This window comes from Halorubrum sp. SD690R (assembly GCF_005435035.1).
Lineage (GTDB): Archaea > Halobacteriota > Halobacteria > Halobacteriales > Haloferacaceae > Halorubrum > Halorubrum ezzemoulense.
The window spans coordinates 1-53,878 of the sequence record NZ_SGTV01000022.1 but is presented as its reverse complement, the minus strand read 5'-3'; the positions used below and the strand labels follow the sequence as shown (position 1 = coordinate 53,878).

Genomic DNA, 53,878 nt, shown 5'->3' with positions numbered 1-53,878 from the left:
TCGACACGATCGAGCGGTTCTCCGAGACCGACGTGCGGACCGGCGGCGCGGCCTCGACCGAGCGCGGGACGCCGGGGAACGAGACGGCGCGGCTCAGCGGAGGTGTTGGCGCGTGACCCGCGTCGCCCCCCTCGCGGCCGCGTTCGTCGTGACCCTCGCGGCGGTCACCGGCGGCGCCGCGGTCGCCGGCTACGTGACCGCCGACGGCGCCGCGCCCGCACCGGCGATCCAGAACGACCACTACCAGAACCCAGACCTGATCGCGAACGACACGCCCGGGCAGGCGACGGTCGAGATGGACGCCTCGGCCGGCTCCCAGACCGTCCTCGTCGACCCTGGCGTCGAACCGGCCACCGCCCGTCCGGTGCTCCCCTTCAGCCTCATCGGGCTCGGCGGCGGCGGCGTCGCCGACCGGGACATCCGGCCGCTCGCGAACGCGCTCATCGAGAACGGCCACGAGGTGGGCGTGTACGTCCCCGATCCGGACCAGCAGCGACGGCCCGCGCGGCCCGGCGCCGAGGAGACGACTCAGCTCGGCGAGCGGCTCGCCGAGGCCGACGCGTTCGTGACGTTCCGGACCGACTACGAGCCGGACGAGCTCGACGCGATCGAGTCGTTCGTCGAGTCCGGCGGTCACGTCGTGCTCGCCACCGAGCCCGACGCGGCGTACTCGCAGCCGGGCGCGGCGTCTCTCGACGCGACGCTCGACGTCACGACCGAGGGTGGGTACGTGTACAACATGGAAGAGAACGACCTGAACTACCAGCGCGTGTACGCCGAGGCGACCGGCGACGCGTCGCTGACCGAGGGCGTCGACCGCGCGGTGTTCCCGTCGGCGACGCCCGTCGGGACGCCGGCCGGCGGCGCCGACGTGCTGCGCCCGATCGAGGGCAGCGAGCTCTCGACGACGCGCGCGCCCACGGACGCGCCGCTGTTAGTCCGCAACGACGAGGTCGTCATGATCGGCGACAGCGACTTCCTGTCGCCGGACAACGCCAGGCGCGCCGACAACGACGCGCTGATCGGTAACCTCGCGGACTTCCTCGTGACGAACGACCGGACGCCGCCCGGCGACGGCGGATCCACGGGCCCGACGCAGCCGGGGCCCGGCCAGCCGCCGACGAACGGCACCGCTGGCTGATCGGTCGGTCGGTCCGCGCCCGAGCGACTTCCGTCACCCTCTCATTTTTGCCGCCCGCGCCGGAAGCGAACTGTATGCGAGCAGCCGTCTTCAACGGTCCCGGCGACATCGGCGTGGAAGAGCGACCCCGGCCCGAGATCGAGGCGCCGACGGACGCGATCGTCCGCGTGACCCACACCGCGGTCTGCGGCTCCGACCTCTGGTTCTACCGCGGCGACAGCGAGCGCGACCCCGGCTCCCCGGTCGGCCACGAGCCGATGGGGATCGTCGAGGCGGTCGGAGAGGCCGTCACCTCGGTCGAGCCCGGCGACCGGGTGCTCGCGCCGTTCGCGATCTCCTGCGGCGAGTGCGAGTTCTGCCGGAAGGGGCTCCACACCTCCTGCGAGAACGGCGACTCCTGGGGCGGCGACAACGGCGGCGGGCAGGGCGAGTACGTCCGGTCGACCCACGCCGACGGGACGCTCGTGCGCGTGCCCGACCGCTACGCCGACGACGAGGACACGCTCCGCTCGCTGCTCCCGCTCACCGACGTGATGGGCACCGGCCACCACGCTGCGGTCAGCGCGGGCGTCGAGGCGGGGTCGACCGTGGCCGTCATCGGCGACGGCGCGGTCGGGCTCTGCGGCGTCCTCGCGGCGCGTCGGCTCGGCGCGGAGCGCATCGTCGCCGTCGGCCACCACGAGGACCGGCTCGAACTCGCCGAGGAGTTCGGCGCTACCGAGACCGTCTCCGAGCGCGGTGAGGCCGCGGTCGAGCGGATCCGAGAGCTCACCTACGGCGGGCCGAACCACGTGATGGAGTGCGTCGGCGCCGCGAGCGCGATGAACACCGCGATCGACGCCGTCCGTCCCGGCGGCACGATCGGGTACGTCGGCGTCCCCTACGGCGTCGAGGAGGAGGGGCTCGACGTGTTCGGGATGTTCGGACAGAACGTCACGCTCGCGGGCGGAGTCGCCCCGGTCCGCGCATACGCCGAGGAGCTGATGGCCGACGTGCTACAGGGAACGCTCGACCCCGCGCCGATCTTCACCGAGACGGTCGACCTCGACGGCGTCGCCGAGGGGTACCGGCTGATGGACGAGCGCGAGGCGATCAAGGTGCTGGTCAAGCCGTAGCGACCGCGGCTCGGTAGCCGTTAACTCGTTTTCGACCCGGCGAAAATACCCCGCGTAAGGTAGCTTTATTTTCATGGACGAGCGTGATAGATTCGACACAGATGACGGACGTTACCCTTCGCCGGACGCAGCTCGCGACCCCGGCGAGCGACGAGAAGATGATGCACTCAGCCGCCGACAGCGACGCCGACGAGGTGTTCCTCGACCTCGAGGACTCCGTGGCCCCCAACGCCAAGCCGGACGCCCGCGAGCCCCTCATCGAGGCGGCCCGCGAGGAGGACTGGAGCGACAAGGTCCTCAGCTTCCGGATGAACGGGATCGACACGGAGTGGTGGTACGACGACGTGATCACCGTCGTCGGCGCCGCGGGCGAGTCCATCGACGACATCATCATCCCCAAGGTGAAGTCCGCAAGCGACATTCACACCGTCGAGAACCTGCTCCGGCAGGTCGAGGTGAACAACGGGCTGGAGGTCGGCGCCATCGGCCTCGAGCCCCAGATCGAGGACGGCGAGGGGATCCACAACGTCCACGATATCGCGCACGCCTCCGACCGGCTCTCCTCGATCATCTTTGGGCCGGGAGACTACTCCGCGGCGATGGGCACGCCCGGGCTCGACATCGGCCAGTTCCCAGAGTACCCCGGCCACTACTGGCACCACGCGCTCTCCGAGTGTAACTCGGCGGCGAAGTCGGCCGGCCTGCCGTGTCTCGACGGCCCGTACGCCGACATCGAGGATGCCGACGGGTTCCGGCAGTCCGCCGAGCGCGCCAACATGATCGGCTGCGACGGCAAGTGGGCGATCCACCCATCGCAGATCGAGATCGGCAACGACGTGTTCGCGCCCGACCCGGAGACCGCAGAGCGCGCCAAGCGCATCGTCGACGCCTACGCCGAGGCGATGGAGGAGGGCAAAGGCGCCGTGAGCGTCGACGGCCAGATGGTCGACGAGGCGACCAACAAGATGGCCCAAGACATCGTCGAGACGGCCGAGGCCGCCGGGATCCTGTAAGGAGTCGCGTGCCGTACTCCCTGTTCTGGCGTCCGCTTTTTTGTGATTCGGAGCCACGCTGATGGTATGGGTGACGGCAGGTGGGGAGCGCTCGTTCACCACGTCGTCGCGGTGCCGACGTTCGTCGCGGCGTTCTGGCTCTTTCGGCTCTCCTCGCTCCCGGGACTCCCCGTGACGGTCGCCGGGCTCGAGTACGTGGCGCTCCGCGCCACGGGACGGAGGCGAACGGGCGATGGGGCTGGCTGCTGGTGTGGGTGGGCTACGCGGTGCCGTTCGGGCACGCCCTCGGAACGGAGGACGCGGGGCGGTTCGGCCGCCTCTTCGTTCTCGCGCTGATCACGGTGCTGGTCTGGGCGGTCGTCGAGGACCGTCCGCGTTCTTCGACGACGTCGACGTGGACGAGTGGCCCGGCGATGACGACGACGGGTGGTGACCGCCGAAGTACGCGCGTCGTCCGGTCCGGACGCACCGCCGCCTTCGGTGCCCGACCGCTCACAGGGGCTCGATCAGCTCGACGACGTGGCCGTCCGGGTCCTTCACGAAGGCGGTCCGGGCCCCCGCTTCCGGCTGGTCGCCCGGCTCCTTCACGACGCCGTGGTGGTCGATCGTCTCGAACGCGGCGTCCACGTCGTCGACGCCGACGGCGACGTGGTCGTAGCGGTCGCCGTCCGCGCTCGGCGCCGCGCCGTCCGTGTCAGACAGCTGGAACTCGACGCCGCCGTCGCCGGCGACGTACACGTTGCGCGTGTCGCCGTCGGCGGTCGTGAACTCCCAAGCGCGTTCGAACCCGAGCTGCTCGACGTACCAGTCCGCGGCGCGGTCGGCGTCCGCCACGTTGAGACACGTGTGGAGGATCTCCATGCGTCGTGCTGTCGCGGCGACGGCATAAATCCCGACGGCAAGCCGGAGGACGCCTCGGACGGACGCAGCAGAAGGACGCCTCGGACGGACGCAGCAGAAGGACGCCTCGGACGGACGCAGCGAGGCAACACGCGACGAGAGCGACCGCGCCCCGCCGAAACTATCATGAACAAAGGTTTTATTCTCTGTTCTCCCCCGGTCGTTATCATGGCAAGCGAGCCCACGAGGGGCGGTGACACACCTGCCCCGGACACGTCGGCGGCCGCGCTCGGCCACGATCGGCCGGACGTGCCCGCGTATCGGGCGCTCGCGGCGGACCTCCGCGAGCGCGTGACGGGCGAGGTCCAGTTCGACGAGTACGCGCAGGTGCTGTACGCCACGGACGGGAGCGTCTATCAGGCCCGGCCCGCCGGCGTCGTCGTCCCCCGCTCGATCGACGACGTGCGGGCGGCGATGGCGGTCGCGGCCGACCACGGCGTCCCCGTCATCCCGCGGGGGGCCGGCTCCTCGCTGGCCGGGCAGAGCGTCGGTCCGGGCTGTGTCGTCCTCGACTTCTCGACGCACATGGACGGGATCGTCGAGGTGCGCCCGGACGACCGGAGGGCGGTGGTCCAGCCCGGGGTCGTTCAGGACCGACTCGACGACCGGCTGGCGGAGGACGGGCTGAAGTTCGCGCCGGATCCGGCCTCCTCGGCGCGGGCGACGGTCGTCGGCGGCATCGGCAACAACTCCACCGGCGCGCACTCGGTCCGGTACGGGATCACCGACGCGTACACGGAGGAGCTGAAAGTCGTGCTCGCCGACGGGTCGCTGATCGAGACCCGCGAGGTCGTCCTCGACTCGCCGGAGTACGAGGCGATCGTCGAAGGGGACGACCGGGAGGCGGCGCTGTACGAGACGACCCGCGCGCTCGTCGAGGCGAACGAGGCCGCGATCGACGAGAAGTACCCGAACCTCAAGCGCTCCGTCTCCGGGTACAACCTCCACAAGGTGATCTACGAGAACGACGACGGCGAGCGGGTGATCAACCTCTCGAAGCTGTTCGTCGGCGCGGAGGGGACGCTCGGGACGATCGTCGAGGCGGAGGTGTCGCTCGTCACGCGACCCGAGGAGACGGCGCTCGCGCTGTACGCCTTCGACTCGCTGGTCGACGCGATGAAGGCGGTCCCGGAGGCGCTGGAGTTCCCCGTGAGCGCGGTCGAGCTGATGGACGACGAGGTGTTCTCGCTGGCGGCCGGGTCACAGGAGTTCGCGCAGTACGCGGAGCCGATCCCGGAGCGCGCGGCCGCGGCGCTCATGCTGGAGTGGGACTCGGAGCTGGTCGACGACTTCGCGGACGCGATCGCCGACACGACGGCGCACTTCGTCGCCGAGGGCGACGCGTTCGACGTACTGGAGGCGTACGCCCCCGAGGCCCAAGAAGACCTCTGGAAGCTCCGGAAGGCCGCCATCCCGCTCCTGATGAGCATGCGGGGCGACCCGAAGCCGTACCCGTTCATCGAGGACGCCACGGTCCCGCCCGAAGAGCTCGCGGAGTACGTCGGGCAGTTCGAGTCGGTCCTCGCGGATCATGACACCTCGGCGGCGTACTTCGCCCACGCCGGGAGCGGGACGCTCCACATCCGGCCCATCCTCTCGCTGAAAGAGGAGGAAGGCGTCGAGAAGATGCACTCCATCTCCGAGGACGTCACCGACCTCGTCTTGGAACACCACGGCGCCTTCTCGGGCGAACACGGCGACGGGCTCGCGCGCACGGAGTTCAACCCGAAGATGTACGGCGAAGCGCTGTGGGCGGCGTTCCAGGAACTCAAGTCGACGTTCGACCCCGAGTGGCGGATGAATCCCGGGAAGGTCGTCTACGTCGACGGCGACACCGCGGCCGAGCGGGACTATCCCGACACCGCCGCCGAGACGGACATGCGCGAGAACCTCCGGTACGGCCCCGCCTACGAGTCGATCGAGCCGCAGACCGAGCTGGACTTCTCCGACGAGGGCGGGTTCTCGCACCTCGTCGAGCTGTGTAACGGCTGCGGCACCTGCCGAGAGACCGACTCCGGCGTGATGTGTCCGACCTACCGCGCCTCCGAGGAGGAGGTCCAGTCGACCCGCGGCCGGGCGAACATGCTGCGGGCCGCGATCAGCGGGGAGCTCGACGACGACGAGATCCACTCCGACCGGTTCCAAGAGGAGGTGCTCGGGCTCTGCGTCGGCTGTAAGGGGTGTAAGAGCGACTGCCCCACGGGGGTCGACCTCGCGAAGCTCAAGGCCGAGGTGAAACACGACCACCACGAGCGGGAGGAGGCGGGCCTCCGCGAGCGCATCTTCCGCGACATCGACCGCCTCTCCGCGCTCGGCAGCGCGCTCGCCCCGCTCTCGAACGCGGCCACGAAGCTCCCGGGCGCCCGCAAGGTGATGGACGCGGTCGCGGGGATCGCCCCGGACCGCGAGCTCCCGACGTTCCGCGCCGAGAGCTTCGAGGAGTGGCTCGACGCGCGCGGGGGCTCGACGGTCGACCCCGCCGACGCGACCGACACGGTCGCGCTGTTCCCCGACACCTACACCAACTACAGCTACCCGGCCGCCGGCAAGGCCGCCGTTTCGGTGCTGGAGGCGGCCGGCGTCCGCGTCGAGGTGCCGGACAACCTCGCGCCCTCGGGCCGCGCGGCGTTCTCGACGGGATTCCTCGACGCGGCCCGCGAGCGCGCCGAGGCCAACGTCGCGGCGCTCGCGCCCCGCGTCCGCGACGGGCAGTCGGTCGTCTTCGTCGAGCCCTCGGACGCGGTGATGTTCCAGGACGAGTACCTCGACCTGCTCGACGGCGACGAGGTCAGAGCGGTGTCGGCCGCCGCGTGCGGCGTCCTGGAGTACCTCGACGCCGGCCGCGTGGACGAGCGGCTGGCGTTCGACGCGCCCGCGGAGTCGCTAACCTACCACGGCCACTGTAACCAGAAGGCGACGAACAAGGACCACCACGCGGTCGGCGTGCTGCGGCGCGCCGGCTACGACGTGTACCCGCTCGACTCCTCCTGTTGCGGGATGGCGGGGTCGTTCGGTTACGAGTCCGAACACTACGACCTCTCGGCGGCGATCGGTCGGATCCTCCTCGATCAGGTCGACGAGAGCGACGGCGAGACGGTGACCGCCCCGGGGGCCTCCTGCCGGTCACAGCTCGGCGACCGCGACGCCGCGGCCGCGGCCCCGCCGCACCCCATCGAGAAGGTCGCCGAGGCGGTCGCCGGGCCCGCGCCCGACGCGGGCGCCGACGCGACGACTCCGTCCTCGGCCGACGACTGAGCCGGCGTTACGGTCGACGCCCCCGCCGATCGGCCCGGCGTCCGCGACCGTCAGTTCGGCGCCCGGGCCGATCTGTCCGTCCCGTCGACACCGCGCTTTGCGGGCTCTCACCCCGCTTAACCGACGTAACGCTTATGAGCGAACAGACCTTGTCAATAGTTGCCATGTGCCACCATTACGACGAGGCGATGACCTGGGAGGAGGTCCGGGCACGCCATCGATCCGAGGAGCCGGACGAGGAACCCGACGCGATCCCCGACGCCGACGCGGTCGACGAGCCGGCGGGCGAGACGGAGGAGCCCGAGCCCCCGGCGGAGCCGCGCGCCCCGGCCGACGACTGACGCGGTCGGGCACGACCCCGCCTCGAACCCCGACAATCTTTTCGCGCGCCCGGAACGCCGAGCGGCGGTGCCGGCGTGCCTCGACCGCCGGCGCCAGCGTGCCTCGACCGCCGACGAAATCAAGCCGCTCGCGCCCGTCACGTCGGTATGGACCGCAACGCGGTGCGCCGCGCGTGGGACGAGGTCGCCGAGACGTACGCCGCCCGCCGCGACCCCGACGGTTCGGACGCGGCGCTGATCGACGACCTGCTCGACGCGCTGGCAAGTGACCCCGCGGTCGGCGACGGCGACCCGCTCGTCCTCGACGTCGGCTGCGGCGACGGCGCGCGCACGCTCGCGAACCTCCCGCCGGGCAGCGTCGGGATCGACATCTCTCGCCGGGGGCTCGACCTCGCCCGAGAGACCGTCCCCGAGGCCCGGCTCGTCCACGGCGAGATGTCGGCGCTCCCGTTCGCGGCCGACCGCTTCGACGCGGTCACGGCGTACCACGCGGTGTTTCACGTCGAGCGGGAGCGCCACCCCGAGGTGTACGCGGAGTTCGCCCGCGTCCTCCGTCCCGGCGGGCGACTCCTCACGACGCTGCCGGGCGGCCGCTTCGAGACGGTCCGGCGCGGCTGGATGGGCGGCGAGATGTTCTTCTCCGCACCTGGCCGCGAGCGCACGCTCGACCAGCTCCGCGCCGCGGGGTTCACCGAGGTCGAGACGCCGACCGCGACCGACCCGCTCGGCAGCAGCACCGAGTTCGCGCTCGCGACGCTCGGCGAGACACCCGACAGGGAAGCAAACTCGTGACCGACGCCGACGAGGTCCCTCACGACGTGCGAGCGAGCCTCGAACAGCTGCTCGTCGCGGCGTCGACCGCGGCGACCGAGGGCGACGAGCCGACTGCGCGGGCCGCCCTCGACACGGCCGAGACGGTAGCGACGAACAAGCTCCCGGCCGGCGAGCGCCGCGACCGCGTCCGGTGGGGCTGCGGGGCCGCGCTCGACGCCCTGCCGAACGGCGATCTCGCGGCCGCGTACGCGACGGCGACCGCTGAGGCCGTCACGGAGTAGGCGTCGCGTCGGCCACGAAACCACCGACCATTTTCACCAGCTCCGTTCCACGGCCGGGCACGGACCGGCGCGACGCGCGGTTCGTCCTCCTGAGTACCCTGCTCGCCGTCACGCTGCTAAACACGCTCGACGCCCCGACGGCGCGGTGGTTCCAGGCGGCGTCAGCCGCCCTGGCGGTCGCGACGCTGCTGTACGCCGGCTACGTCGTCTCGCGGCCCCTCCTCGCGTGGCTCCCCGCCCAGTAGCGCGGGCCGGCCCCCTCGCTTTTGCCCGTCGAGCGCGTTCTTTCGGGCATGCGCGTCGCCTCACTGCTGCCTTCCGCCACGGAGACGCTGTTCGCGCTCGGCGTCGAGCCGGTCGGCGTCTCTCACAGCTGCGACCACCCGCCCGCCGCCCGCGAGTTACCGACGCTGACGAGCACGGTCGTCGACCACGCGGACCGCTCGGCCGCCGACATCGACGAACAGATGCGCGCGGTCGACGGCGCGGTCTACGACCTCGACGAGGAGCGGCTCGCGGCCCTCGACCCCGACCTGCTGGTCACGCAGGCGACCTGCGACGTCTGCGCGGTCGACGCGAGCGAGGTCCGCGCGGCCGCCGAACGGCTCGACCCCGCGCCAGACGTGCTCGCGTGCGACCCGCACTCCTTCGCCGACGCGCTCGACGACGTGGTGCGGATCGGCGAGGCGGTCGACGCGACCGACGCCGCGAGCGCGCTCCGGGGCGACCTCCGCGATCGCGTCGACGCGGTCCGCGAGCGCGCCGAGCGCGCGGTCGCCGACGAGGGCCGCCCCCGAGTCGCCGTCCTCGACTGGACCGACCCGCCGATCCGCGCGGGCCACTGGGTTCGCGACATGGTCGAACTCGCGGGCGGCGACCCGTCGTTCCAGCCGGACGGCCCCTCGGAGCCGGTGGCGTGGGACGACGTGCGCGAGGTCGACCCCGAGGCCCTCGTCGTCGCGCCCTGCGGCTTCGACCGCGACCGGGCCGTCGACGCGGTCGGCGACCTCGCGGCGCGGCCCGGCTTCGACGACCTCGTAGCGGTCCGCCGCGACCGTGCTTACGCTGTCGACGGCAACGGGCTGTTCAACCGCCCGAGCCACCGGCTCGTCGACTCGCTGGAGGCGCTGTTCGCGTGTCTCCACCCCGAGCACGCCGCGACGCCGCCCGCCGCGCACGACCGGATCGCGCGCGTCGACGCGGCCGCGACGCCTTCGGTGCGCGCCGACGGCGGATAACGGCGACTGCGGTCCGGCGTTCTCGCCCCGCCACCGCTCTCAGAGACAGACGGGGACCGCTCGTTGAGCACGGAGCGGTGTCGTCAGCGGAGCGGAACGGCGAGCGCGTGCCGCCCCTCCGAACGGCGGTTTCGTCGAGACCATCGACTGCTTAGGACCTCTTTCTCCGGCTCGTTCCGACTGACCAACACATTTAATACTAAGTTGTAAAGTACGCTTTACTGTAAAGCGCGCTTTACGACGCCGCCGATTTACCGGAAACCACCAATGAACGACGATCTCCGCTCTCGAACGCATCGACAGGGAACCACCGCCGTTGACGGGAGTGAGCGCTGATGGCCACCGCACTCCTCGCGAGTATCGCCGTGTTCGTGGCTGCGCTCGCGGCCGGATTCGCCATCGAACGGCGGCTCGGCGACCACGCGACGCTGGAGGCGCTGCCCTGGTACCTCCAGCTGCTCGTGGGCGGCGTCGCCATCACCCCTCTCGTCCACTTCGAAGACCGGCTCGCCGTCGGGCCGATCGACGGCCTCGTGGTCGCGTTCGCCGTCTCGGCCGCGTGCTGGATCGCGCTGCCGGCCCTCCTCTCACAGCTGGTCGATCACGACGGGACCGCGGCGTCACAGGGGTGCTGACCGTGGACGTCGGCGCACACTACCGCCCCACTGACGGCGATCACGACCCCGGCGTCTATCGCGTCGTCGGGGCCACCGACGGCGCGACGCTCCTCCGGGTCGGCGACGCCGACGGTCGTCGGGTCCACACGGGAGCGGTGTGCCGCGTCACGGCGTCCGCTCTCCGGACCGAGTTCGAGCCCGCCGCGGACCCCGACGCGGGGCTGTCGCCGACCGGGGCCCTCCGAGACGCCGCACAGGGCCTGTACTGGAGCGTCCGGAGGTTCCTGCCGTGAGCGGCTCGTCCAGACAGGCCCGGATCCGCCGGTACCGCCGGCTGATGGGCGGTAGCGTCCTCGCCGGGACCCTCGGGTTTATTTCCGCCGAGTCTGTCGGGTACCCCGTCGTGGGAGTCGCGCTGTACTGGGCGGGGTTCGCCGGCTTTCTGGCGGTCTGGCAGGGGACCTCAGTCCCCCTGTTCGACGAGCGCGACCGCGCGCTCGAACGCCGGGCGATAGCCCTCGCTGCGACCGTCTTCACCTTGGGGATGATCCTGCTCTGGCCGACGATGGTGGTCCTCTCGGAGATCGACGTGTACACGCCGCCGCCGGCGTTCGACGGGGCGCTACTGGCGATCGCGGTCCAGTCGGGACTGTTCGCGCTCACCTACGGCTGGTTACGATACAGATGAAAAACAGCGTCAGGGAGCGCCGAGAGGAACGCGGTCTCAGCCAGGCCGACCTCGCGGACGCCGTCGACGTGTCCCGCCAGACGATCAACGCGATCGAGCGCGAGCGGTACGACCCCTCGCTCGAACTGGCGTTCAAACTCGCCGCACACTTCGACTGCCGGGTCGAGACGCTCTTCGACCCGACCCTCAATACGAACTGAGGCGACGCACGGTCGAGGGGCGCGCTCGAAACCGAACCGCCGCCGAGGCCGGCGGCTACGCGGCCTCGGTGGAGACGTTTACCGCCTCGCCCTCAGCCGAAATACGGAGGCTCTCGACGGTCGTTGACTCACCGACGACGAGCCCCAGCGTCTCCTCGTCCACCCGCACGACCCGGTATGCGATGTCCGACGGTCGGCCGATCGGATCGGTGGCGGCCGCGAGCCCGTCGACGTGGGACTCCAGCGCCGTTTCGAGATCGGAGGCGTTCGCGGCGTCGTCCATCCGCACGATCCAGACGTAGTCGTCACCGCGCCGCAGGAGCGTGTCGTTGCCCCACCCCGCCGCGGCCTCGGCAGCGCGCGATTCTGCCACCCCCTCCGTCAGCGCGACCTGGAGGCGGAGCTCGCCGACGGTCCCGCGGGATTGCCACTTCTCTCCGGCTCGGACTGACAGGGGAACCGGCGGCGCTTCGTCGGGTCGCAGCCCGTGAACGAGCTGCTCCGTCGTCTCCGGGGGCGTCTCGTACACGGCCGGCAGCTGTCGCGGCGACTCGGCGCGGGCCGCGACGTGGCGATAGCCGTAATAGTAGCCGGCCCTGGACAGCTTCCAGGCGTTCGGTCTGGCCCGCTCGTAGGCCGCCCGGCGCTCGGCCCTGAGATCGATCCCCTCCAGGTAGCGCTCGGCGTAGACATCGGCGACGTACTCTGCGGCCCCCTCGCGGACGGCGGCGAACATCCCCGGTGAGACGTTCGCCTGAACCTGTGTCAGTTCCTCGTCGGTCAAACAGAAATCGGTCTCGATCTGGACGACGTGTACGTACTCGTGGGCGAGCGTGGCCTCGACGTCAGCGACGGGGTCGTCCCCGCCGATCCCCACGTTCACTCTCGAGTAATTACCGTCGGTGAAATCCGGGGGAGCGACGTAGCCGTCGGGGCTGGTCAGCGTCACGTCTCGACTCTGGTTCTCGTTTAAGCCGATTAGGTTGCCGAAGCGGTCCATGTTCCCGTCCAGATCGGTCTGCGAGAAGGTCTGCTCGCTGGCCGGAGCGACCCTGACAACAGGGGCGGGAACCTCCGCGGGCGACAGTCCGTGGAGGTCGAGCACGCGCAGCCAGACCACGGTTGCGTTCACCGGGAGCCTGTCTCCGTCACCTCGGACCTCGACCCGGGAGGCGTCGGGAGGCGCAGTGCTGGCTACCGACTCGGGAGTCTCGGCCCCCGTGGCCCCGCGGCAGACGTCGTCTGCCGGCGCCGACCCGAGTCCGAGCGACCCGCCGCATCCCGCGAGTACCACGCAGAGGGCGAGGAGGGCACCGTACCGCATCGTGAACGCCCTGAGTCTCGTCGATAATAAAATTCGGTCTGCTCAGGTGCCGTCTCGCGGGTCCGCCCGGCCGTCGCGGCGTATCTCAGTAGAGCCGGTGATCACGACCGGCCGGTCAGGTCTCCGCCCGCTCGCGCAGCGCCGACAGCGTCCCGGCCTCGCGGAGGTCGTCGACCGCGCAGTACCACGCGCCGCGCACGCCGTTCAGGTCGTTCTCGACCGGGCGCTCCAGCGGCACGAGGTCGTCGAACTCGAAGACGACGACCACGCGCTCCTCCGAAAACGGGTCGATGAGCGCCTTCCAGTCGGCCTCGTCCATCGGGCCGGGCTCACCGCGGGTCTGCTCGGTGCGGGCCGTGACGCGGGCGTAGTGCGTGACCGCCGACACCGGTTCGGTCCGGTAGAAGGCCATGTACGCGAAGTCGGCGCGGGTGCGGTCATACGAGCGCGGCGCGGGGTAGAAGCCGGCGCGACAGCGCTCGAAGGTGTCCGGCTGGGTCGCGACGACGCAGACGCGGGCGTCGCTGGGCGCGTCGTCGTCGGGGGCGTCCGCCGCGAACTGGTCGAGGTCCATGTCCGCGTTGGGGCGCGAGCGCGGATATATGCCCGCTCGGCTCGTACCCCGGATCAATGGCACGGAGCGCGGCGAGCGCGAGCGATGGTCCCCGCAAGCGCGACGAGACCCGGAGCGCGGACGACGACGCGTCGACGGACGGGCTGACCGGCCCGCCCGCCCTCTCGGTCGAGCGGCTCACGAAGCGGTTCGGCGACGGCGACGACGCGGTGACGGCGGTCGACGACGTGAGTCTCGCGGTCGAGCGCGGCTCCGTCGTCGGGCTGCTCGGACCGAACGGCGCGGGTAAGACGACGCTGATCAAGTGCGCGCTGGGCATCGTCGTCCCCGACGCGGGGTCGGTCCGGATGTTCGGCAACGACGTGGGCGACGGCCGCCGCGCAGCTTACGCCGACGTGGACGCGATGTTGGAGGGCGCGCGCAACGACTACTGGCGGCTCACGGTCCGGGAGAACCTCCGGTACTTCGCGACGATCAGCGGAGTCGACCCCGACTCCGTGGCGGCGCGTCACGACCGCCTGCTCGACCGGCTCGACCTGGCCGACAAGGCGGACACGCCCGTTCGGGACCTCTCGCGCGGCATGAAACAGAAGGTGTCGCTGGCGAGCGTGCTGGCGGGCGGCGCGGAGCTGGTCTTCCTCGACGAGCCGACGCTCGGGCTCGACGTAGAGAGCGCGCGGACGCTCCGGGCCGAGTTACGCCGGCTGGCGGTCGAGGAGGGGCTCACCATCGTCGTCAGCAGCCACGACATGACGACGATCGAGGCGGTGTGCGACCGCGTCGTCATGCTGTCGAACGGGCGGATCGTCGCGGACGACAGCGTGGAGGCGCTGCTCGGCGCGGCCGCGAGCGACGCGGTGCGCGTGGCCAGCCCGGACCTCGACGCCGAGGCGGTCGCGGGCCTCCGCGAGGCGTTCGAGGTCCTCGACGTCGACCGCGAGGCGCGCCCGCCCGCGGTGACGGTTGCGGCCGGCGGCGACCGGCTGTACGACCTGACCGACGCGCTGCGGGCGGCCGGCGTCACCGTCTCGGACATCCGCACGGTCCAGCCCGACCTCGAAGAGGTGTTCCTCGAACGCACGGGGAGCGACCTCGGCGCCCCGTCCGGGGGTGACCGGCGATGAGCGCGGACACGAGCCCGCCGGAGGATCCGGGCGGCGCGGCCGCGGCCGAACCCGGCGACGGAGTGCGGCCGGACGACGAGCCCCGGCCGGCCACCTACTACCACTTGGCGCGGGCGGTCCTCTATCGGGAGTTCCTGATCTTCGTGCGGTACCCGGCCAACGCGATCGGCGGGATCGTGGTGTCGCTGTTCTTCTTCGCCGCGCTGTTCCTCGGCGGGCAGCTGCTCGCCGGACAGGCGCTGGCGGACTCGATCGAGGGGATCGTCGTCGGCTACTTCCTGTGGACGCTGTCGGTGGGCGCGTACTCCTCGGTGTCGAACGACATCGGCAGCGAAGTGCAGTGGGGGACCCTCGAACGCCACATCACCACGCCGTTCGGCTTCGCGCCCGTCGCCCTGCTGAAGGGGGTCGCGAAGGTGGTGCGCACTTTCCTCACGAGCGCGGTGATCCTCGCCGTGATGCTCCTCGCGACCGGGACGCGGCTCAGCCTCGCGCCGGTGACGGTGGTCGCCGTCGCCGGGCTGTCGATCGTCTCGGTCCTCGGGCTCGGCTTCGCCGCGGGCGGCGTGACGGTGCTGTACAAGCGGATCGGCAACTGGCTCAACCTCCTCCAGTTCGGGTTCGTCGGGCTGATCTCGGCGCCCGTCTTCGATCTCCCGTGGACGCGCGTCCTCCCCTTGGCGCACGGCAGCGCGATGCTCCAGCGCGCGATGGTCGACGGGACCCGACTGTGGGAGTTCCCGCCCGCCGACCTGGCGCTGCTCGTCGCGGTCGCCGGGGGCTACCTCGCCGGAGGATACCTCGTCTTCCAGCTGGCGACGCGCCGAGCGCGGCGGCTCGGCGTGCTCGGCGACTACTGAGCGTCGTCGTCGGCCGCCGTCATCACGGCGTACGTCAGCGCCACGGGGATCGCCGCGCCGAGCGCGCCGGTCGGGACCAGCGAGGTCGGCGCCCCGACCAACAGCAACAGTCCGACCGCGACGCCCGCCGCCGCGACGCCGGCGAGGAACACCCGTCCGGACTTACGCATACCCGAACGACGTTCGCGGCGGCATATGTGCGTGTCGGGTCGGGACCTCCCCTCGTCGAGTCGGAGCCACCCGGTTCACTCCCGCGCGGCCGACACGGCCTCGACCACCGCCCGCGCGTTCGCGGCGATCCGGTCGTACGCCCCCGCCTCGATCGCGTCGTGATCGACGATGGCGCCGCCGACCCCGACCGCCGCCGCGCCAGCCTCGACGTACGCGCCGGCGTCGTCCGCCGTCACGCCGCCGGTCGGGACGAGCGGGACCTGCGAGAGGGGCCCGCCGAGCGCCGCGACGTGGGCGGGACCGCCGGTCTTCGCCGGGAACACCTTCACGAAGTCCGCGCCGGCCTCGAACGCCTCGATCGCCTCTGTCGGCGTGTACGCGCCGGCCGCGATCGGCGTCCCGTACCGGTTCGCGGTCCGGATCACCTCCCGGTTCACCGTCGGCGTCACGACGAACTCGGCGCCGGCGAGCTGCGCCGCGCGGGCGGTCTCCGCGTCGAGGACGGTGCCGACCCCGACCGCGGCGTCGTCGACGCGCTCGGCGACCGCCTCGATCGCGGCCGTCACGTCCGGCGTGTCCGCCGTCACCTCTAGGGCCGTCACGCCGCCGTCGGTGACGGCGTCGGCGACCGCCGGGGCCTCTTCGACGCCGACGCCGCGGAGGATGGCGATCACGCCGGCGTCCGTGATCCGGTCGAGTCGGTCGGTTCGCATGGCGAGTATCTTTCGGGGAGGGGTATTAAATTGAACCGTGTTGAGCGCGGTCGCGCCGCGTCACAACAGTTCGAGTTCAATAGTCTTCGCGGCGCTGGAGACGAGTCCGGCTGTGTCTTCTTCCAACCGCTTCCCCTGCATCTCGTCTGACGGGCCGGAGACGCTGACCGCGCCCACAGGGTCGCCGTCGACGACGACAGGGGAGGCGGCGCACTGCCAGTCCGGGTCGAGTTCGCCGCGGTCGAACGCGATGTTCCGGTCCCTGATAGACCGAAGTTCGGAGCGGAGCGTCGCCCGGTCGGTCACTGTCCGGTCGGTTTTCGGGTCGAGGCCGTGACGGCCGACGTACTCGTCGACCGCGTCCGCCGACCGGAACGCGAGGATCGCCTTGCCGGCCGCGGCGGCATGGAGCTTGACGCTCCCACCGACCGAGATCGGGTGGTCTCGGGCGCCGATTCGATGTAGATAGACGGCGTCCGCGTTCTCCGGAACCACGAGGTTCGCGACCGCGTTTGTGTTCCGCGCCAGTTTTCGTATCTCGCTTTGCGCCGCCTGATAGACGGGATTGCGTTCTCTCGTCCCGAACCCGATCCGCAGGAATCGATGGGTGAGCTCGTAGGTCCCGTTGGTGTTCTTCACGTAACCGAGCGTACGGAGCGTCGAGAGGTGGTTGTGAACCGCGCTTTTCGAGACGTCCATCGCGTCGGCTAACTCGGTGACTCCGGCGCCGTCACGGTCGTATAGTTCCTCGACGATCTGCATGGACGTCTCCGTCGCCTGAACAGTGATGGTGTCCGTATCTCCCATCGTTTCTGAGAGTGGTATGAGAGACAGCGGTATAACACTTGTTTAGTATAGGAGAACACAGTCACGGATAAGAGTATTATATTATGGTTGTAGTCTATAAATTAATTACATTATGCTCACACTATTGGGTTCGGACGGAACAAATTCGAAAAAACGCATATATACCGCCTCTGTTCATCTCGTGAAAACACAAATGAAGCGGTTCTGAGCCGTTTTTAGGACAAATGCCCAGTAATTTTATATAGCTGTAACGCAAGAGACTGATAGTCAGGTTCGATCATGACTAACAAACCAAACTACGCCCAATACGGGCGACGTAGACTCATGAAAGGCGCGGGACTCGCGGGGCTCGCGGGACTCGCAGGGTGTATCGGAACCGGCGACCCAGGAAGTGGGGGAGACGGCGGCGACGGGAGCGACGGCAGTGACGGGAGCGACGGCAGCGACGAGAGCGACGGCGGCAACGGCATGGCGTCGGAGATCAACGTGTGGGGGTGGGATGTTGCCGCGCGAGCGCTGATGATAACCTCCGAGGAGTACGAGTCCGAGAACGACGCGACGGTTGCCGTCGAGGAGTTCGGTCGGTCCGCGATGAAGGACCGACTCCAGACGAACCTGCTCTCGGGCTCCGGCGCGCCGGCGGTCTCCATGTTGGAGTCCGTCGACGGCCCGTCGTTCATCGACACGGGCTCCGTCGCGCCGCTCACCGACGAGATCGAGGAAGCGGGCGTTCAGGACGACTTCGTCTCCGGGAAGTGGGAGGCCCTCACCGTTGACGGCGACATCTACGCGCTCCCGTGGGACACCGGTCCCACGGCGGTGTACTACCGCCGGTCGGTGTACGACGAACACGATATCGACCCGGACAGCATCGAGACGTGGGAGGAGTTCATCGAGGAGGGCCAGAAGCTCCCGGATGACCAGTACATGCTCAACCTCCCTGAGGGGGACCTCTCCGGCGTCTGGCGGTATCAGTTCCGCCAGCTGTCCGGCGAGCCCTTCCTCGAGAGCGGCGAGGTGAACATCCACAACGAGAAGTCGCTCCGTGTGGCCCGCAATATAAAGGAGATCTATGACGCCGATATCGCGGCCAACATTGAAGGATGGACGTCCGCCTGGTTCAGCGCCTACGGCGACGCGACGATCGCCTCGCTCCCCTCGGCGGCGTGGATGGAAGGGACTCTGCGGGCCGAGCTTCCCGACACCGCGGGCGACTGGGGAGTGTTCAAGATCCCCGCGCTGGAGTCGGGCGGGCCGCGCGCGTCGAACTGGGGCGGCTCCAACCTTATGATCGCCGACCAGGTGTCCGACGAGGCCCATGCGCGTGGGTGGGACTACATGGAGTTCTCGCTGGCGACCAAGGAGATGCAGCTGGCGATGTATGACGAGTACGGTCTCTTCCCGGCGCTGGAGACCACCTACGACGACCCGGTTTTCGACGAGGAACTGGACTTCTACGACGGTCAGCCCGCACGAGCGCTCTTCGCTGAGGTCGCACAGGACGCGCCCGGATACCGGTTTACCGCGGACACGCCAGAGGTGTCACAGGCCATCGAGACCGAGTTACAGCGGATGATCAACGGCGAGCAGTCGCCCGAAGAAGCCGTCCAGGCGGCCGCGGAGACTGTCGCCGAGAACACCGATCGGGACCTCGCGTAACTCGGAGGGACCGATCGAATGGCCACTTCTGACGAGACAAACGACCGCGTCGAGCAGACGTACCGCCGACGCGCCCGGGCGAGGATACAGAGCGTCGGGAGACGGCTCAGACGAGCGGCGCGACCGGGATGGGACAGAGTGCGGTTCGCCAGGCAGGATCTGACGGCGGCGATGCCGGCGCTGCCGCGCGTCGCGTACCTGTTCATCGCACCGTTCTTCGTACTGTTCGGGCTGTTTCTCGCCTTCCCGGTGTTTTACACGCTGTATCTGTCGTTCTTCGAGTATCAGGGCGTCGGCGAAGGATCGCTGTTCTGGATCGACCTCGGCCCGCTGTACGTCGAGATTCCGCAGATCGCGCAGCTGAATTTCGTCGGGCTCGGGAACTACGCCCGCCTGCTCGGCAACGATCTGTTCTGGCAGTCGATGTTCAACACCTCGTACATCCTCGCGGTTCAGGTCCCGCTTATGATTGGGCTTGCACTTGCGCTCGCACTCGCGCTGAACGCCTCGTTCATGCGTCTCAAGGGAGTGTTCCGCACCGCGATCGCGCTGCCGGTCTCGGCGAACCTCGTCGCGTACTCGACGGTGTTCCTGCTGCTTTTCAACGAGCAGCTGGGATTCCTGAACTACGTCCTCTCCGGTGTCGGGCTCGGTCCGATACCGTGGTTGACCAGTGAGTTTTGGGCTCGGAACACGATCATCGCCGCGGTGACGTGGCGGTGGACGGGGTACAATATGATTATCCTCCTCGCTGGTCTCCAGACGATCCCACAGCAGCTGTACGAGGCGGCTGAGATCGACGGAGCGAACCGGTGGGAGAAGTTCCGCTACGTCACGCTCCCGCAGCTTAAACCGGTGCTGCTATTCGTCGTCGTGTTGTCGACGATTGGGACGTTCAAGCTGTTCGCCGAGCCGTACGTCATCACTGGCGGCGGCCCGACGAACGCGACAATCACGATCGTCCAGTACATCTACCGGCAGGCGTTCGTCAACTTCAACCTCGGCTATGCGAGTGCGCTTACGGTCGTGTTCGTGGTGGTCGTTAGCATCTTCTCAATCATCCAGATCAAGCTCGGGGGTGAGGACTGATGCGCGATCAACGCCGGAAGGACGCGGTCTGGCGGTTCCTCACCTACGCCTTCGTCATCACGATGGTTGTGGTGATGATGGTACCGCTGTACTGGATGCTGGTGGCGGCGACGCTCCCACAGGAGCAGTTCCTCCAGTTCCCGCCGCGGTTGATTCCTGGCACCGCATTCCTCGACAACTTCGCGGCACTACAGGAGCGGCTCGACTTCGTCCGTACGATCCGGAACAGCGTCTTCATCGCCGTCGTCTACACGCTGCTCTCGCTCGTGTTGTGTTCGATGGGTGGCTTCGCGTTCGCCAAGTACGAGTTCAAGTACAAGGAACCGATCTTCTATACGATCTTGGCGACGCTCGTGTTACCGATCCAGCTGCTCGTCATCCCGCTGTTCCTGCTGATGGCACAGCTGGACTGGACAAACACCTTCCGGGCGATCATCCTCCCGTGGGCGGCCAACCCCATCGGAATCTTCCTCATGCGGCAGAACATGAAATCGATCCCGGACGCGCTGCTCGAATCCGCCCGGATGGACGGCGCGACGGAGTTCCAGATATTCTATCGGATCGCCTTACCGACAATGCGGTCGTCGCTGGCCGCGCTGGCGATCATCCTGTTCCTGTTCCAGTGGGACCTGTTCTTGTACCCGCTCGTGATCCTCGAGTCGGCAGACATGTACACCATCCCCATCGGACTGGCGCAGCTGACCGGGTTCCAGCGGATTTACTACGACCAGATCATGGTGGCGGCGACGCTTGCCATCGTTCCGATGGTCGTGTTGTTCTTAGTGCTACAGAAACAGTTCGTCAGTGGCATCCTCGCGGGGTCGCTCAAAGAGTAACCAATGTCAGGAATCAACATCACGGAATTAGACAAGGTGTACGACTCCGGAACCGAGAACGTGGTCGCCGTGGAGAGCCTCTCCGTCGATATCGACCACGGCGAGTTCCTCGTATTGGTCGGGCCGTCCGGCTGCGGGAAGTCGACGACGCTCCGCTGTCTCGCCGGTCTTGAGGACGCGACGGCGGGGACGATACGGTTCGACGGCGAGGATGTCACGGAGTACCGGGCCAGCGAACGGGACGTGGCCATGGTGTTCCAGAACTACGCGCTGTACCCGCACATGACCGTCCGGGGTAACATCGGCTTCGGGCTGAAGCTCTCGACGAAGCTGACCGGCGACGAGATCGAAGCGAAAGTTGAGGACGTCGCCGAAATGCTCGGGATACGCGAGTTGCTCGACGAGAAACCGAAGGCACTCTCCGGGGGGCAACAGCAGCGCGTGGCCCTTGGACGGGCGATCGTTCGAGAGCCGTCTGTGTTCCTGATGGACGAGCCGCTCAGCAACCTCGACGCCAAGCTCCGCTCAGAGATGCGGACCGAGCTACAGGAGCTACAGGCCGACCTTGACGTGACGACGGTGTACGTCACCCACGACCAGACGGAGGCGATGGCGATGGGCGATCGGATTGCCGTGATGGACGGCGGTGTACTCCAGCAGGTCGGGTCGCCGGAGGAGGTGTACCGCTCGCCTGTGAACCGGTTTGTCGCCGACTTCATCGGATCGCCGAGCATCAACCTCCTTACGGCCGACGTGGAAGACGGTACCCTTGCGGGTCCCGGGGGGTTCGCGTACGAGCTCGACGACTCGGAGCCGGTCGACGGACACGAACGGGTCAGTGTCGGTGTCAGGCCGGAGGACATCGAGGTCGTCGAATCGGGTCGGAACGCGGCCGACGTGACGGTCGTGGAGCCGATGGGGAACGAGAACTTCCTCTACATGGAGATTGGCGGCCACGAGCTCACCGCCCGCGTCAGCCCAACGGTCCGGCCGGCGGAGGGGTCACAGGTCGCGTTCGACTTCGACGAGGCGGCGCTGTACCTGTTCGACGTCGAGACCGGCGACGCGCTGAAAACCAAAACGGACTCCGTCGACAGCGCTGTCGTCGGAACGACACAGAACTAAGCGATCATGTACATCACCGACTACGAGCTGTTCGAAGTACCGCCTCGCTGGCTATTCTTGAAGCTCACAACGAGCGACGGTACCGTCGGCTGGGGGGAGCCGATCGTGGAAGGGCGCTCGCACACGGTCGTCGCGGCCGTTGAGGAGCTGCTCGACAACTACCTGCTCGGCGAGGACCCGACGCGGATCGAGGACCACTGGCAGGCGATGTATCGCGGGGGGTTCTACCGCGGGGGCCCCGTGCTGATGAGCGCCATCGCCGGCGTCGACCAGGCGCTGTGGGACCTCAAGGGGAAGCAGTTCGGCGCGCCAGTCCACGAGCTGCTCGGCGGCCGTGCGCGCAACCGTATCCGCGTCTACCAGTGGATCGGCGGGGACCGGCCGGCAGACGTCGGCGAGGCCGCCAGCGAGAAGGTCGACGCGGGGTTCTCGGCGCTGAAGATGAACGCGACCGCGGAGCTGCGGCCGATCGACACCCCGGCCACCGTGAACGACGCGGTCGACCGGATCGCGGCCGTCCGGGAGTCCGTCGGCGACGATGTCGACATTGGGGTCGACTTCCACGGGCGCGTGTCGAAGCCGATGGTTCGGCGGCTCGCGGCCGCGTTGGAGCCCTACGACCCGATGTTCATCGAGGAGCCGGTGTTGCCCGAGCACAACGACTCGCTCTCGGGGATCCGGCAGTCGACGACGATCCCGATCGCGACCGGCGAGCGGATGTACTCGCGGTGGGACTTCAAGGAGGTGCTCGAGGCGGACGCCGTGGACCTGATCCAACCCGACGTCTCGCACGCGGGGGGGATCACCGAGATGAAGAAGATCGCGTCCATGGCCGAGGCGTACGACGTGTCGATTGCGCCGCACTGCCCCCTCGGGCCCATCGCGCTCGCGTCCTGCATTCAGGTCGACGCCTGCACGCCGAATGCGCTGATCCAGGAGCAGTCGCTCGACATCCACTACAACGAGACGAGCGACGTGCTGGACTACCTCGCCGACCCGGCGGTGTTCGAGTACCGCGACGGCTTCGTCGACATCCCCGGCGGCGACGGGCTCGGGATCGAGATCGACGAGGAGCACGTCCGGGAACAGCACGGCAACGTCGACTGGCACAACCCCGTCTGGCGGCACGACGACGGCTCCGTGGCGGAGTGGTGATCCGGATGCTGACACAAACGCGGCGACGCGGGAGAGAGCGATGACCCGCCGACACGAATCACCGACCGACCACGCGGTGCCCCGACGCTTCGCCGGGAAGACCGCTATCGTCACGGGGTCGACGCGCGGAATCGGTGCCGGAATCGCGGAGCGGCTGGCCGCCGAGGGCGCGAACGTCGTCGTCAGCGGCCGCACCGTCGAGGCCGGTGAGGCCGTCGTCGACCGGATCGCGGACCTGTCCCCGGATGAGTCGGCCGACTGCGCGTCCGCCGGCGACGTGACGTTCGTCCGCGCCGACATGCGCGACCCGGACGACGTGGCGGCGCTCGCCGAGGCGGCCGTCCAAGAGTACGGCTCGCTCGACGTGCTCGTGAACAACGCCGGCGTCCAGACCGAGACCGCGGCCGACGAGGCGACGCTCGACGACTGGGCGTTCGTCGTCGAGACGGACTTCCGGGCGTACTGGCTCGCGGCGCGGGAGGCGCTCGACCACATGGACCGGGGGGCGATCGTGAACGTCTCGTCAAACCACGCGTACGCGACGATGCCCGCGCACTTCCCATACAACGCGGTGAAGGCGGGGATCAACGGCATGACGCGGTCGCTCGCCGTCGACTTCGGCCCCCGGGTCCGGGTGAACACGGTCGTTCCGGGCTGGGTCGAGATCGAGCGGACGCGCGACGAGCTCCCCGAGGGGCGGTTCGAGGAGGTCGAGTCGATCCACCCGACCGGCCGGATCGGCACGCCGGCCGACGTCGCCGGGGCCGTTTCCTTCCTCGCGAGCGAGGACGCCGCCTTCGTCACGGGCGCCGCCCTCCTCGTCGACGGCGGCCGCAGCGCGGTGATGCAGGACGACACCCTCCCGGACTACCGGGCGCGAGAGCGCTCGGAGTAGCCGGTCGAGGAAGATTCCGAATTGGTGGCTGTTGAACTGCTCCGACGATCACACACTGTGAATCGCCGTAATCAATACGGGGACGGCAACGGGTGAGGGCGGGAGTGCGTATCGCAGGTCGCGAGTGCGGTCGTTTATAAGCGATCAAGTGGTGTTGCTGGTAGCTGTTTATAGGCGCTCGACGACGCGGCGAACACCTCCAAAGCCCCAGTCGCGAGGACTCGATGCGCTCGCTGCGGTCCTCAGTCGGTCGTTGCCACTCCCTCCCTGCGGTGCTTGCGTCGCCTGTGGCGGTTTCGCGGCTGCCCCTTCGATTCCCGCCCCGGAACAGCACCGCAGCCTCAAACCTCCCCATCCTCGTCGCTGGCGGCCGTCGCTTCGCTCCGCCCGCCACCGACTCCCTCGCGCGGCGCCGCTCGCGGGCCTCCGGCCCGCTCCCGGGCGCGCGCCGACCGCTTCGTCCATTTATAAACGATCGACGCCGTGGCGCACGCCTATTTAAATATCTTATTCGCACCACCGATCTGCAACACTCACTCCCGCTATCGATCAGGTAGCACTCTTCAACGACCGGCTGTTTCAGGCGAAAAGGTTTAAGAATGGGATTCAGCGGAGCCGTATGTTTCGACTGACGTGTCCGACTACGGCTGAGCGACCCGCAGACCGTCCACGCGGTCGCCCTCGATGACGACGACTCCGTACGACCCCACAACGGCGGTGTCAGCGCGCGAGTCCTCGCCGCCGTCACCCGCCGCGTCGACGGCGTCCCGGTCGGCGTCGTCGACCGCGAGCGAGTCGGGGTCGATCCCGGGCAGTCGGAGCCGGTCGCCCGTGAAGTTGGTCACCCACGTGTGGCCGCCGCGGTAGCCGACGCGGACGCCGTCCGGAAGCCGATCGGCGTAACGAATACCCGCGCGGTCGAGCAGGGCCGACGCGAGCGCGTCCGCCAGGTCCGGGTCGGGCCAGACCCCGCAGTAGGTGACGCGTCCGTCGCCGACCGCGTTGGCGACGACCGCCGGTCGACCGTCCGCCGGCCCGTCGACCTCGTACGTGTACCGGACCTCAGCGGCGTCCGGGTCGAGCCACTCGGCCCAAGTCCGGAACGAGGCGGACGGCGCCGCGCCGTCGTCGGCATCGCTCCCGTCGTCCGTGGGACCGTCCGCCCGCCGGACCGCCGTTTCGAGGCGCCGCGGCAGCGACTCGTGCTGGTCGACGGCCGCGCCGACGAGGTCGGTCAGCGGGCCGGGCTGCGACGTCGGTCGGAGCTTGTTCTCCGCGTCCTTCACGCCGGTTCGGGGTCCGAAGAGGACCTCCCCGCCACCGGCGACGTAGTCGGTCAGCCGGTCGGCGAGGTCCTCGGTGACGAGGTGGAGCGCGGGCGCGACGACGGCGGCGTATCCGGAGAGGTCGGCGCTCGGCGGGACCACGTCCACCTGGACGCCGCGACCGCGGACGGCGCCGTAGAACGCCTCTTGGAGCGCCCAGTAGTCGAACTCCGGGGCGTGGGGCTGCGCGTCGAGTGCCCACAGGGAGTCGTAGTCGAAGACGACCGCCACCGGCGCGTCCACGTGGTCGGCGCTGTCGAGCGCCGCGAACTCTTCGCTAGCGCGCGCGGCGTCAGCGTACCCGCGGTCGGGCGAGCCGTCCGCCTTCCGGAGGCCGGCGTGGTACTGCTCTTGCCCCTCGAGACAGCGCCGCCACCTGAAGTAGAGCACCGCGTCGGCCCCGTGAGCGGCGGCGTGGTGGGCCCACAGCCGCATCGCGCCCTCGCCCGGCTGGGGGCAGTGCGGCGGCCAGTTGACGTCGCCCGGCTGCTGTTCCATCACCCAGAACGGCCTGTCGAGCGCGCTCCGGTAGAGGTCGTGGTCCATCCCCACCTGGTCGGGGTCGCCGGCCCGCAGCTGGTCCGGCGACGCCTCCCCGTCGTAGCGGTCCTGAACGAATCCCGTCGGGTAGGAGTCCCAGGCGACGCGGTCGAGGTCCGCGCTCACGTCGTAGGCGTTCAGCGTTGGGAACCGTCCCATGAAGTTGTGAGTAACGAACCAGTTTGGGTCGGCCTCGCGTATCAGGTCGGCCTGGAGGCGGTTGTACTCGACGACCGAGTCGCTGGCGAAGCGCGCGTACGCCAGCAGCCGTGAGGGGTGGTGCTCCGCGGGGGTCGGCCCCGGCGGGTCGACCTCCTCGAACGAGCCGTACTGCTGGCTCCAGAACGCGTTCCCCCACGCCTCGTTGAGCCGGTCGATGTCGCCGTAGCGGTCCGCGAGCCACGTCCGGAACGCCTCGGCGCAGTCGTCGCAGTAACAGCGGACGGTCCGATGACAGCCGAACTCGTTGTCCGTCTGCCAGCCGGCGACGTGCGGCGAGTCGGCGTACCGTTCGGTGACCCGCTCGACGATCCGTGCCGTCTCCTCGCGGTAGGCGGTGGAGTTGAAACAGTAGTGGCGGCGGCTGCCGTGTTGACGGACGGTGCCGTCGGGCTCTTCCTGCCGGATCGACGGCCGCTCGTCGACTAGCCACTTCGGCGGCGTCGCCGTCGGCGTACATAACACCGCCTCCATCCCGTGGTCGCCAACGAGCTCGATCGCCTCGTCGAGCCACCCGAAGTCGAACTCCCCGCGCTCGGGCTCAAGAACTCCCCACGAGAACTCCGCCATCCGCACGTATTCGAGGCCGGCGTCGGCCATCGCGGCGATGTCGCGTTCCCACTCTTCGCTCGGCCAGTGTTCCGGGAAGTAACAGACTCCGGTTCGCATGGCTCACCGTGTCGACCGTGTCACCTAAGCGTTCGGATAGGCGGAGTCGACGGCGGTCGGCCTCCGCCCGACGGGGCGCTCGCGTGGCAGGGTATTTGTGGGGGCACGGAGAGGGTGTGATATGAACGAGGGCAGGGCGCACACCACCGCAGTCACGTACGACCCGACCGACCGCGAGGTCACGGTCGCGGACGACGCCGGCGACCTCCTTGTCGGGAGCCTCCACGCGGCGGCGACCGACGGGGAAGACGGGCGGGTGCGGGTCGCAGCGGTGTCGCTGTCGACGGAGGGCGGCGGCGTGACCGCGACCGTGACCGTCGAGAACGCCGGCAAGGAACCGGTCCGAGTCGGCGACGTGACGTGCGCGTTCGACACCGCGTTCGGCGCTGACGCGCGTGTGTACCGGCACGGGTACCAGTCGTGGACGCCGACGGGGACGCTCTCCGTCGGAGAGCGGTTCCCGATCGAGGACCCCGACAACGCCCCGATGATGAACGACCTCGCGGCGTCGACAGACGACCGGGTCAGCAGCTACCTGACCGGGCTCGTCGAGGGGGATCGCGGCGTCACGGCGGGGTTCCTCGAACACGACCGGTTCTGCACGCGGTTCGAGGTGGCCGACGACGCCGACGGGGTCGCGACGCTGCGCGCGGTGTGTCCGCTGGAGGGGACGCGCTTGGCGCCCGGCGAGCGGACCGAGCTACCGCCGTTGTGGGTTGACGCCGACCGCGACCTGCGGGAGGGACTGGCCGCGCTGGCCGACCGCGTCGGCGAGCGGATGGACGCCCGCGTACCCGAGCGCGCGCCGACCGGGTGGTGTTCGTGGTACCACTACTTCACCGATGTCACCGAGGCGGACGTGCGGGAGAACCTCGCGGAACTCAGAGGGTGGGAGATCCCGGTCGACGTGGTCCAAGTCGACGACGGCTACATGGAGGCGTTCGGTGACTGGCGGTCGATCGCCGACGGGTTCGAGGATATGAGCACCGTTGCGGGTGACATCGCGACCGCGGGGTACCGCCCGGGATTGTGGCTCGCGCCGTTCTACGTGGAGGCCGGCGCTGACCTGTATGCCGACCACCCGGACTGGTTCGTCACGGAGCCGACGGACGGCGCTGGCGACGGTCCGGGAACGCCGGTCGACGGCGGCTTCCGCGCCGGGTCCGAGCTGTACGGGCTCGACACGACGCACCCAGAGGTCCTCGACTGGCTCCGTGAGACCGTCTCGACGGTTGTCGACGAGTGGGGATTCACCTACCTGAAGCTCGACTTCCTCTTCGCGGCGGCACTCCCCGGCGAGCGGCACGACCCCGAGGCCACCCGGATCGAGGCGTATCGGCGGGGCGTGGAAGCGATCGCCGAGGCGGCCGGCGACGACGCGTTCCTCCTCGGCTGCGGCGCGCCGATGGCCCCGAGCGTCGGGCTCTTCGACGCCATGCGGGTCGGCCCGGACACTGACCCGACATGGGAGACGCCGGGGGAGTCGGGGAGTCAGCCGGGGCTGAAAAACGCCGTCCGCAACACACTCACCCGAAACTTTCTCCACCGGCGGTGGTGGCTCAACGACCCCGACTGCCAGCTCGTCCGAGACACGAGCGACCTCACCGCGGCCGAGCGTGAGTCGTTCGCGGCGCTCGTCGCCGCGACCGGCGGCGTGAACGTGTTCTCTGACCGGCTCGCGGAGATCGGTGCGGCCGGCCGCCGGCTTCTCGAACGGACGATCCCGCCCGCGACCGGCGGCGAGGTCGGGCGACTCGACGAGGAGCGGTTCCCGTCGCGAGTCGTCTGCGACCGGCCGGGCGACGGGGCCACGACCGTCGCCCTGTTTAATTGGGCGGACGAGCCGTCGACCGTCAGGTTCGACGCGCGCGAGCACGGGTGGAGGGGGGGACCAGAATCGGACCGGGTCGTCTGGGACGGGCTCTCCGGCTCGGTTGTTGCCGGTCCGGTTGTCGAGCGCGAGCTGCCGCCGCACGGCGCGGCCGTGTTCGCCGTCGTCTCGGCCGAGGACGGCGACCTGCTCGGCGACGCTGCGACGCTCACGGGGGGGTCGGACCGCGCGTCGGGGGCGACCGTTCGAGACGGGGCCCTCACGGCGGCGGTCGACGGGGAGCGCGTGACGTTCGCGCTCGACCGCGAGTGACGACCGCCGCCGATCACCCGTTCTTATAATTGGTCGAGCGTAGCACCGGGTATGAACACGTTCGAGACCTGCTGTGTGGGGTGGCGCCGATGACTGACCTCGTGACCTTCGGCGAGACGATGCTCCGGCTGTCGCCGCCGCGCGGCGACCGGCTCGAGACGACGCGCGAGCTGGCCGTCCAGGCCGGCGGCGCGGAGAGCAACGTCGCGGTCGGCGCGGCGCGGCTCGGCGTCGACGCCGCGTGGCTGTCGAAGCTCCCGGACTCGCCGCTCGGCCGGCGGGTGACGAGCGAGCTCCGAAGTCACGGGGTCAGCCCGGAAGTCGCGTGGGCGGACCCGGACGGGAGTCGGGTCGGGACGTACTACCTCGAACACGGCGGCGCCCCGCGCGGGACGAACGTGATCTACGACCGCGCCGACGCCGCGATCACGACCGTCGAGCCCGACGAGCTCCCCGCGGCGCCGCTCGACGGCGCGGAGTGGTTCCACACGACGGGGATCACGCCGGCGCTGTCGCCGGCCGCCGCGGAGACGACGACCGCGCTCCTGCGCCGCGCGGGCGAGGCGGGCGCCACCCGCTCGTTCGACCTGAACTACCGGTCGAAGCTGTGGGGGCCCGACGAGGCGCGCGACGCGTACGAGACGCTGTTCGAGCACGTCGACACCCTGTTCGTCCCGCACCGGGACGCGCGGGCGGTGCTGGACCGCGACGGCGACGCCGTCGAGGTCGCCCACGGCCTCGCGACCGACCACGCCCTCGACACCGTGGTGGTCACCCGCGGCGACGAGGGGGCGACGGCGCTCACGGGTGGCGACGTGTACGAGCAGGCGGTGTTCGAGGCGGAGACGTTCGACGCGATCGGCACCGGCGACGCGTTCGTCGCCGGGTTCGTCGCCGAGCGACTGCGGGGCGGCGACGTCTCCGCGGCCCTGGAGTGGGGGTCGGCGACGGCGGCCGTGAAGCGGACGACCGACGGCGACCTCGCGGTCACGACCCGCGCGGAGGTCGCGTCCGTCATCGACGGCGCCGACCGGATCAGCCGCTGACGCGTCGAGCGTCGCGCGCGCGGCGGTCGGCCCGCACGTTCGGTGGTCCTCGTCCGGATCGGTCGTCTCGGCCGCTCAGCGGTCCTCGTCTGGCTCCGCGGCGAGCGCCTCGTCGCGGAGTTCGCGGCAGCGCTCGCCCGCGACCTCCAGGTCCGGGACGGGCGTCGGCTCCCCGTCGGCGTCGACGGCGACGAACACGAAGTACGACTCCGTGGTGAGCTCGCGCTCCCCGGTCCGCGGCGACTCGCGGTACGCGCGGATCCGCGTCCGGAGGCTCGTCCGCCCGACCGCGTACACGTACGACTCGATGACGCAGGTGTCCCCCTGCGGCACCGGCCGCTTGAAGTCGAGCTCGTTGATCTTGGCCGTGACGCAGGTCTCGCCCGCGGCGCGCATCGCCGACATCGCGCCGATCTCGTCCATCCACTTGACGACGTTCCCCCCGTGGGCCGACGCGTAGTTGTTCGTGTGGGTGGGCTGGACGCGCTGGCGGTTCTCGATGTAGGTCTCGCTGACGCTGGGCATGCTCGCCCGTGGCGCGGCCGCGGGAAAAACACCGGTCCTCGGTCGTGCGGGCCTCGCGACGCCCGCTCCGGGGAGTCCGGCTCGCCCGCCTCGTGGCCCCCGCAGACCCGTCAAATTATCGAGCCGTATAATTTGACCTTCACTCCTAAATAGGGCTGTTGGCTCCGCTCAAACAACGTATGTTGAACGTGATCACCGCGCGGTACGGGCGACGCGTCGGAGCGGCCGTCCTCCTGACGCTCGGCGTGACGCTCGGCTTCGTCGCCCTCTTCGCGGGGCACGTGGCGACGGTCGGCACGCCGGCGGCCGCGACGGCGGCGCTGACTTCGGTCGGCATCGTCGTCACCCTGAACCTCGGACTCCTCGGCATCGTGCTGGTCGGGAACGTCGCGGTCGAGCTGCGGCGGCTGACGGAGACGGCGGAGGCGGTCGGGCGCGGCGAGTTCGACGCGCGCGCGACGTCTGACCGCGGCGACGAGATCGGGCGGCTGTTCGACGCCTTCGACGAGACGCGGCGGTCGCTCCGCGACGCGGTCGCGGAGTCCGAGCGCGCGCAGACCGAGGCGGAGGCGGCCCGCGAGGAGGCCGAGGAGCTTTCCGACACGCTGCTCGAACGCGCCGACGAGATCGGCGGCGCGATGGAGCGGGCGGCCGACGGCGACCTCTCCCGGCAGCTCTCCGAGGAGAGCGAGGTCGACGCGATCGAGCGCATCACGGCCGCGTACAACGAGATGACCGGCGGGCTCTCGACGACGATCGAGGACATCCAGACGTTCGCGGGCGACGTGGAGGCGACGAGCGAGGAGATGGCCGCCGAGGCCGACGACGTGGCCGCGATGAACGAGGAGGTGGCCGACGAGATGCGAACGCTCGCCGACGAGTTGGACGAGCAGACCGACCGGCTGCGCGAGACGGCCGCCGACACCGACGACTTCTCGGCGACCGTCGAGGAGATCGCCTCCACCACCGACGAGGTGGCGGGCGACGCGAGCGCCGCGGCCGAGCTCGGCGCGGAGGGCGAGCAGCGCGCGACTGAGGCGGTCGAGGCGATCGTCGAGATCGGCGACCTGCTGGCAGAGCTCGACGACCTCGTTGCCGGGCTCGACGACCGGATGGACGGCGTCGCGGAGACGACCGACGTGATCGCCGACATCGCCGAGCAGACCAACATCCTCGCGCTGAACGCCTCGATCGAGGCGTCGCGGGCGGGCGGCGACGGTGACGGCTTCGCGGTCGTCGCCGACGAGGTGAAGGGGCTCGCCGAGGAGACCCGCGAGTCGACGACGGCAATCGAGTCGACGATCGGCGAGGTGACCGAGGACGTGTCGGCGGTCGCCGGAGAGATGGACCGGACGATGACGGAACTGGACGACACGACCGCCGCGGTCCGGGCGGCGGGCGAGGCGATCGAGGAACTCACCGGCACCGTCGAGGACGTCGACGTCGCGATGGGGGACATTGCCCGCGCGACCGACGAGGGCGCCGAGGGGATCGAGTCGGTCGCGGCCCGCGTCGAGGAGGTCCACAACTCGGCGACCGACGCGGCCGACCGCGCGCGGACGCTGGCCGAGACCGCCGACGACACCGCCGAGACGGTCGGCGACCTCGCGGAGACGGCGACGGCGCTCGCCGAGCGGACCGCGTCGCTCACCGAGCAGCTCGCGCAGTTCGACACGCGCGCGGACGCGGGCGGCGCCGGCGGAGGGGTCGCGGCCGCCGCGAGCCCGGCCGCCGCCGACGCGGAGGTGAGCGCCGATGATTGAGCCGTCGACGGTGCGGTTCGCCTCGGCGGGGATCTACGCGGTCTCCGCGGTCGTGTTGCTCGCCTTGGCGCGGCGCAAGCCGGCAGAGCTGCGGCGGTACTGCTACCCGTTCGTCGCGGTCGTGGCGCTCGCGGGCGTCGGGATCGGGACGTGGGGCGCCGGGATCGGGGCGTTCTCGGTCGGGAGCGGCACGCTGGAGGCGGGGCAGCTGCTCTCCGACTACGTCGCGTACCCCTTCCTGTTCGGGTTCGCGGCGTTCGTCTCGGGGGCGGGCCGGCGGTACGTCTGGGGGATCGTCGCGCTCACCGTCGCGATACGGCTCGGCTACGACTTCGCCGAAGTGTTCGCGGGACCGCTCGCGACCGCGGGCACCCTCGCGATCCTCGTCGGCTACCTCGTCCTGCTCGGGCTGTTCTTCGGCCCGGTAGCGAGCGTGGCCGCCCGGCAGCCGCCCGCCCGGGAGCTGTTTTACAAGAAGACGCGGAACCTCGCGCTGTTCGCGTTCGGCGTCCTGATCGCGTGGGCGATGTTACAGATCGCCGGGCTGTTCGATCAGTTCTCCGCGGCGGTGACCTTAGAGTACCTCGACCTCCTGCTTCGGGTCGGGTTCGCCGGCTTCGTGTTCGCGAACGTGGGGACGCTGGCGGCCGAGGCGGAGTCCGAGGGCGGCGCCGATACCGAGACGGGCCAGCCCGCGTCTCACACGGCGGCGGGAGCGAGCGCCGACTGAGGCGACGGATCGAAGCTCATCGAATCTGCTGTTCGCCGCCTCTGTAGCGCAAATAGTTCGACGACACCGGAATTATATAATCGTTTCCGCTACTGATGAGCATCCCCGCCGACGAACCGGGCGAGGAGTTCGCACTCGCCGAAGGGTTCGGCGCGGATCTCGACGCCGACCCCGCCGACGAGCGGGCGTACCGGATCGCGCTCCAGCTGTACGAGCCGGGGGGGGTATCGGCGATCGCGGAGCGCGCTTCGTGTGCCCCGGACACCGCGCGGCGACATCTTAAGCGGCTGGCCGACATCGGCGTCGTCGAACGCGTCTCGGAGTCGCCGCTCACGTACGTCCGCAACGAGTCGTACTTCGAGTGGCGGCTCCGGAACCGACTCGGGGACCTGTCACGCGACGAACTCCACGACAGACTCGCCGAACTCACGGAGCGCGAGTCGGCGTTTCGCGAGCGGTTCGACGCCGAATCACCGACCGACGTGGACGCCCTCGACCACGCGGAGTACGACGACGTCGAGTCGGTCTGGCTCGCGTTGAGCGAGTGGCGCACCGTCAGAGCGCGGAGCGGCCGGTTAGCCGCGGAGGATGTCAATGCTCGGCCGAACTGTCGTACATGGTTCCGAACGCTCGTTCGCCGCGGATCAGTTCGTCGACGCCGCTCGTGAGCGTCACCTCTCCGAAGACTGTCGCCCGGTAGTACGTATACAGACCGTCCTGTCCGCGGTCGGTACGCTGCCGTTTTTCCACGAGCCCGACGTCCACGAGCTCGTTGAGGTGATAATGTACGGTACTGTCGTCGACGCCGGTTGCTTCTTCGAGTTCCGTCGGACTCATGTCCCCGCCGTGGACGAGTCGGTAGAGTATCTCGTATCGGGTGCGGTGTCCGACGGCAGCGTGCATCGCCAGGTACTCGTCGAGCGTGAGAACGCTCTCGTCCGGGAGGAGGTCCTCCGGATCCTCCGGGGAGTCACCCTCGACCGTATGATTCGTCGCCATCTCATCGCAGCCTACGGCTGAGAGACGTTTAGTAGTTCTCAAGCCAGTATTCTTCAAAAACACTGTTTTTTATATGCCTGCGGCTGGACGGCGGCGTATGACCGTCGAGATCACACGGGATCTCATCGCCGACCGATTGGGAGACGTGGCGTACGACCGGTTCCTCTTCTACCTCATGGGTCCGTACAAATCGTTCAACCTCAACTACGTGCTGGGCGAGGGAGAACAGCGGGAAATAGACGTCGCGGATCTCCCGGGACCGCTCCGGCGGCTGTTCCGGAACAAAGACGAAATCGACGCTGCACAGGCGCTTTTGCGACGCGTTCAGGGAGCCCTTCGCGTGCGTCCCGGAGTGAACGCGTTTCTCGCGCTCGACGTCGACGTGAGTACGGAGGACGTGGACGCCGCGACACAGAGCATCGAGTACGCTCGCTGTAGCAACGCGACCGCGTTCGTTCTCCCGTTTCTCGGGCACAATTTCGGGGTCGGGGAGGAGGCCGGAAGCATTCTCGAAGCGCTTTCGGAAACGCACGGTGACCGATTCTGCTTCGTTCACGAGGACGACGTGACGAGTGCGATGATACGCTCCGCGAGAGTCCGATGGGACCTGCGCGTGGAGACGTACGGGTCCGAGTCGGAACTCGTGTCGAAACTCCGCGTGTTCGCTGCCGGTATCATGCATCGGGAGCGTCGCGGTGATCTCGACCGCCTAGCGTGATTCGACGCCCCGGGCGCGTCGCCGCGTCGGTGACTTGAGACGTATCGCCAAGCCGATCGAGACGGTGAACGCGCCTGAGAGATCACACGAGCAGCGCGATCCCGCCCCCGCCGACGATCGCGAGCGCGCCGAGGGCGAAACACACCGTCGCGAACGGGACGCGCTCGACGACGCGCATGAGCGCGTCGATCGTCAGGTAGCCGACGACGCCGCTCACGCCGAGCGCGACCGCCGCTGGCACCGGCGCGATCCCCGGCAGGCCGCCCGCGCTCGTGACGGTGAGCGCGGCCGCGCCGACGCTCGCGGGAATCGACAGCAGGAAGGAGAGCCGAAACGCGGTCGGCGGGTCGTAGCTCCGGAACAGCAGCGCGCTCGCGGTCACGCCCGACCGGGAGATCCCGGGGAGGATGGCGAAACCCTGTGCGGCCCCGACGAGGATCGAATCGACGAGCGACGGCGTCTCGCGGCCGCCCATACTGACGCTGTCCGAGGCCCGCTGGAGGAGCCCGGTGATCACGAGGAGGACGCCGATCGCGGCGACGAAGACGCCGCCCGTGAGCTCGCTGACGAGGTCGACGGCGAGGATATAGAGCGGAATCCCCACGACCCCGGTGAACAGCGACGCCACGACGACGTACGTCGCGATCGCGTGGTCCGCGTCGTACGCCCTCGCGGGGCGCCATCCGGGGATCGCCCTGAGGATGGTCTCGATCTCCGCGCGGTAGTACGTCGCGGCCGACAGCGTCGTCCCCAGCTGGAGGAATAAGGCGAGCTGGACGGCGACCGCGGGGTCGGTGCCGACGAGCGTGAGCACGAGCGAGAGGTTCCCCTGACTCGAGACGGGGAGCCATTCGACGACGCCCTGAACGATCCCGGCGAGTATCGCAACGAGCAGCTCCGTAGTGGTCACTACCCGAATCGGGCGCGGGCAGTCACTTAAGCGCCCCCGTTTGGCCTAGCGGTCGGAGCGGGTCCGCCCGTCGACCGACGGCTCCGGCTCGGACGGTTCCGTCCCGTCGGGACCACCCGCGTCGGGACCGCCCGCGTTCGCGTCCCCGTCCGTCGAGCGGTGCTCCCGTCCGGGCTCAGTCGCGTTCGCGTCGGCGGCCGTTCCCTCTGGCGGCTCCGGGGGTTCGAGCGCGGCGACGAGGAGCTCGACCGGACGCGTCTCGCGCAGCGCCGCCCAGCTTCGGCGCTCGCGGGTGGCGAGCACGCCGGCGGCGACGAGGCCGCCCGCAACGACGAGGCGAGTCGTCCCGAGCGTTCCGGCCGCGACGCTCGCCAGTCCGAGGGCGAGGCCCGCCGCGAGGAGCGCCAGCCCGACGGCGACCGCCGGCGCCGCCAACGTCTGCCGCACGCCGGCCCGGACCGCGGCCGCCAGGCGAGAGTCGTCGAGCGCGGGGAGGAGCCGGTCGAGGACCGCATCGAGGAGGCGAATGAACGGGCCGACCGTCCACGTCTCCCGGAGATCGATCACGATCACATCCGGGTCCGGCTCCGCGGTGAGCCAGCGGTACAGGTACGAGTCGCGCACGGCGTCGGCGGTGCGCCGCGATAGGCGACCGAGACGCGACTCGCGGGCCGCCCGCCGTACGCCTCCGGCCAGCGTACCCGCCTCCGTCTCGTCACTCATCTGAATCGATCTTCGGGTGGGTGCTCATGTGTGTTGCGACTGTGGCGGACCTGGACGTGGTTACCGCCCCACGGTGACGACCGTCGCCTCCACAGTAACCGTGCCGAGATCGAGCGCCACGGTCGACCCCTGCCGGATCTGGTCGCCCTTGAACGCGAGGCCGCTCGGCATCTCTCGGAGCTGGAGGTCCGCGGTGATCGTTACCTCGCGGTTCACCGGGTGGTCCACGACGTTGACGCTGCCGTTCTCGCCGGTGGTGATGATGAGCGACGGCTCCGTCTCCACGCCGGTGACGCGAGCGACGGTGGTGTCGCCGGTCCGCTCGACCATCCCCGGTTCGATGGCATCCGCGAAGTCCTCGCGAACCTCCTCCATCCGGAGCGTCACGGTCCGGGTCGTTGTCGCGTCCATGTCGATATCGTGGCTGACCTGTTCGATTCGCGCGTCGAGTGTGTACTCATTTGTGGGAAGTGTTACGCTCTGTCCCCGCCTGACTGGACTGCCGCCGAACCGGAGCCGGTCCTGCTGGCGGTGCCCGGCGAGCGTCGCTTCAACGAACAGCTGTCGTTGGGTCGATCGGTTGGTCGTGTAGGTGGTGACGTTGTTGATGCGGGCCACGGTGCGGTCGCTGAGGCGAATCTCGTCACCGGGGGTCACCGCCTGCGCGGTGCCCGCATCGACTTGACTCGAGAGCAACACGCGCTGTTGTTCGGTAGCCAATGCGTCGCTGTCGCCGACATCACGAATCTGGCCGTTGACCTGATAGCGGTCGGTCGTGATATCGAGCGTCCGTCCGAGTCGTGGTGGGGCCCCTGCGTACGTGAGACTTCCTTGCTCGTTGCGTTCGCCTTCAAGCGCTACGCGGAGGATGACGCGAGCCTGACCGTCCTGTGGCGTGAGATGAACGTCTGTTATCCGGAGTGTTGACGTGCTATCGGAGTCGTAGGCATCACCCTCCTCGATAGCGTCGACAACGTACGGCGAGACGGTGCCAACGTCGAGCGTCGCGTACGTGGTGTCCGTCTCCGGTGGCGGCGCTGGGTCGTCGGTGAGCACGAACGCGGCGCCTGCGACGACGACGGCGGCGATCAGCAGCACGACGAGCGCGTCGATGACGTTGACGCGGCCGAACAGCCGCCCCTCGTCGTCGATCAGCTCTGTGGAGGTACCCTCCGAATCCGGCATTACCAACGACGACCGGCGCGCGCGTAAAAAGCGTATTCGTTCGGCGTGCGCTCAACTGCGCGGATCCGTACCCTTTTGTCGGCGCCCACAGAGGAGCGTGGTACGATGCGTCGGCTCCGACTCCCGCTCGTGCCGCGGTGGCTCCGCCTCGCCGGCGTCGTCGCGGTCGCGTCGACGATCCTCTACTACTCGGTGTTCACGCCGCCGGGAAGCGGCGTGATACGGACCGGCCCCCTCGGCGTGTTCCCGTACGGCACGTGGCTCCACGGGCTGGCGTACGCGGGGCTCGCGGTGACGCTCGCGTACGCGTTTCAGGACTCGCCGTGGCGCGACCGAACCGTGTTGGGCGTCGTGTTCCTGCTCGCCGTCGGCTACGGCGGGAGTATCGAGCTGCTCCAGTCGACGCTCGACGCGCGCACGGCCGACTTCGGCGACCTGCTCACCAACGCGGTCGGGGCCGCCGTCGCGGCCGTGTGCTGGCGCGTACTGACGCGCAGGGTTCGGTTCTATCGGATGCGGCGGGTTGGCGAGATCGAGGCGCCGGTCCAGTGAGCATGGTCCAGTTTAACCGAACGCGAGTCTCCCTCCGCGTCGCGCTCGGCTGTTGCTGCCTACTCGCGTGTCTTGGCGGCGCGTACCTCGGGCTACCCGCCTACGAGATGTCGATCGATGCGCAGGCACCCACCGAGGAGGCGATGGCGGCGTCGCTCGACGCGTACTCGCCGAGCGAGATCGAGCCGATCGAGTTCAAGGCCCTGTCTCCGGAAGAACAGGCCGCAGTCAGGGGGGCGGTCAGCTCGGCGGACCGCATCTACTCGGACCGCGGGCCGTCGGATGAAGGTACTCGGTTCGTGTACCGCAACGACGTGACGAACCACTACTTCGTCGGGTACGAGGGGTCGATCTACCTCGTTCGCGTCGTCGTCGATATCGGCTATCTCCTCTTGGCCGGGTCGCTCGCCGGCAGCGGCGTCGGGGCGCTCCTCGTCGTGAGCGGCCTATGGCGTCGCCGGTCCGGGTGATCGCTACCAGGTGAGCCCCTCGTAGGTGAGGCCGTCCCGTCGCTCGATGATCCGCCGGCCGTCGACGACGATCGGGGCGTCCATCGCGTCGAACTCCGTTTCGAGCGCGGCGAACTCGTCCCAGTCCGTACAGACGACGCACGCGCTCGCGCCGTCGAGCGCGGCCGCCGCCGAGTCGGCGTACTCGACGTCCGGGAAGTGCTCGCGCATGCTCTCCGTCGCCACCGGGTCGTACGCGACCACGGTCGCGCCGCGTTCCCGGAGCCCGTCGATGACGGGGATCGCTCGGGAGTTCCGGACGTCGTCGGTGCCCGGCTTAAACGAGAGCCCGAGGACGGCGACGCGCTCGCCGCGCACGTCGGCGTGATCGTCGAGCCGTCCGAGCAGTCGCTCCGGCTGGCCGTCGTTCACGCGCACGGCGGCCTCGAGCAACTCGGGGTCGTAGCCGGTCTCCTTCGCGGCAGCGATTATCGCATTCGTGTCCTTCGGGAAGCAGTTGTGAACGACTAGTCCGTCGGTCGTCACGAACGTGTGGTCCTCGGCGACTTCCAGCGAGTAAACGTCCGTCGTCGTCTCCTCGACGGTGACATCGCGAACCGGAACTGAGGTAAATCCGCCGTCCGCCGTGTGCCCCGTCGGTGCGATGTCCCGATCGTATGAGGCGAGCCGATCGTCGATCCGGTCTTGCTCTTCGGGCAGGAACAGCTCCTTCAGCGCCGCGATCTGGCGTTTCGAGCTCACGCGCAGGAAGTGGGCCGGCAGCGTCGACTTCGCCGACTGCGAAGTCTTGTAGCTCGGGACGATGCCGAGACTGTGGAGTAGCAGCGTCATCCCGTCGATCAACTCCTCGCTAACGGAGCCGTAGTCGTAGACAACGGCGTTCGAGTGATTGGTGTACTCGATATGCCCGTCATCGCGGAACAGTCCCGAAAGCAACGCCACGCGTTCGTCGGCCGTCGCTTGGAACGCGCCGTCGGGGATCGCCGCGGAGTAGGAGCCGGTACCACAGCCGAGCCACTCGAGGAACGCGGCGAAAACCCGGCTGGAGATAGTGACAGCCATCGTGGTTTCCTGTTGCCTCGTTTGATACCGAATACCCAGGTCCTCGTAGTACGACTCGACATCGCGGACGTACTCCGGTTCCTCGCTTGGATGGAAACTCAACTGAATCCGTCTTCTGGTGGTCGAGCCGTGTCCGGAGGTGTCGTCGTTGATGTGACCCTCGCTGAGATAGTACCCGATGAACCGCCAGAACCGCTCGTCTACGCGGAGTATGGCTGGCACGTACGTCTGCCCACCGCCCCGCGTCGTGTAGAGAGACAGGTCTTCCCTGTCGACCGGTAACTCCTCCTCGTAGGTGAGGAACGCGTCGAGCGGCAGGTAGTTATCCCCGACGAGATCGGAGAGCTTGTCATAGTCGAACTGACGGTTGTACGCGCGAAGCACCTCGTACACCTCGTCTTTGTTCGCCTCCAACGGCGTCGACGGTTTCAGATACACCCGATCGTTTTCGAAGTCGGGCGACTCGGCAACGATCTCGATGAGGTCAAACTCCGAAACGGGATCGCTCGGGAGATCGGCCAACACCGGTACGGAATCTCCCGCTTCGAGCTCCGCAGCCGGCTTGACCGCGGTATCGTTCCCCTCGAGCGTGAGCATCGGATGATCGTGAGTAACGGTCACCCGTTTGTTCATTTTCGTCCGGATCGTGTGTAGCGGACCGTCGTACCGACGGCGCGTCGCCACCTCGACGGGCTTGAACGCGAACTCGCCCTGTTCCGACCGACTGAGTACCGAAACGTCGTCGACGGTCCCGTCGGAAACGTACTCGTCGAAGAACTCGCCGAGCGTGAGATGTCTCGTACCCGTCTCGTCCTTCGCTAGAATGCGCTGATCGCCCGTCAGACAACTCCCCCCCCACCCTAAGCCGGAGCGGAGGAAGCGCTCGCCGATGCGGTCGTCGAGGCCGACCGCGTCGGCCACCTCGTAGGCGTCGACGCCGAACTGCTTACAGACGTTCCCGATGTCGTTGATGAGGCTGACCTTGCTCGCGAGGAACGCGTTGTTGGCGTACTTGATCATCTCGGCCTCGGCGATCCCCGTCTCGACGACCGCGGCGTCGCTGGCGTCGAGGAGCGGTTCGAACACCCCGCGGAGGGCGTCGAGTGCGACCGCGTCGTCGGGCCGCGTGCCGAACACGACCTTGTCGGGCGACTGGAAGTCCGCGACGGCCGTCCCCTCGCGGAGGAACTCTGGGTTCATCGCCACGTGGAGGTCGTCGCCGAATTCCTTTCCCGAGGCTTCGGCGAGGATCGGGGCGAGCGTCTCCCCGGTGGTCGTCGGGACGACGGTGCTTTTCGTCACGACGACGTGGTCGCCGTCCTTCGTCCGGAGGGCGTCACCGAGCGCCTCGGCGCCCGCCTCGATGATCGACGTGTCGATACTCCCGTCGTCGTTCGCGGGGGTCGGCAGCGCGAGGAACGTGATGTCGGTGTCGCGGACGGCCGCGTAGTCGGTTGTCGCAGTCAGCGCGTCGCCGCCGTGTTCGGCGAGGAGGTCGTCGAGGCCCGGCTCGTGGATCGGCGCGCGGCCGTCGTTGATCGCCGCGACGATCTCCTCGTCGATGTCGACGTTCACCACCTCGTGGCCCATGTCGGCGAAGCAGGCCGCGACGGTCGTCCCCACGTAGCCGCTGCCGACGATACTCACACGCATTAGGTTGGGGTTCGGGGACGGGCGATTTATCCTGTTTGGTTACGCGTCCGACTCGACGACCGCTTCGGCGTCCTCGTCGTCGCCGTCCGTGTCGGGGTCGTCACCCTGAAGCCGGCGCTCGGCCTCGTCGCGGTCCTCGGGGTAGCCGACGTCGATGCGCCAGCCGTCGAGGCCGATGGCGTCGATGGTGCGGCCCGACTGGATGAGGAGATCGACGGCGTCTGAGATCTCGTACTCGTCGCGGTTCGAGGGCTGGACGAGGTGGCATGCGTGGAAGATCGCCGGCGTGAACGTGTAGAAGCCGGTCATCACGAGGTTGCTCGGTGGGTCCTCGGGCTTCTCGACGACGTCCGTGATCTCGCCGTACTGGTTGGTGTCGCAGACGCCGTAGCGGCTCGCCTCCTCCCACGGGACCTCCTCGACGAGGAAGGCGGCGTCCGCGCGCTCCTCGCGCTGGCGCCGGACGACGTCCTTGAGGTTCGCCTGGAAGATGTTGTCGCCGAGGATGAGCATGAAGTCGTCGTCGACGTGCTCCTCGACGGTGAGGAGGGCGTGGGCGAGCCCCTTCTGCTCGCGCTGGTGGGTGTAGGTGATCGGGACGCCCTCGTAGGCGTCGCCGTAGTGGTCGATGATCTGCTCTTTCATGTACCCGACGACGACGATGAGTTCGTCCGCGCCGAGCTCGATGAGTTGGTCAAAGCAGTGGGTGATAAGGGGTTTGCCGTCGACCTCGACCATCCCTTTCGGCTTGTTGTCCGTGAGCGGGCGGAGGCGCGTGCCCTTGCCGGCCGCGAGTACGACTGCTTGCATGATTCGAGAATTCTGGTCAGGCAATCATAAGGATTCTGCCTTTCCGAGTCGGCTGGTCGCACTGTCCACACGACTTGTGGTGTGTAACCGGTGCCGATGGAGTTGATGACGGCAGTACGACGGTACTCCACTGTTTTTACATGTTATGTCGTAGTTATTTAATAATCAGGAGTCAGACTGCCATCGTGGCGTGGTTTGTGTAAGCGGTTGTCGGCTTCCTTCCCGACCCTAAGAGTCGGGGCATCCGCCTCGTACCGCCCGTGAATCGATTACCCGGAGGAGGATGTCAAGATCCACTCGCTTGAACGGCAAAGAAATTATGCGTGTGTAGACCCTACACATAGCGTGATGGCTGAGGAAAAAACACGCGTCGATTTTAACGCCCCAAAGTCTCTCGTCGAGCGCGCCGATAGCGCGATTGAAATCCTCGATATCTCTCGTACCCGTCTCATCATCGACGCACTCGAGGACGAACTCGAAGAGCTTGTAAACGACGAGGAGTTCCAGCGACGGCTGAGCGACGCCTACTACGACGGCCGGGTCGATTACGACACCGTCGAAGCAATTCTGGGCCGTGAGGAGGCACTGCGATTAAAACTCCTCCGAGAGTCGATCGATCGGACGCCCGCTATACCCACACTCGAGGATGGGCTCCCGAGTGACGATACCTTCTACGACGGCGAGATCTCCGAATGGACGGACTCAAATTCGGCTGATTCTGATGACGAGTCGCATCCCTGACGATGTCGGAGCACGCCGTTGCCGTCGTCGATACGAATGTACTGTTGAATCTCGCTACGCCGGTCGTTGACGGGCGGCCGAAGGCTCCCTCTGGCGGGGACCCGCTCAAAACACTCCTCACCGGGTACGACATCCACGTACCAGCGAGTGTCCTTGGCGAGGTTGCCGATGCCACGGGGGATGATGACCTCCTAGCTGCCGCCGCCGATCTCGTCCTCCAAGCTGCCCGTCATATCACAACACACGATGTCGACAACCGAGCCGACGAGCCGATCGACTATGGGCTTGATCAGGGGGAAGCCGAAGGTGTCTGGCTGGCTAACGAGTTGGAGGCAGAGCTCTTCATCACGGACGAATTCAACACCACCAACTACCTTTTCATCAATCTCGCTCTTGACGACCGCAACACACTCTTCACGACACCACACATGCTCTGTATCCTCGCAACTCACAAGATCCTGCCCATAGAATACGTCGACGCAGTGCTCAGCTACTACGTCGAAACCAAAGGCTGGGACATACAATATGTGGCGCAATTGCGCCAAGAGTATCTCCACGGTTGATCTCTTCGAGTACGACCTGTGTTTCAGGCTGAGCCACAACGGCCCCACCGTCGATAGCGGGTTCGTGACTGCGTCTGAGGACTTGACAGACATCCGCAACCGAACGGGTGCGTCGTGGGGTCACAAGTGGGCGTTCCGAACCCTGTACGAGCAGGTAGAATACAAACCCGAAGCGGTCGGCGTCTCGGTGAAGCAAGTCGGGTCGGCGTACACGTCACAGCGGTGTGCCGAGTGGGGATTCACAGCTGAGGAGAATCGCACGACTCGGATCGACTTCCGGTGCGTAAAGTGTGAGTCGGAAGCCAACGCGGACTACAATGCGGCGAAAAACATCGGGATGCGGTACGTCCGTCGAGGCCAACAGTCGTCTCGGCGGACGGGCGACAGTCAACTCGCCCTAAAGTCTGGAACTGTGACGCCGAGTGGTGGATTCACCGCCCACCCGGACGGGTTCGAGGCCGAGTTCACGGACAAGCCCCATCACCAGAAGTCTGTGACTTCTGGTTAGCAGCCAGAACTCTTCGAGTTCTAGCGACACCCTCAACGAGCGAACCTGTCAGATTGAGTCAAGTAGGGTGGGGTAGTTAATTGATCGGACCGCGAACTAGATTCGTCAAAACAGTGTCTATAGTTACCACACCCTGACTAAGTTTAATACAGTTCCCACAGTAATTCGTAACAGACGTCCGAAACAAACCTCGTAAACGGAGAATCCCGCAACATGGTCGATACTCGCTTCAAACCGCGGCGTGCTCGCTCTTGTTTAGCCGCGGGTCGCGTGTTCGGCGGGTACCTACAAGACCAGCGTGTGGAGAGACCGGACGAAAATCGTCGGGCCTGCGTCGCCATCGAATACGAGAGCGCGACGCACTCCGGCGCTCTCCGGACACTCTCACCCGCATAACCCGGCTCCCACGCGGACTACCCGTCAGGGGCTGGGGAACACGGGATTGCCGCCTGCTTTCGTCTCGTACTCGCTTGGCTCACAGCCACGGACGAGCACGGGGGACGAGGCTCGCGGCAGTTTGGTCTGCGTTCGTTCCTGACTGTAGGACGAACGAGCGATTCTGTGCGTGCTGAACGCATCATGAGTCGCTGGTACGCTTTCCCGTAGCGTTAGCTGCGGCTACGTCGAGCCCCGGAGTCTCCGCTGGCGAGGGACGCCGGACTTTGAATCCGGAAGTCGCCGGTTCGATTCCGGCCGGGGCGACATGCCGACGTGGTGTAATCCGGCGATCATACGGTCCTGTCACGGCCGTGATCCGGGTTCAAATCCCGGCGTCGGCGTGGACGCGTGGACAAACCACGTGGGGATACCCATCGAGGTAGGCAGCCCGTTGGTGCGATCAGCTGGATCGTTCCGACGATGCTGGGCCCAGCAGGGTCTGCAACCTACATGAGCCGGTGTGGTATTCCCGGGAACCTCCCGAAGTACGCCCCCGCGATGAGACGCGCAACCACGACTACTCGGTCGCGGTTGCGCAGTTGGAAACAGTCGTACAGATAGCGAATCGACTGCCGAACGCTCGGCAGTCCAGTGAGCCGATGGTCCAGCGGACGACGATCTGTGCCTTGGGCGCACAGGACCGAGGTTCGAATCCTCGTCGGCTCAGTGTGCCGTGTCTGGGGAATGGTGACCCCACTGGCCTGCTACGCCAGCCCCGGCGACGGGTTCCCGGTTCGAATCCGGGACACGGCGTGATGTCAAAGAAGGTCTGCCCTGACTGCGAGGAAGAAGCGTTCCGCCACGTTCCACTCGGTGAGACAACGTCCATCGACACGATTGGAAGTGTGAGAATCTGCGTCACCGACGAAGGCACGTACTTTCACGGAACGAGGTGACCGCCATTTGCCCCTGCCGTGACTGGGTGCTGGTGAACTCACTCGCCCCGAAAGCGAGGGTTAGAAGCAGAGTAAGGCGCGTCTTCCGGCATCCGGTGAGAAACGCGAAGGGGGCTCGTTGGAGCTTGCTCCGACGGCGTGTGGTGAGACAAGCAGATTGGTGACTGCGCTCGGTGTAAAACCGAGAGCTGCGAGGCTTCGGAGTTCGACTCTCCGTCTCACTGTTGGCGGGATTTCCCCACCCCGGCCAAGGGACCGCGTTGGAAGCGCGGCGTCCGCGAGGGCACGAGTGTTCAAATCACTCTCCCGCCGCTGCGTGCCGAAGTGATTCGTAGAGTCGTTAGCGATTCCCGTATCGCGCCGCCATGCCAGAGTGGTCAAACGGACACGGTCGAGGACCGTGTGGTTAGTCCTTCCCAGGTTCGAGTCCTGGTGGCGGCATGCCGGTTACTGTACCGGTAGACGATTCCCTGTATTCTCTGTCGCCGTACTCAAGTGGTCAACGAGAAGCGGCTCAGGCCCGCTGGCGTAGGTCCTTCCGAGGTTCGAATCCTCGCGGCGGCATTTCTCTCCGTGGTCGAGCGGTCACGACGCCTCCCTGTAGAGGAGGAGACGCACGTTCGAGTCGTGCCGGGGAGACTCCGGGACCGTGGAAGAGCCTGGCATTCACACATTCTCACCGAGTTTTCACCGGAGACCTGGTGCGACGGTGAGAGTTCCTTCATCTCACTTGTAATGAGAACACGTAGGCTCGAATCTTGCCCGTCCCACTGGCCGATGACTCTTCCAGGAGAGGCCACCCCGCTCCAGTGGAGTAGCGGCCAAACTCACGGCCCTCTCACGGCCGAGCCCCCGGTTCGAATCCGGGCTGGAGCATTCTCCAACAGTCCGAGACCTCTCACTTCCAGCCGACGAGACTGAGAGACGGACAGCTGTAGAGAACTGAGAGATACCCATGAGTGAGTTCCGAATTGTGGTGCTGCGGGATAGGGTAATGGCAGTCCACGGGGCTCGTATCCCCGAGGTCCAGGTTCGACTCCTGGTCCCGCAATGGAGGACAACAATGGGACTATTCGATACAGTCGAACTCTACGACGACGTTCACCTACCGGAGTACCCCGAAGGGATTACTCCTGCCGAGGACGTCGACTGGCAGACGAAAGGCATCGATCGACCGACTATGACCACATTTCGGATTACGGCGGACGGTCGGCTCCTCGAAGAGGAGTGGCACACCGAAGCGGTCCCGCCGGAAGACAGACCATACGCGAGCCGAGACGACGTCGACGAGAAAGATCTCCGCTACATGGCCGGCAGTCTGAATCGAGTCCACGACGGGTGGATCGAACGAGACGACTACCACGGCCGCTTCAAGATTAAACACTCCTTCGAGAATCTTGAGACACTCGTCACGTATCAAGTGACGTTCACGCACGGGCAACTCGAGGGGTTCGAACGCCGGCGATAATCCGTGCGTGTCCGCCGCACCTCAGCGCTTGATATCGTCCCTACCGCGCTCCCGGAGTCTCCGTTGGCGAGAGACGCCAGTTTTTCAAACTGGAGGCCAGGGGTTCGATTCCCCTCGGGAGCACTCGGGGGGCTGGCCCTGACAGCGTTTTCCGTGTCTGACATAGCGGGCAGCCACGGATCCGTGACGCTGTCAGGGTCGGCCTTCCCCAAGCGTGTGGCCGTCGAGGTGGTGCGTTTCTTCGCCCGCAAGGCCCACACCGGGAGTCATAGCCCGTCGCGCCGTCAGTTTCCCGACCGCACGTGGCGACCGTCGAGTCGGGGCGTTGCTTCGCCAGGAACTCGCAGGTTCAAATCCTGTCGGTGGCACAACCCATCGAGAACATCCCGGACAAAGAGAGTACGAGAGTGCTCTTGACACCGGTCCCGCCCCGACAGTTTTCCGGTCGCCATCACTCATCTCGTGGCCGTCGAGTTGGAGTCATCCTTCGCCTCAGGAGCCGGAAGTCCGGGTTCGAATCCCGGCGGTGGAATCCCACTGTTCCACCGTAGTGTAATCTGGTAGCACGCTGTTCCGGCTGCAACAGTTTTCCGGCCACGACTTTGTCTCCGTAGCTCAGTCCGGACAGAGCACCGGCCTTCGAAGCCGGGTGTCGCACGTTCGAATCGTGCCGGAGACGTTCGCTGCTCGCAGCACGTGTGAGCAGCACCGGTATCGGAGTCGCCTGTTGCGGCTCCGAGTGATAGGATGGAATTCAACACGCCAAAACAAACGGTCGCGGAGGCGACGCGAACCACCAACTACGAGGGTGGAGAAGCGTTCGAGCCTGCCGACCCACGACTCGCATTGTACAAGCGCACGATCAACCAACTGCTGGAGGGCTCGTTCTACGAGACCGATGACGAGCAGCTCGCTGCTGTCGTCCGGCGGTTCGACGCGGCGGCAGACGAGGATCCGAAATTCGTCCTGAAGCTCGCCGCGTACGCGCGTCAGGAACTCTACCTGCGGGACATCCCACAGGTCTTGCTCGTGCTGGCAGCCAACGACGACCGATTCAAGGACGACTCCCCCGAATCACTCATCCGAGAGTGGGCCCCGGAAATTATCCAGCGGATGGACGAGACGGCGACCAGCCTCGCTATCCACGACCAACTCCTTGGCGGGACTGCGCCGTGGCCGCTTCGACGCGGGATCGAAGACGCGCTCGTCTCGATGGCCGACGCCTACACGCTGGGCAAGTATGAACTGTCGCGGCGTGAGGTGACGCTACACGACGTGTTCAACCGCGTCCACCCCACGCCCGTCGACACCGACCAAGAGGTGCTGTTCGAGCGATTCATGCGCGGCGGCCTCGACGACTATCCAGACGTCGACCCGTTGCCGTCGCCGAACACGTGGGAGACGGTTATCTCCGAGCGCGGCAACACCCGAGCCGCGTGGGAGACGCTCATCGAGGACGACACGTACTCGCTGCCGATCTTCGCGTCGATCCGGAACCTCCGGAACATGCTCGAAGCCGGCGTTGACGAAGACACCATCGTGGAACACCTCGACCTGGAAGCAGTCCGGTGCGCGCCGCTGTACCCGTTCCGGTATTATCAGGCGTACACCGCGCTCCAGAATGCGGATGTCCAAGCACCAGCGGTCGAGCGGTGGCTGGAGGACGCAATTGACGTCGCTGTCCAGACGGTGCCTGACGGACTCGGAGACACGTTCGTCGCTGTGGACCTCTCGGGATCGATGGACATGGCGCTGTCCACGAACAGCACGCTCAGGCTGAAGGAGATCGGTGCGCTGTTCGGTGCGATCCTGGCCGACCAAGGTGCCGAGGTCGGCGGGTTCGGTGACGACTTCCAGACCGTTCCAATACACGTCGACACGCCAGTACTGCAGCGCCAAGACGCGGTGCTGGCCATCGACGAGGATGTCGGGAACTCGACGAACGGCTGGAAGGCACTGGAGTATCTCCGTGACCGAGGCGAGCCGGTTGAGCGAATCGTCGTCTTCACCGACATGCAGATCTGGAACAGCACACCATTCACGGCGCGCGATACCCAGACGGTGAAGGCGGCGTTCGATGCGTATCAGAACGAGGTCTCCACGGACACCGCGTTGTATCTCGTCGATCTTGCGTCCTACGGCGACCTCGTGACCCCGGAAGGCTACGAGAACGTCTACAACGTCTCCGGGTGGTCAGAGACCGTCTTCTCGTTCATCGAACACGCCGAGAACCCGAAGCAGGTCATCAATAAAATCGAGGCCTTCGAGTCTGTATAGCCTTGTTCTCTCATCTTTTTCCGTCAAGCGCGAGTAGCGTAATTCGGTATCACGCGGTCGTGCCACGACCGAGACGGGCGTTCACGGCTCCTACAGTGCCGTGAGCTCGGAGGAGGTTTCCTCCTCCGGCGTTCGAATCGCCCCTCGCGCACTCGGAGCGTGGCTCGTGAATCAGATAGCCCGAGTGACGCTCTTCAAAGTTCCCGCGAACGAGGCCCACAATAATGACACGTAATACCCCTGAACCGGCTGAATTGCCATCGTTGAACGAGGACACGCCCGCACCGGATGACCCTGTAGCCGTTGAGTGGTGGCACAGGTTCGATGACGATGGATCCCCGGAGTTGGACACGTTCCATGGGTTCCACAATGCTACGCGGATCACAGACGGGGATCCGCCAGTCGTGGAGACGGGCGAACTTGTCACCGAATCCGGGATACAAGTGACGACAGCACAGCACTCTGATGTCTCGACGGAGTCACGATACCTCTATCTGACACACGAGGAAGCGCTTAACCGAGACCTGTCTCCGTGTTCTGAGTGTTTCCCAGCGTACGCGACAGACATGCGCCTGTCGAAAGAACGGGGGGACGGTGGGCTGTTGACCGAATCCGGTGTCGAAGGTGCGGTGTTTCTCGTCCAGATACGGCGCGATATGAGCGCGTCTTGGAATGTCGACTCTGTCCACGAGACGTACACGTCGATGCTGTATCGGGCACGCGCCATTCGCCAACAAGTCGGGTCTGCGGCGGATCGTCTTCGGCTCTCGTATATGCCCGTGCGGCGGTGTGACTACGGATCGTTCGATGACGCGATGGGCTTCGAGCCAGCGATGGACCACGTCTCGGAGCTTCGTGAAATTCAGCCCGAGGAACTACCGGCCGTACGTGAGTCTGTTGGTGAAGAAATCCTCTCGACACCCGTAGAGATCGATAGTCAGTATACTGCGGCACAGAAGTCAGGACCGTCGATCGTCCACCGAGCCGAAAGTCCTCCCTGTGGCTACGGGCGTGAATTGAGATTCGATGTGTTCGGTGAGGCCGACGAGGACCTGCGAGACCAACTACAGCGTGATGCCCAGACTGTCTCGGACGTGATCGAGCGTGGGATCGTGGTCGAATACTGTCCCGAGTGTTTTCCCGAACTCGCCAATTGGGTCGCAGAATAGCTCATCGACTACAGCGCATCGATCTCGTTGAGATACGAACGTACGTCGTGTAGGAAGTCCCGATAGCGTTCAAGATCTTGTAGTGCGGCGTAGACATTGTCGTGATCGATGGCGTTACCGTAGGTGTGGGCGAGGACGTTCCGAAAACGAGCGGCTTGGACCATCTCTGTTGTCGTCGCCCTGTGAAAAACTCCTGCGGCGTCTAGTTCCACCATCGCCGCTGGATTACTTTCCGGCGGTGCTCCCCGTTCAAAAACAACGAGTGTCTTCGCGATGTCAAGCGTTGCTTCAGTCAGTTTGACGAAGCGGCGTTCAACCACGTCGCGTTGCTCTCGATCGGACCGATACGTCTCACGGGAGAGCGACTGCTTCGCCACAAGGACCGAGAGGCTCTCCGCTATCGTCTCGACGGCACTCACGATCCGTTCGAGATCGTCTTCCGACAGTGTCATGCGAGGTGGTCGTCGATGGCCGAGAGTGCGTCATCGAACCGCTTGGCCGGTGAACGCGGATCCTCGTCCGCGTCAGCGAGCAACTCATCACGAAGTCGGCGTGCGTCGACATCGCTACCAACGAGACGGTCGCCGTCGCGGAAAGCTGCGCGGATGAGCGATGATGGCGCTGACCGAAGGTCCACTAAGTCAACGTCGTCGGTCTGAAGCGCGAGTGCGAGGTCACTCCCGAGTGCCAGACGCTTGTCCATATGGTTCGGGTCACCGGGGGCTGTGTTTTCAAAGACGACGGCCACGTCGACATCACTTTTATCATGGAAATCGCCACGTGCCTGTGAGCCGAACAGGAATCCGACGCGAACGGGATGACCTGCCAGCGTGGCGGCCACCTTGTCTCGGAGCGTCGTCTCATCGCTGTCCGGCGAAGTCATACACGTTTGTAAATCAATCTTAGATAAAAGCGTTCGGTGGGGACGCCCGTCCGTTCGGTTCACCGTCAAGGCAATCTACGAACGCGTCGTGCTAGCGAACAAAATCGACAGGCTGTATGAAACGGCGCTACCCGATTGGACATGTGGCGCAACATGTAACACGACAAGGCGTGTACTAGTTCGTATGGCAGCCGACAGTCCGCCCGAAGAAACCAAAGTCAGCGATCAAGGGATGGTCACGATCCCCGCAGCGCTCCGCCGGCGGCTTGATATTGAGGCTGGCGATAAGCTCCGCTGGACCGTCACCGACAGCGGGGATCTCACGGTTGAGGTTGTCCGACAGCGCTACGGCGCGTTCGAAGATGACGATCTTCAGGCCCCGATGGGTGGTGATGGCCTCGAAACCCACGACCTCGCTGGGTCCGAAGATGATCCCACGTTCACCGAGGACGCCTAGATGCCGGTTGCTCTCATCGATTCGAACATCCTCATCGACTACAAGGACACAAGTCCCGACAGTCGCCACGAACTGGCAGCAGGGATCGTCCAAGCAATCGATCGAGGTAATCTTCCCACTGCCCGGGTCACGAACTATGTGTTGTCAGAATCGCTGAACTGGATTCACGAGCGACAGCGCCATGATATCGCAGTTGATCTCCGCAATCGGCTCTCAAATTCGGCCGGCTTCGAACTCGTCCACTCCGCGCAGACAGACTTCCATCGCGCAGTGGAACTCTTCGAGACGTATGAAGGGCTCGCGTTCGGGGACGCGACCATCGTCGCCTATATGGAGCGGGTAAATATCGAGTACCTGTATTCGTTTGACGACGACTTTGACGTGATCGACAGCATCACCCGGTTAGAGACAGCTGACAACCCGTTCAAGTGAACTGTACAGGCAGTTTGAGGCGAGTGCTCGGGGCTTGGTCCGAGGCGATTCGCCCGAACTCGTAGTTGTTGTCGCGAGCGTCGGCGTACTCGTCGTTGCCCTTTCGGTCCGGCACGTAACACGGACATCGTCCACTAGCGAAGAACACCGGCGACTCGATGCCGAGATCACTCCGTCGATCCAACAGCTGTGGTACGGTATCTCGGAGTTCGCTCACCCGTGGTTCGCGGAGAGTGCGGAACGTGCCTCGTGGCGGTCGATGTTCGGTCAGTGGAGGGAGTGACTCCTTGATGAGGTCGTCGATGGTGACGATCCGCACATCGAGCAGCTGGGCGAGATACCACGCTAGTGTGGTCACGAAATATGGGTAATAGTCTCAGAAGCGGTAGTCGGTCACGCAACTCCTAGATGAACGAGTGAGTTCAAGATAGCCGACTCGGAAGGCCACCCAAAGAGTTTTCATACCATACAATTAATTGCGTATTATGAAAAATACGAGCGTACTCCTCGATTTTCCATTTCCAGAGGAGCGGGTCTTCCGCTATCAGGCAATGCAGGATATCCTCCACCACCTCGTGAACAACCCATTCGAGGAGTTCACACAGCAGGAACTCGCGTCAATCACGGGCGCAGATATCTCGTCTGTTTCGCGCTCACTTACACTGCTTAAGAAACTCGGTGTGATTGCTGTGAGTGACCACAGACCTGCTCGAATTTCGATCGATACCGAACATCTTCAGCGACCAGATCCAGTTTTTTTGATACCACAGTCGAAGTTCCGTAAGCCAGTCAGGGCCTATCTCGACGAGCTTGAGACCCGTATTCAAGAGAGCGAAGAAATTACCGAACTCATTGGTGTCATTCTCTTCGGGAGTGTCGCTCGCGGAACAGCAGACCGTCGAAGTGATATTGATCTTCTTTTCATCGTTGATGGGGACCTCACCTACGGACGACGCATCTGTACGTCTCTTGCACGAGATATTGAAGACGAATCGTTTGACGGCCATCGGTACGAGTTCGAGATTCTCGTTGAGACGCCAGAAACAGCGGTCTCACACGGATCTGAACTCGCAGATCTTTTCGATGAAGGGCTAGTTCTCACCACGTCTCCCCAACTTCAGGAGCTACGGCAAGATATCTATGCTCAGTCTCACGGAGGTGCGTAGAGATGCCGATCGATCACGACGACATTGAACCGCGGTTGTCGAATGCACAGGACGCCTTCCGCCGCGGTGGGCAGATATCCGAAGAGGGATTGGATGTCGCTAGTGCCGATCTCGTCCAGCTCCGAAAGGCGTGCCGACTGCTCTCTGGGGCAGAACAATTGTGTGAAGACGGGTACTATACACTCACAATCGAGGCTGCGTTCACCTCTATCGAACGCACACTGTTGTTCTGGTTGATCACGGAGGGTCACCACGATCCGTCCCAGCCGCCACAGTCGCACACGACCGCAATCAATCGAAGCGCAGATGTTGGATTCATCACCGAGGAGGTTGCGATGGAGCTCGAAGATCTTTGGAACGAAAATCGCGCTCATACGTACTATTAGGACGGGATGGCGACAAAAGAACGAGCGAATGCGATGCTTGCGCTTGCGGGCGATATTCACACACAGATTATCAACCTCGTTGGACAATCTCATGAATGTCTTTGTGCGTGAGTAATTCGGTTGCCTGTTCGTTGGTTCGCAGTGTACCGAATACCCACAGATTCGTATCGAGGATTTTCACGAATCAGATCTGTACACTTGTGTGGCCGTTTCTTCACGAGCCTCGTCGACAGCCTGCTCAAGATCGTCTGCATCGACTTTCTCGCCGAGTGCCGTGAGCTCGGCGTCGATATCACCATCTGATTGGCGGCTCTGCTCAGCCTGCGCGAGCAGTTGCTCTAGTCGAAGGGCGGTGATCGCTGTGTCGTCATTTAGTTCGCGAAGATGCGACCGGCAGGCTTCCTTGATGAACTCGCTTTTATTGGTGTAACGCTCTTGGGTAGAGGATTGTTGGTGAGTTCTCAGCAGTAGCTGGAAGCCACAGCGGGCAAGGGTGACGCGACCGCGTCACCCGACGAACAATGTTCCCTATCAAGACGTTCGTCTCGGAGCGTCGC

The 53,878-nt window shown here is 66.6% G+C and carries 56 protein-coding genes, 13 tRNA genes and 3 pseudogenes (1 of these 72 cut by a window edge); 54 read left to right on the top strand and 18 right to left on the bottom strand.

Annotated features, from left to right (window positions below):
- The 5 genes from EXE41_RS13335 to EXE41_RS13315 form a co-directional block, all read left to right on the top strand.
- Positions 1–116: the 3' portion of a S49 family peptidase gene (locus EXE41_RS13335; protein WP_049931860.1), read on the top strand. It extends 871 nt beyond the left edge of the window; the window shows 116 of its 987 coding nt (coding positions 872–987); its start codon lies beyond the left edge, outside the window; the stop codon is at positions 114–116.
- Positions 113–1,141 (top strand): DUF4350 domain-containing protein, encoded by a 1,029-nt coding sequence (locus EXE41_RS13330; RefSeq protein ID WP_094495430.1) that lies wholly within the window; start codon positions 113–115, stop codon positions 1,139–1,141. The genes EXE41_RS13335 and EXE41_RS13330 overlap by 4 nt, the downstream gene beginning before the upstream one ends.
- A 74-nt stretch (positions 1,142–1,215) precedes the next feature.
- Positions 1,216–2,256 carry a zinc-dependent alcohol dehydrogenase family protein gene (locus tag EXE41_RS13325; protein WP_049931862.1) on the top strand — a complete coding sequence of 347 codons (1,041 nt, stop codon included), beginning with the start codon at positions 1,216–1,218 and terminating at the stop codon, positions 2,254–2,256.
- A 101-nt stretch (positions 2,257–2,357) separates the two neighbouring features.
- A complete protein-coding gene (locus EXE41_RS13320; RefSeq protein WP_049931863.1) occupies positions 2,358–3,269 on the top strand; it encodes a CoA ester lyase in 912 nt (303 codons plus the stop codon).
- A gap of 66 nt (positions 3,270–3,335) precedes the next feature.
- Positions 3,336–3,605, top strand: coding sequence for a hypothetical protein (locus tag EXE41_RS13315; protein ID WP_137691274.1), 270 nt, complete (start codon positions 3,336–3,338; stop codon positions 3,603–3,605).
- 156 nt (positions 3,606–3,761) lie between these two features.
- On the opposite strand, the gene EXE41_RS13310 is transcribed toward EXE41_RS13315, so the two are convergent.
- Positions 3,762–4,130 (bottom strand): VOC family protein, encoded by a 369-nt coding sequence (locus EXE41_RS13310; protein ID WP_049931864.1) that lies wholly within the window; start codon positions 4,128–4,130, stop codon positions 3,762–3,764.
- 207 nt (positions 4,131–4,337) lie between these two features.
- On the opposite strand from EXE41_RS13310, the gene EXE41_RS13305 reads away from it, so the two are divergent.
- The 9 genes from EXE41_RS13305 (at position 4,338) to EXE41_RS13265 (ending at position 11,563) form a co-directional block, all read left to right on the top strand.
- Positions 4,338–7,424 (top strand): FAD-binding and (Fe-S)-binding domain-containing protein, encoded by a 3,087-nt coding sequence (locus tag EXE41_RS13305; RefSeq protein ID WP_137691273.1) that lies wholly within the window; start codon positions 4,338–4,340, stop codon positions 7,422–7,424.
- 164 nt (positions 7,425–7,588) lie between these two features.
- A complete protein-coding gene (locus tag EXE41_RS19345; RefSeq protein ID WP_198943843.1) occupies positions 7,589–7,765 on the top strand; it encodes a hypothetical protein in 177 nt (58 codons plus the stop codon).
- 147 nt (positions 7,766–7,912) lie between these two features.
- The gene (locus EXE41_RS13300; RefSeq protein ID WP_094494342.1) at positions 7,913–8,557 is read left to right on the top strand and encodes a class I SAM-dependent methyltransferase; all 645 of its coding nucleotides are present in this window, start codon (positions 7,913–7,915) and stop codon (positions 8,555–8,557) included.
- Positions 8,554–8,820, top strand: a complete 267-nt coding sequence (locus EXE41_RS13295; protein ID WP_086215456.1) for a hypothetical protein — start codon at positions 8,554–8,556, stop codon at positions 8,818–8,820. The genes EXE41_RS13300 and EXE41_RS13295 overlap by 4 nt, the downstream gene beginning before the upstream one ends.
- A 293-nt stretch (positions 8,821–9,113) precedes the next feature.
- On the top strand, positions 9,114–10,058 hold the full coding sequence (locus tag EXE41_RS13285; protein WP_137691272.1) for an ABC transporter substrate-binding protein: 945 nt from the start codon (positions 9,114–9,116) through the stop codon (positions 10,056–10,058).
- 335 nt (positions 10,059–10,393) lie between these two features.
- The gene (locus EXE41_RS13280) at positions 10,394–10,693 is read left to right on the top strand and encodes a hypothetical protein (RefSeq protein WP_137691271.1); all 300 of its coding nucleotides are present in this window, start codon (positions 10,394–10,396) and stop codon (positions 10,691–10,693) included.
- Positions 10,694–10,695: 2 nt separating this feature from the next.
- On the top strand, positions 10,696–10,968 hold the full coding sequence (locus EXE41_RS13275; protein ID WP_199234019.1) for a hypothetical protein: 273 nt from the start codon (positions 10,696–10,698) through the stop codon (positions 10,966–10,968).
- Positions 10,965–11,363, top strand: a complete 399-nt coding sequence (locus tag EXE41_RS13270; RefSeq protein WP_094580528.1) for a hypothetical protein — start codon at positions 10,965–10,967, stop codon at positions 11,361–11,363. Before EXE41_RS13275 ends, EXE41_RS13270 begins: the two co-directional genes overlap by 4 nt.
- Positions 11,360–11,563, top strand: coding sequence for a helix-turn-helix transcriptional regulator (locus EXE41_RS13265; protein WP_094521480.1), 204 nt, complete (start codon positions 11,360–11,362; stop codon positions 11,561–11,563). The genes EXE41_RS13270 and EXE41_RS13265 overlap by 4 nt, the downstream gene beginning before the upstream one ends.
- Positions 11,564–11,618: 55 nt before the next feature.
- Here EXE41_RS13265 and EXE41_RS13260 read toward each other — a convergent pair whose 3' ends face one another.
- Together EXE41_RS13260 and EXE41_RS13255 are read right to left on the bottom strand one after the other, a co-directional pair.
- Entirely contained in the window at positions 11,619–12,887 is a 1,269-nt protein-coding gene (locus EXE41_RS13260; RefSeq protein WP_094583634.1) for a hypothetical protein, read from the bottom strand.
- 115 nt (positions 12,888–13,002) lie between these two features.
- On the bottom strand, positions 13,003–13,461 hold the full coding sequence (locus tag EXE41_RS13255; RefSeq protein ID WP_137691269.1) for a hypothetical protein: 459 nt from the start codon (positions 13,459–13,461) through the stop codon (positions 13,003–13,005).
- A gap of 56 nt (positions 13,462–13,517) precedes the next feature.
- Here EXE41_RS13255 and EXE41_RS13250 point away from each other — a divergent pair, with 56 nt between their 5' ends.
- Positions 13,518–14,585, top strand: a complete 1,068-nt coding sequence (locus EXE41_RS13250; protein WP_137691268.1) for an ABC transporter ATP-binding protein — start codon at positions 13,518–13,520, stop codon at positions 14,583–14,585.
- Positions 14,582–15,445: an ABC transporter permease gene (locus EXE41_RS13245; protein ID WP_049931883.1), complete on the top strand. Its 864-nt coding sequence runs from the start codon at positions 14,582–14,584 to the stop codon at positions 15,443–15,445. Before EXE41_RS13250 ends, EXE41_RS13245 begins: the two co-directional genes overlap by 4 nt.
- Here EXE41_RS13245 and EXE41_RS19110 read toward each other — a convergent pair.
- The 3 genes from EXE41_RS19110 to EXE41_RS13235 all read right to left on the bottom strand — a co-directional run bounded on the left by EXE41_RS19110 (position 15,439) and on the right by EXE41_RS13235 (position 17,136).
- Positions 15,439–15,615 (bottom strand): hypothetical protein, encoded by a 177-nt coding sequence (locus EXE41_RS19110; RefSeq protein ID WP_155120039.1) that lies wholly within the window; start codon positions 15,613–15,615, stop codon positions 15,439–15,441. The two genes, EXE41_RS13245 and EXE41_RS19110, sit on opposite strands and share 7 nt — an antisense overlap.
- Positions 15,616–15,690: 75 nt before the next feature.
- Positions 15,691–16,329 (bottom strand): bifunctional 4-hydroxy-2-oxoglutarate aldolase/2-dehydro-3-deoxy-phosphogluconate aldolase, encoded by a 639-nt coding sequence (locus EXE41_RS13240; protein WP_137691267.1) that lies wholly within the window; start codon positions 16,327–16,329, stop codon positions 15,691–15,693.
- Positions 16,330–16,389: 60 nt separating this feature from the next.
- Positions 16,390–17,136: an IclR family transcriptional regulator gene (locus EXE41_RS13235; protein WP_137691266.1), complete on the bottom strand. Its 747-nt coding sequence runs from the start codon at positions 17,134–17,136 to the stop codon at positions 16,390–16,392.
- A 324-nt stretch (positions 17,137–17,460) separates the two neighbouring features.
- Between EXE41_RS13235 and EXE41_RS13230 the strand changes: the two genes are divergently transcribed.
- From EXE41_RS13230 to EXE41_RS13205, 6 genes are read left to right on the top strand one after another with little or no spacing between them, the layout of a single operon-like run.
- Positions 17,461–18,795 carry an extracellular solute-binding protein gene (locus tag EXE41_RS13230; RefSeq protein WP_086219902.1) on the top strand — a complete coding sequence of 445 codons (1,335 nt, stop codon included), beginning with the start codon at positions 17,461–17,463 and terminating at the stop codon, positions 18,793–18,795.
- Positions 18,796–18,813: 18 nt separating this feature from the next.
- Positions 18,814–19,884, top strand: coding sequence for a carbohydrate ABC transporter permease (locus EXE41_RS13225; protein WP_049931889.1), 1,071 nt, complete (start codon positions 18,814–18,816; stop codon positions 19,882–19,884).
- Positions 19,884–20,720 (top strand): carbohydrate ABC transporter permease, encoded by an 837-nt coding sequence (locus EXE41_RS13220; protein ID WP_049931890.1) that lies wholly within the window; start codon positions 19,884–19,886, stop codon positions 20,718–20,720. Before EXE41_RS13225 ends, EXE41_RS13220 begins: the two co-directional genes overlap by 1 nt.
- A gap of 3 nt (positions 20,721–20,723) precedes the next feature.
- Positions 20,724–21,845 (top strand): ABC transporter ATP-binding protein, encoded by a 1,122-nt coding sequence (locus EXE41_RS13215; protein WP_086215462.1) that lies wholly within the window; start codon positions 20,724–20,726, stop codon positions 21,843–21,845.
- 6 nt (positions 21,846–21,851) lie between these two features.
- Entirely contained in the window at positions 21,852–23,000 is a 1,149-nt protein-coding gene (dgoD, locus tag EXE41_RS13210; protein WP_049931892.1) for a galactonate dehydratase, read from the top strand.
- 40 nt (positions 23,001–23,040) lie between these two features.
- The gene (locus EXE41_RS13205; RefSeq protein ID WP_086219901.1) at positions 23,041–23,895 is read left to right on the top strand and encodes an SDR family NAD(P)-dependent oxidoreductase; all 855 of its coding nucleotides are present in this window, start codon (positions 23,041–23,043) and stop codon (positions 23,893–23,895) included.
- A 641-nt stretch (positions 23,896–24,536) separates the two neighbouring features.
- Here EXE41_RS13205 and bga read toward each other — a convergent pair.
- Positions 24,537–26,648: a beta-galactosidase Bga gene (bga, locus tag EXE41_RS13200; protein WP_049931894.1), complete on the bottom strand. Its 2,112-nt coding sequence runs from the start codon at positions 26,646–26,648 to the stop codon at positions 24,537–24,539.
- Positions 26,649–26,769: 121 nt separating this feature from the next.
- On the opposite strand from bga, the gene EXE41_RS13195 reads away from it, so the two are divergent.
- Positions 26,770–28,791 carry a glycoside hydrolase family 36 protein gene (locus EXE41_RS13195; protein ID WP_137691265.1) on the top strand — a complete coding sequence of 674 codons (2,022 nt, stop codon included), beginning with the start codon at positions 26,770–26,772 and terminating at the stop codon, positions 28,789–28,791.
- Positions 28,792–28,880: 89 nt separating this feature from the next.
- Complete coding sequence (kdgK1, locus tag EXE41_RS13190; RefSeq protein ID WP_137691264.1) at positions 28,881–29,837, top strand: bifunctional 2-dehydro-3-deoxygluconokinase/2-dehydro-3-deoxygalactonokinase; 957 nt, start codon at positions 28,881–28,883, stop codon at positions 29,835–29,837.
- Positions 29,838–29,912: 75 nt separating this feature from the next.
- On the opposite strand, the gene EXE41_RS13185 is transcribed toward kdgK1, so the two are convergent.
- On the bottom strand, positions 29,913–30,362 hold the full coding sequence (locus EXE41_RS13185) for an acyl-CoA thioesterase (protein ID WP_049931896.1): 450 nt from the start codon (positions 30,360–30,362) through the stop codon (positions 29,913–29,915).
- A 179-nt stretch (positions 30,363–30,541) separates the two neighbouring features.
- On the opposite strand from EXE41_RS13185, the gene EXE41_RS13180 reads away from it, so the two are divergent.
- The 3 genes from EXE41_RS13180 to EXE41_RS13170 all read left to right on the top strand — a co-directional run bounded on the left by EXE41_RS13180 (position 30,542) and on the right by EXE41_RS13170 (position 33,523).
- Positions 30,542–32,125: a methyl-accepting chemotaxis protein gene (locus EXE41_RS13180; RefSeq protein ID WP_137691263.1), complete on the top strand. Its 1,584-nt coding sequence runs from the start codon at positions 30,542–30,544 to the stop codon at positions 32,123–32,125.
- On the top strand, positions 32,118–32,855 hold the full coding sequence (locus tag EXE41_RS13175; protein ID WP_086215467.1) for a bacteriorhodopsin: 738 nt from the start codon (positions 32,118–32,120) through the stop codon (positions 32,853–32,855). Before EXE41_RS13180 ends, EXE41_RS13175 begins: the two co-directional genes overlap by 8 nt.
- 95 nt (positions 32,856–32,950) lie before the next feature.
- Positions 32,951–33,523, top strand: a complete 573-nt coding sequence (locus EXE41_RS13170) for a winged helix-turn-helix domain-containing protein (RefSeq protein WP_233125153.1) — start codon at positions 32,951–32,953, stop codon at positions 33,521–33,523.
- Here EXE41_RS13170 and EXE41_RS13165 read toward each other — a convergent pair.
- The gene (locus EXE41_RS13165) at positions 33,447–33,854 is read right to left on the bottom strand and encodes a winged helix-turn-helix domain-containing protein (protein ID WP_086215468.1); all 408 of its coding nucleotides are present in this window, start codon (positions 33,852–33,854) and stop codon (positions 33,447–33,449) included. The genes EXE41_RS13170 and EXE41_RS13165 overlap by 77 nt on opposite strands.
- 97 nt (positions 33,855–33,951) lie before the next feature.
- On the opposite strand from EXE41_RS13165, the gene EXE41_RS13160 reads away from it, so the two are divergent.
- Complete coding sequence (locus EXE41_RS13160; RefSeq protein ID WP_086215469.1) at positions 33,952–34,572, top strand: hypothetical protein; 621 nt, start codon at positions 33,952–33,954, stop codon at positions 34,570–34,572.
- 82 nt (positions 34,573–34,654) lie between these two features.
- On the opposite strand, the gene EXE41_RS13155 is transcribed toward EXE41_RS13160, so the two are convergent.
- Genes EXE41_RS13155 through EXE41_RS13145 form a run of 3 tightly spaced genes read right to left on the bottom strand, consistent with a single transcriptional unit; the run spans position 34,655 to position 37,390 of the window.
- A complete protein-coding gene (locus EXE41_RS13155; RefSeq protein ID WP_086215470.1) occupies positions 34,655–35,482 on the bottom strand; it encodes an undecaprenyl-diphosphate phosphatase in 828 nt (275 codons plus the stop codon).
- Between the two features lie 45 nt (positions 35,483–35,527).
- Entirely contained in the window at positions 35,528–36,205 is a 678-nt protein-coding gene (locus EXE41_RS13150; RefSeq protein ID WP_241987250.1) for a hypothetical protein, read from the bottom strand.
- A 60-nt stretch (positions 36,206–36,265) separates the two neighbouring features.
- Entirely contained in the window at positions 36,266–37,390 is a 1,125-nt protein-coding gene (locus EXE41_RS13145; RefSeq protein WP_137691262.1) for a DUF4330 family protein, read from the bottom strand.
- Positions 37,391–37,495: 105 nt separating this feature from the next.
- Between EXE41_RS13145 and EXE41_RS13140 the strand changes: the two genes are divergently transcribed.
- Both EXE41_RS13140 and EXE41_RS13135 read left to right on the top strand, forming a co-directional pair.
- Positions 37,496–37,942 carry a VanZ family protein gene (locus EXE41_RS13140; protein WP_137691261.1) on the top strand — a complete coding sequence of 149 codons (447 nt, stop codon included), beginning with the start codon at positions 37,496–37,498 and terminating at the stop codon, positions 37,940–37,942.
- A complete protein-coding gene (locus tag EXE41_RS13135; RefSeq protein ID WP_199240887.1) occupies positions 37,939–38,412 on the top strand; it encodes a hypothetical protein in 474 nt (157 codons plus the stop codon). Before EXE41_RS13140 ends, EXE41_RS13135 begins: the two co-directional genes overlap by 4 nt.
- A gap of 3 nt (positions 38,413–38,415) precedes the next feature.
- On the opposite strand, the pseudogene EXE41_RS19695 reads toward EXE41_RS13135, so the two are convergent.
- The 3 genes and pseudogenes from EXE41_RS19695 to aglF all read right to left on the bottom strand — a co-directional run.
- A pseudogene (locus EXE41_RS19695) lies at positions 38,416–38,910 on the bottom strand (UDP binding domain-containing protein); the annotation flags it as partial.
- A 3-nt stretch (positions 38,911–38,913) separates the two neighbouring features.
- Positions 38,914–41,127 (bottom strand): annotated as a pseudogene (locus tag EXE41_RS19915) (nucleotide sugar dehydrogenase); the annotation flags it as partial.
- A gap of 39 nt (positions 41,128–41,166) precedes the next feature.
- The gene (gene aglF / locus EXE41_RS13125; RefSeq protein ID WP_137691259.1) at positions 41,167–41,937 is read right to left on the bottom strand and encodes a UTP--glucose-1-phosphate uridylyltransferase AglF; all 771 of its coding nucleotides are present in this window, start codon (positions 41,935–41,937) and stop codon (positions 41,167–41,169) included.
- Positions 41,938–42,285: 348 nt separating this feature from the next.
- Here aglF and EXE41_RS13120 point away from each other — a divergent pair, with 348 nt between their 5' ends.
- The 20 genes and pseudogenes from EXE41_RS13120 to EXE41_RS13045 all read left to right on the top strand — a co-directional run bounded on the left by EXE41_RS13120 (position 42,286) and on the right by EXE41_RS13045 (position 49,997).
- Positions 42,286–42,678 carry a hypothetical protein gene (locus EXE41_RS13120; RefSeq protein WP_086215477.1) on the top strand — a complete coding sequence of 131 codons (393 nt, stop codon included), beginning with the start codon at positions 42,286–42,288 and terminating at the stop codon, positions 42,676–42,678.
- Between the two features lie 2 nt (positions 42,679–42,680).
- Positions 42,681–43,241: a hypothetical protein gene (locus EXE41_RS13115; RefSeq protein WP_086215478.1), complete on the top strand. Its 561-nt coding sequence runs from the start codon at positions 42,681–42,683 to the stop codon at positions 43,239–43,241.
- Positions 43,242–43,305: 64 nt separating this feature from the next.
- Positions 43,306–43,749 (top strand): annotated as a pseudogene (locus EXE41_RS13110) (zinc ribbon domain-containing protein); the annotation flags it as partial.
- A gap of 626 nt (positions 43,750–44,375) precedes the next feature.
- A tRNA-Gln gene (locus EXE41_RS13105) sits at positions 44,376–44,451 on the top strand.
- 3 nt (positions 44,452–44,454) lie between these two features.
- Positions 44,455–44,528, top strand: a tRNA-Asp gene (locus EXE41_RS13100).
- 252 nt (positions 44,529–44,780) lie between these two features.
- Positions 44,781–44,853, top strand: a tRNA-Pro gene (locus EXE41_RS13095).
- Between the two features lie 4 nt (positions 44,854–44,857).
- A tRNA-Ser gene (locus EXE41_RS19105) sits at positions 44,858–44,940 on the top strand.
- Positions 44,941–44,942: 2 nt separating this feature from the next.
- Entirely contained in the window at positions 44,943–45,083 is a 141-nt protein-coding gene (locus tag EXE41_RS19100; RefSeq protein WP_158294418.1) for a hypothetical protein, read from the top strand.
- A gap of 226 nt (positions 45,084–45,309) precedes the next feature.
- Positions 45,310–45,395, top strand: a tRNA-Ser gene (locus tag EXE41_RS19095).
- 47 nt (positions 45,396–45,442) lie between these two features.
- Positions 45,443–45,524 (top strand) — tRNA-Leu (locus EXE41_RS13090).
- A 40-nt stretch (positions 45,525–45,564) separates the two neighbouring features.
- Positions 45,565–45,647: transfer RNA gene (locus EXE41_RS13085), tRNA-Leu, on the top strand.
- A 3-nt stretch (positions 45,648–45,650) separates the two neighbouring features.
- Positions 45,651–45,722, top strand: a tRNA-Tyr gene (locus EXE41_RS13080).
- Between the two features lie 164 nt (positions 45,723–45,886).
- Positions 45,887–45,959: transfer RNA gene (locus EXE41_RS13075), tRNA-Glu, on the top strand.
- A 104-nt stretch (positions 45,960–46,063) separates the two neighbouring features.
- Positions 46,064–46,134: transfer RNA gene (locus EXE41_RS13070), tRNA-Thr, on the top strand.
- A gap of 12 nt (positions 46,135–46,146) precedes the next feature.
- Positions 46,147–46,551 (top strand): hypothetical protein, encoded by a 405-nt coding sequence (locus EXE41_RS13065; RefSeq protein ID WP_137691258.1) that lies wholly within the window; start codon positions 46,147–46,149, stop codon positions 46,549–46,551.
- A gap of 47 nt (positions 46,552–46,598) precedes the next feature.
- A tRNA-Glu gene (locus EXE41_RS13060) sits at positions 46,599–46,674 on the top strand.
- A gap of 481 nt (positions 46,675–47,155) precedes the next feature.
- A tRNA-Arg gene (locus EXE41_RS13055) sits at positions 47,156–47,230 on the top strand.
- Between the two features lie 68 nt (positions 47,231–47,298).
- Positions 47,299–48,828 carry a TROVE domain-containing protein gene (locus EXE41_RS13050; RefSeq protein ID WP_137691257.1) on the top strand — a complete coding sequence of 510 codons (1,530 nt, stop codon included), beginning with the start codon at positions 47,299–47,301 and terminating at the stop codon, positions 48,826–48,828.
- A gap of 27 nt (positions 48,829–48,855) precedes the next feature.
- Positions 48,856–48,979, top strand: a tRNA-Gly gene (locus EXE41_RS19090).
- 112 nt (positions 48,980–49,091) lie between these two features.
- On the top strand, positions 49,092–49,997 hold the full coding sequence (locus EXE41_RS13045) for a hypothetical protein (RefSeq protein ID WP_241987249.1): 906 nt from the start codon (positions 49,092–49,094) through the stop codon (positions 49,995–49,997).
- An 8-nt stretch (positions 49,998–50,005) separates the two neighbouring features.
- On the opposite strand, the gene EXE41_RS13040 is transcribed toward EXE41_RS13045, so the two are convergent.
- Positions 50,006–50,449 (bottom strand): DUF86 domain-containing protein, encoded by a 444-nt coding sequence (locus EXE41_RS13040; RefSeq protein WP_137691255.1) that lies wholly within the window; start codon positions 50,447–50,449, stop codon positions 50,006–50,008.
- On the bottom strand, positions 50,446–50,880 hold the full coding sequence (locus EXE41_RS13035; protein WP_137691254.1) for a nucleotidyltransferase domain-containing protein: 435 nt from the start codon (positions 50,878–50,880) through the stop codon (positions 50,446–50,448). The genes EXE41_RS13040 and EXE41_RS13035 overlap by 4 nt, the downstream gene beginning before the upstream one ends.
- A gap of 184 nt (positions 50,881–51,064) precedes the next feature.
- On the opposite strand from EXE41_RS13035, the gene EXE41_RS13030 reads away from it, so the two are divergent.
- Together EXE41_RS13030 and EXE41_RS13025 are read left to right on the top strand one after the other, a co-directional pair.
- Positions 51,065–51,337: an AbrB/MazE/SpoVT family DNA-binding domain-containing protein gene (locus tag EXE41_RS13030; RefSeq protein ID WP_137691253.1), complete on the top strand. Its 273-nt coding sequence runs from the start codon at positions 51,065–51,067 to the stop codon at positions 51,335–51,337.
- Positions 51,338–51,769: a type II toxin-antitoxin system VapC family toxin gene (locus EXE41_RS13025; protein WP_137691252.1), complete on the top strand. Its 432-nt coding sequence runs from the start codon at positions 51,338–51,340 to the stop codon at positions 51,767–51,769.
- Here EXE41_RS13025 and EXE41_RS13020 read toward each other — a convergent pair.
- Positions 51,762–52,127 carry a hypothetical protein gene (locus EXE41_RS13020; RefSeq protein ID WP_199240886.1) on the bottom strand — a complete coding sequence of 122 codons (366 nt, stop codon included), beginning with the start codon at positions 52,125–52,127 and terminating at the stop codon, positions 51,762–51,764. The two genes, EXE41_RS13025 and EXE41_RS13020, sit on opposite strands and share 8 nt — an antisense overlap.
- Positions 52,128–52,254: 127 nt before the next feature.
- Between EXE41_RS13020 and EXE41_RS13015 the strand changes: the two genes are divergently transcribed.
- Positions 52,255–52,935 (top strand): nucleotidyltransferase domain-containing protein, encoded by a 681-nt coding sequence (locus tag EXE41_RS13015; protein WP_137691251.1) that lies wholly within the window; start codon positions 52,255–52,257, stop codon positions 52,933–52,935.
- Positions 52,936–52,937: 2 nt separating this feature from the next.
- Positions 52,938–53,321, top strand: a complete 384-nt coding sequence (locus EXE41_RS13010; RefSeq protein WP_199240885.1) for a hypothetical protein — start codon at positions 52,938–52,940, stop codon at positions 53,319–53,321.
- Positions 53,322–53,878 lie beyond the last annotated feature (557 nt).

Excerpts from the sequence above, each read along its gene's own strand:
- bga (WP_049931894.1), bottom strand. The coding sequence starts at position 26,648 with ATGCGAACCGGAGTCTGTTACTTCCCGGAACACTGGCCGAGCGAAGAG.
- EXE41_RS19100 (WP_158294418.1), top strand. The coding sequence starts at position 44,943 with ATGTCAAAGAAGGTCTGCCCTGACTGCGAGGAAGAAGCGTTCCGCCAC.
- EXE41_RS13250 (WP_137691268.1), top strand. The coding sequence starts at position 13,518 with ATGGCACGGAGCGCGGCGAGCGCGAGCGATGGTCCCCGCAAGCGCGAC.
- EXE41_RS19110 (WP_155120039.1), bottom strand. The coding sequence starts at position 15,615 with ATGCGTAAGTCCGGACGGGTGTTCCTCGCCGGCGTCGCGGCGGCGGGC.
- EXE41_RS13145 (WP_137691262.1), bottom strand. The coding sequence starts at position 37,390 with ATGCCGGATTCGGAGGGTACCTCCACAGAGCTGATCGACGACGAGGGG.
- EXE41_RS13185 (WP_049931896.1), bottom strand. The coding sequence starts at position 30,362 with ATGCCCAGCGTCAGCGAGACCTACATCGAGAACCGCCAGCGCGTCCAG.
- EXE41_RS13050 (WP_137691257.1), top strand. The coding sequence starts at position 47,299 with ATGGAATTCAACACGCCAAAACAAACGGTCGCGGAGGCGACGCGAACC.
- EXE41_RS13010 (WP_199240885.1), top strand. The coding sequence starts at position 52,938 with ATGCCGATCGATCACGACGACATTGAACCGCGGTTGTCGAATGCACAG.
- EXE41_RS13015 (WP_137691251.1), top strand. The coding sequence starts at position 52,255 with ATGAAAAATACGAGCGTACTCCTCGATTTTCCATTTCCAGAGGAGCGG.
- EXE41_RS13265 (WP_094521480.1), top strand. The coding sequence starts at position 11,360 with ATGAAAAACAGCGTCAGGGAGCGCCGAGAGGAACGCGGTCTCAGCCAG.
- EXE41_RS13245 (WP_049931883.1), top strand. The coding sequence starts at position 14,582 with ATGAGCGCGGACACGAGCCCGCCGGAGGATCCGGGCGGCGCGGCCGCG.
- EXE41_RS13285 (WP_137691272.1), top strand. The coding sequence starts at position 9,114 with ATGCGCGTCGCCTCACTGCTGCCTTCCGCCACGGAGACGCTGTTCGCG.
- EXE41_RS13320 (WP_049931863.1), top strand. The coding sequence starts at position 2,358 with ATGACGGACGTTACCCTTCGCCGGACGCAGCTCGCGACCCCGGCGAGC.
- EXE41_RS13170 (WP_233125153.1), top strand. The coding sequence starts at position 32,951 with ATGAGCATCCCCGCCGACGAACCGGGCGAGGAGTTCGCACTCGCCGAA.
- kdgK1 (WP_137691264.1), top strand. The coding sequence starts at position 28,881 with ATGACTGACCTCGTGACCTTCGGCGAGACGATGCTCCGGCTGTCGCCG.
- EXE41_RS13240 (WP_137691267.1), bottom strand. The coding sequence starts at position 16,329 with ATGCGAACCGACCGACTCGACCGGATCACGGACGCCGGCGTGATCGCC.
- EXE41_RS13230 (WP_086219902.1), top strand. The coding sequence starts at position 17,461 with ATGAAAGGCGCGGGACTCGCGGGGCTCGCGGGACTCGCAGGGTGTATC.
- EXE41_RS13205 (WP_086219901.1), top strand. The coding sequence starts at position 23,041 with ATGACCCGCCGACACGAATCACCGACCGACCACGCGGTGCCCCGACGC.
- EXE41_RS13115 (WP_086215478.1), top strand. The coding sequence starts at position 42,681 with ATGTCGGAGCACGCCGTTGCCGTCGTCGATACGAATGTACTGTTGAAT.
- EXE41_RS13025 (WP_137691252.1), top strand. The coding sequence starts at position 51,338 with ATGCCGGTTGCTCTCATCGATTCGAACATCCTCATCGACTACAAGGAC.
- EXE41_RS13120 (WP_086215477.1), top strand. The coding sequence starts at position 42,286 with ATGGCTGAGGAAAAAACACGCGTCGATTTTAACGCCCCAAAGTCTCTC.
- EXE41_RS13040 (WP_137691255.1), bottom strand. The coding sequence starts at position 50,449 with ATGACACTGTCGGAAGACGATCTCGAACGGATCGTGAGTGCCGTCGAG.
- EXE41_RS13195 (WP_137691265.1), top strand. The coding sequence starts at position 26,770 with ATGAACGAGGGCAGGGCGCACACCACCGCAGTCACGTACGACCCGACC.
- aglF (WP_137691259.1), bottom strand. The coding sequence starts at position 41,937 with ATGCAAGCAGTCGTACTCGCGGCCGGCAAGGGCACGCGCCTCCGCCCG.
- EXE41_RS13165 (WP_086215468.1), bottom strand. The coding sequence starts at position 33,854 with ATGGCGACGAATCATACGGTCGAGGGTGACTCCCCGGAGGATCCGGAG.
- EXE41_RS13255 (WP_137691269.1), bottom strand. The coding sequence starts at position 13,461 with ATGGACCTCGACCAGTTCGCGGCGGACGCCCCCGACGACGACGCGCCC.
- EXE41_RS13140 (WP_137691261.1), top strand. The coding sequence starts at position 37,496 with ATGCGTCGGCTCCGACTCCCGCTCGTGCCGCGGTGGCTCCGCCTCGCC.
- EXE41_RS13220 (WP_049931890.1), top strand. The coding sequence starts at position 19,884 with ATGCGCGATCAACGCCGGAAGGACGCGGTCTGGCGGTTCCTCACCTAC.
- EXE41_RS13260 (WP_094583634.1), bottom strand. The coding sequence starts at position 12,887 with ATGCGGTACGGTGCCCTCCTCGCCCTCTGCGTGGTACTCGCGGGATGC.
- EXE41_RS19345 (WP_198943843.1), top strand. The coding sequence starts at position 7,589 with ATGTGCCACCATTACGACGAGGCGATGACCTGGGAGGAGGTCCGGGCA.
- EXE41_RS13315 (WP_137691274.1), top strand. The coding sequence starts at position 3,336 with ATGGGTGACGGCAGGTGGGGAGCGCTCGTTCACCACGTCGTCGCGGTG.
- EXE41_RS13160 (WP_086215469.1), top strand. The coding sequence starts at position 33,952 with ATGACCGTCGAGATCACACGGGATCTCATCGCCGACCGATTGGGAGAC.
- EXE41_RS13225 (WP_049931889.1), top strand. The coding sequence starts at position 18,814 with ATGGCCACTTCTGACGAGACAAACGACCGCGTCGAGCAGACGTACCGC.
- EXE41_RS13235 (WP_137691266.1), bottom strand. The coding sequence starts at position 17,136 with ATGGGAGATACGGACACCATCACTGTTCAGGCGACGGAGACGTCCATG.
- EXE41_RS13300 (WP_094494342.1), top strand. The coding sequence starts at position 7,913 with ATGGACCGCAACGCGGTGCGCCGCGCGTGGGACGAGGTCGCCGAGACG.
- EXE41_RS13310 (WP_049931864.1), bottom strand. The coding sequence starts at position 4,130 with ATGGAGATCCTCCACACGTGTCTCAACGTGGCGGACGCCGACCGCGCC.
- dgoD (WP_049931892.1), top strand. The coding sequence starts at position 21,852 with ATGTACATCACCGACTACGAGCTGTTCGAAGTACCGCCTCGCTGGCTA.
- EXE41_RS13150 (WP_241987250.1), bottom strand. The coding sequence starts at position 36,205 with ATGAGTGACGAGACGGAGGCGGGTACGCTGGCCGGAGGCGTACGGCGG.
- EXE41_RS13030 (WP_137691253.1), top strand. The coding sequence starts at position 51,065 with ATGGCAGCCGACAGTCCGCCCGAAGAAACCAAAGTCAGCGATCAAGGG.
- EXE41_RS13180 (WP_137691263.1), top strand. The coding sequence starts at position 30,542 with ATGTTGAACGTGATCACCGCGCGGTACGGGCGACGCGTCGGAGCGGCC.
- EXE41_RS13065 (WP_137691258.1), top strand. The coding sequence starts at position 46,147 with ATGGGACTATTCGATACAGTCGAACTCTACGACGACGTTCACCTACCG.
- EXE41_RS13035 (WP_137691254.1), bottom strand. The coding sequence starts at position 50,880 with ATGACTTCGCCGGACAGCGATGAGACGACGCTCCGAGACAAGGTGGCC.
- EXE41_RS13280 (WP_137691271.1), top strand. The coding sequence starts at position 10,394 with ATGGCCACCGCACTCCTCGCGAGTATCGCCGTGTTCGTGGCTGCGCTC.
- EXE41_RS13305 (WP_137691273.1), top strand. The coding sequence starts at position 4,338 with ATGGCAAGCGAGCCCACGAGGGGCGGTGACACACCTGCCCCGGACACG.
- EXE41_RS13215 (WP_086215462.1), top strand. The coding sequence starts at position 20,724 with ATGTCAGGAATCAACATCACGGAATTAGACAAGGTGTACGACTCCGGA.
- EXE41_RS13175 (WP_086215467.1), top strand. The coding sequence starts at position 32,118 with ATGATTGAGCCGTCGACGGTGCGGTTCGCCTCGGCGGGGATCTACGCG.
- EXE41_RS13325 (WP_049931862.1), top strand. The coding sequence starts at position 1,216 with ATGCGAGCAGCCGTCTTCAACGGTCCCGGCGACATCGGCGTGGAAGAG.